46 protein-coding genes (1 of these 46 running past the window's edge) are annotated in these 57,671 nt (G+C 64.8%); 21 read left to right on the top strand and 25 right to left on the bottom strand.

Features of this window, described 5'->3' with window-relative positions:
• The 4 genes in view from Q7J58_RS04385 to Q7J58_RS04370 are tightly spaced (at most 51 nt apart) and all read right to left on the bottom strand, a layout consistent with a single transcriptional unit that may run on beyond the window.
• Positions 1-889 carry the beginning of a DUF4132 domain-containing protein gene (locus Q7J58_RS04385; RefSeq protein WP_304823966.1) on the bottom strand. The gene continues 1,316 nt to the left of window position 1, outside the view, so the window shows 889 of its 2,205 coding nt (coding positions 1-889); it begins with the start codon at positions 887-889; the stop codon falls past the left edge of the window.
• A 51-nt stretch (positions 890-940) separates the two neighbouring features.
• Entirely contained in the window at positions 941-3,967 is a 3,027-nt protein-coding gene (locus Q7J58_RS04380; RefSeq protein ID WP_304823963.1) for a DUF4132 domain-containing protein, read from the bottom strand.
• The gene (locus Q7J58_RS04375) at positions 3,964-6,483 is read right to left on the bottom strand and encodes a DUF5682 family protein (RefSeq protein WP_304823960.1); all 2,520 of its coding nucleotides are present in this window, start codon (positions 6,481-6,483) and stop codon (positions 3,964-3,966) included. The genes Q7J58_RS04380 and Q7J58_RS04375 overlap by 4 nt, the downstream gene beginning before the upstream one ends.
• Positions 6,455-7,588 (bottom strand): AAA family ATPase, encoded by a 1,134-nt coding sequence (locus Q7J58_RS04370; RefSeq protein WP_304823957.1) that lies wholly within the window; start codon positions 7,586-7,588, stop codon positions 6,455-6,457. The genes Q7J58_RS04375 and Q7J58_RS04370 overlap by 29 nt, the downstream gene beginning before the upstream one ends.
• A gap of 218 nt (positions 7,589-7,806) precedes the next feature.
• On the opposite strand from Q7J58_RS04370, the gene Q7J58_RS04365 reads away from it, so the two are divergent.
• The 3 genes from Q7J58_RS04365 (at position 7,807) to Q7J58_RS04355 (ending at position 9,633) form a co-directional block, all read left to right on the top strand.
• The gene (locus tag Q7J58_RS04365; RefSeq protein WP_304823955.1) at positions 7,807-8,067 is read left to right on the top strand and encodes a hypothetical protein; all 261 of its coding nucleotides are present in this window, start codon (positions 7,807-7,809) and stop codon (positions 8,065-8,067) included.
• A gap of 9 nt (positions 8,068-8,076) precedes the next feature.
• The gene (locus Q7J58_RS04360; RefSeq protein WP_304823952.1) at positions 8,077-8,760 is read left to right on the top strand and encodes an AraC family transcriptional regulator; all 684 of its coding nucleotides are present in this window, start codon (positions 8,077-8,079) and stop codon (positions 8,758-8,760) included.
• Positions 8,761-8,892: 132 nt separating this feature from the next.
• Positions 8,893-9,633: an alpha/beta hydrolase gene (locus tag Q7J58_RS04355; protein WP_304823949.1), complete on the top strand. Its 741-nt coding sequence runs from the start codon at positions 8,893-8,895 to the stop codon at positions 9,631-9,633.
• Positions 9,634-9,697: 64 nt separating this feature from the next.
• Here the strand turns inward: Q7J58_RS04355 and Q7J58_RS04350 are convergent, their stop codons facing one another.
• From Q7J58_RS04350 to Q7J58_RS04340, 3 genes are all read right to left on the bottom strand, one after another.
• A complete protein-coding gene (locus tag Q7J58_RS04350; protein WP_304823946.1) occupies positions 9,698-10,180 on the bottom strand; it encodes a thioesterase family protein in 483 nt (160 codons plus the stop codon).
• A 107-nt stretch (positions 10,181-10,287) separates the two neighbouring features.
• Positions 10,288-11,655, bottom strand: coding sequence for a heavy metal sensor histidine kinase (locus Q7J58_RS04345; protein ID WP_304823943.1), 1,368 nt, complete (start codon positions 11,653-11,655; stop codon positions 10,288-10,290).
• The gene (locus Q7J58_RS04340; protein ID WP_304823989.1) at positions 11,652-12,338 is read right to left on the bottom strand and encodes a heavy metal response regulator transcription factor; all 687 of its coding nucleotides are present in this window, start codon (positions 12,336-12,338) and stop codon (positions 11,652-11,654) included. Before Q7J58_RS04340 ends, Q7J58_RS04345 begins: the two co-directional genes overlap by 4 nt.
• A 205-nt stretch (positions 12,339-12,543) precedes the next feature.
• Between Q7J58_RS04340 and Q7J58_RS04335 the strand changes: the two genes are divergently transcribed.
• Positions 12,544-12,927 (top strand): DUF4148 domain-containing protein, encoded by a 384-nt coding sequence (locus Q7J58_RS04335; RefSeq protein WP_304823941.1) that lies wholly within the window; start codon positions 12,544-12,546, stop codon positions 12,925-12,927.
• 108 nt (positions 12,928-13,035) lie between these two features.
• Here Q7J58_RS04335 and Q7J58_RS04330 read toward each other — a convergent pair whose 3' ends face one another.
• Together Q7J58_RS04330 and apbC are read right to left on the bottom strand one after the other, a co-directional pair.
• The gene (locus tag Q7J58_RS04330; RefSeq protein WP_304823939.1) at positions 13,036-13,464 is read right to left on the bottom strand and encodes a PACE efflux transporter; all 429 of its coding nucleotides are present in this window, start codon (positions 13,462-13,464) and stop codon (positions 13,036-13,038) included.
• A 99-nt stretch (positions 13,465-13,563) separates the two neighbouring features.
• Positions 13,564-14,655 carry an iron-sulfur cluster carrier protein ApbC gene (apbC, locus tag Q7J58_RS04325; protein ID WP_304823936.1) on the bottom strand — a complete coding sequence of 364 codons (1,092 nt, stop codon included), beginning with the start codon at positions 14,653-14,655 and terminating at the stop codon, positions 13,564-13,566.
• Between the two features lie 213 nt (positions 14,656-14,868).
• Between apbC and metG the strand changes: the two genes are divergently transcribed.
• The 8 genes from metG to Q7J58_RS04285 all read left to right on the top strand — a co-directional run bounded on the left by metG (position 14,869) and on the right by Q7J58_RS04285 (position 27,122).
• Positions 14,869-16,923 (top strand): methionine--tRNA ligase, encoded by a 2,055-nt coding sequence (gene metG / locus Q7J58_RS04320; protein ID WP_304823933.1) that lies wholly within the window; start codon positions 14,869-14,871, stop codon positions 16,921-16,923.
• 30 nt (positions 16,924-16,953) lie between these two features.
• Positions 16,954-17,694 (top strand): YoaK family protein, encoded by a 741-nt coding sequence (locus Q7J58_RS04315; RefSeq protein WP_304823930.1) that lies wholly within the window; start codon positions 16,954-16,956, stop codon positions 17,692-17,694.
• 149 nt (positions 17,695-17,843) lie between these two features.
• Positions 17,844-20,975, top strand: coding sequence for a type I restriction endonuclease subunit R (locus Q7J58_RS04310; protein ID WP_304823927.1), 3,132 nt, complete (start codon positions 17,844-17,846; stop codon positions 20,973-20,975).
• The gene (locus tag Q7J58_RS04305; protein ID WP_304823925.1) at positions 20,968-22,443 is read left to right on the top strand and encodes an RNA-binding domain-containing protein; all 1,476 of its coding nucleotides are present in this window, start codon (positions 20,968-20,970) and stop codon (positions 22,441-22,443) included. Before Q7J58_RS04310 ends, Q7J58_RS04305 begins: the two co-directional genes overlap by 8 nt.
• Positions 22,440-22,790: a hypothetical protein gene (locus Q7J58_RS04300; RefSeq protein WP_304823922.1), complete on the top strand. Its 351-nt coding sequence runs from the start codon at positions 22,440-22,442 to the stop codon at positions 22,788-22,790. The genes Q7J58_RS04305 and Q7J58_RS04300 overlap by 4 nt, the downstream gene beginning before the upstream one ends.
• Complete coding sequence (locus Q7J58_RS04295; protein ID WP_304823919.1) at positions 22,787-24,133, top strand: restriction endonuclease subunit S; 1,347 nt, start codon at positions 22,787-22,789, stop codon at positions 24,131-24,133. The genes Q7J58_RS04300 and Q7J58_RS04295 overlap by 4 nt, the downstream gene beginning before the upstream one ends.
• On the top strand, positions 24,130-25,383 hold the full coding sequence (locus Q7J58_RS04290; protein ID WP_304823916.1) for an anticodon nuclease: 1,254 nt from the start codon (positions 24,130-24,132) through the stop codon (positions 25,381-25,383). The genes Q7J58_RS04295 and Q7J58_RS04290 overlap by 4 nt, the downstream gene beginning before the upstream one ends.
• 122 nt (positions 25,384-25,505) lie before the next feature.
• Positions 25,506-27,122: a type I restriction-modification system subunit M gene (locus Q7J58_RS04285; RefSeq protein ID WP_304823913.1), complete on the top strand. Its 1,617-nt coding sequence runs from the start codon at positions 25,506-25,508 to the stop codon at positions 27,120-27,122.
• A 19-nt stretch (positions 27,123-27,141) separates the two neighbouring features.
• Here the strand turns inward: Q7J58_RS04285 and bamE are convergent, their stop codons facing one another.
• Positions 27,142-27,654, bottom strand: a complete 513-nt coding sequence (gene bamE, locus Q7J58_RS04280) for an outer membrane protein assembly factor BamE (RefSeq protein ID WP_304823910.1) — start codon at positions 27,652-27,654, stop codon at positions 27,142-27,144.
• 100 nt (positions 27,655-27,754) lie between these two features.
• Between bamE and Q7J58_RS04275 the strand changes: the two genes are divergently transcribed.
• Positions 27,755-29,398, top strand: a complete 1,644-nt coding sequence (locus Q7J58_RS04275) for a SulP family inorganic anion transporter (protein ID WP_304823908.1) — start codon at positions 27,755-27,757, stop codon at positions 29,396-29,398.
• Positions 29,399-29,414: 16 nt separating this feature from the next.
• On the top strand, positions 29,415-30,479 hold the full coding sequence (locus tag Q7J58_RS04270) for a hypothetical protein (protein ID WP_304823906.1): 1,065 nt from the start codon (positions 29,415-29,417) through the stop codon (positions 30,477-30,479).
• Positions 30,480-30,564: 85 nt separating this feature from the next.
• Here the strand turns inward: Q7J58_RS04270 and Q7J58_RS04265 are convergent, their stop codons facing one another.
• The 7 genes from Q7J58_RS04265 to Q7J58_RS04235 all read right to left on the bottom strand — a co-directional run bounded on the left by Q7J58_RS04265 (position 30,565) and on the right by Q7J58_RS04235 (position 39,789).
• Positions 30,565-32,811, bottom strand: a complete 2,247-nt coding sequence (locus tag Q7J58_RS04265; protein ID WP_304823903.1) for a biotin carboxylase N-terminal domain-containing protein — start codon at positions 32,809-32,811, stop codon at positions 30,565-30,567.
• Positions 32,808-33,608 carry an enoyl-CoA hydratase-related protein gene (locus tag Q7J58_RS04260; RefSeq protein WP_304823900.1) on the bottom strand — a complete coding sequence of 267 codons (801 nt, stop codon included), beginning with the start codon at positions 33,606-33,608 and terminating at the stop codon, positions 32,808-32,810. The genes Q7J58_RS04265 and Q7J58_RS04260 overlap by 4 nt, the downstream gene beginning before the upstream one ends.
• A 190-nt stretch (positions 33,609-33,798) precedes the next feature.
• Positions 33,799-34,971, bottom strand: coding sequence for an acyl-CoA dehydrogenase family protein (locus Q7J58_RS04255; RefSeq protein ID WP_304823898.1), 1,173 nt, complete (start codon positions 34,969-34,971; stop codon positions 33,799-33,801).
• A gap of 33 nt (positions 34,972-35,004) precedes the next feature.
• Complete coding sequence (locus Q7J58_RS04250) at positions 35,005-36,684, bottom strand: carboxyl transferase domain-containing protein (RefSeq protein ID WP_304823895.1); 1,680 nt, start codon at positions 36,682-36,684, stop codon at positions 35,005-35,007.
• Positions 36,677-37,588, bottom strand: coding sequence for an SDR family oxidoreductase (locus tag Q7J58_RS04245; protein WP_304823892.1), 912 nt, complete (start codon positions 37,586-37,588; stop codon positions 36,677-36,679). The genes Q7J58_RS04250 and Q7J58_RS04245 overlap by 8 nt, the downstream gene beginning before the upstream one ends.
• A complete protein-coding gene (locus Q7J58_RS04240) occupies positions 37,585-38,265 on the bottom strand; it encodes a TetR/AcrR family transcriptional regulator (RefSeq protein ID WP_304823889.1) in 681 nt (226 codons plus the stop codon). The genes Q7J58_RS04245 and Q7J58_RS04240 overlap by 4 nt, the downstream gene beginning before the upstream one ends.
• Before the next feature lie 168 nt (positions 38,266-38,433).
• A complete protein-coding gene (locus Q7J58_RS04235) occupies positions 38,434-39,789 on the bottom strand; it encodes an ABC transporter substrate-binding protein (protein WP_304823887.1) in 1,356 nt (451 codons plus the stop codon).
• 554 nt (positions 39,790-40,343) lie between these two features.
• On the opposite strand from Q7J58_RS04235, the gene Q7J58_RS04230 reads away from it, so the two are divergent.
• From Q7J58_RS04230 to Q7J58_RS04205, 6 genes are all read left to right on the top strand, one after another.
• Positions 40,344-42,008: a cation:proton antiporter family protein gene (locus Q7J58_RS04230; RefSeq protein WP_304823885.1), complete on the top strand. Its 1,665-nt coding sequence runs from the start codon at positions 40,344-40,346 to the stop codon at positions 42,006-42,008.
• The gene (locus Q7J58_RS04225) at positions 42,005-42,898 is read left to right on the top strand and encodes a universal stress protein (protein ID WP_304823882.1); all 894 of its coding nucleotides are present in this window, start codon (positions 42,005-42,007) and stop codon (positions 42,896-42,898) included. The genes Q7J58_RS04230 and Q7J58_RS04225 overlap by 4 nt, the downstream gene beginning before the upstream one ends.
• A gap of 13 nt (positions 42,899-42,911) precedes the next feature.
• On the top strand, positions 42,912-44,267 hold the full coding sequence (locus Q7J58_RS04220; RefSeq protein WP_304823879.1) for a DASS family sodium-coupled anion symporter: 1,356 nt from the start codon (positions 42,912-42,914) through the stop codon (positions 44,265-44,267).
• The gene (locus Q7J58_RS04215; RefSeq protein ID WP_304823876.1) at positions 44,264-45,850 is read left to right on the top strand and encodes a Na/Pi symporter; all 1,587 of its coding nucleotides are present in this window, start codon (positions 44,264-44,266) and stop codon (positions 45,848-45,850) included. Before Q7J58_RS04220 ends, Q7J58_RS04215 begins: the two co-directional genes overlap by 4 nt.
• A gap of 141 nt (positions 45,851-45,991) precedes the next feature.
• A complete protein-coding gene (locus Q7J58_RS04210; RefSeq protein ID WP_304823873.1) occupies positions 45,992-46,930 on the top strand; it encodes a Tim44-like domain-containing protein in 939 nt (312 codons plus the stop codon).
• 173 nt (positions 46,931-47,103) lie between these two features.
• Positions 47,104-47,712, top strand: a complete 609-nt coding sequence (locus Q7J58_RS04205; protein ID WP_304823871.1) for a hypothetical protein — start codon at positions 47,104-47,106, stop codon at positions 47,710-47,712.
• A gap of 43 nt (positions 47,713-47,755) precedes the next feature.
• On the opposite strand, the gene Q7J58_RS04200 is transcribed toward Q7J58_RS04205, so the two are convergent.
• Entirely contained in the window at positions 47,756-47,932 is a 177-nt protein-coding gene (locus tag Q7J58_RS04200; protein ID WP_304823868.1) for a hypothetical protein, read from the bottom strand.
• Positions 47,933-48,063: 131 nt separating this feature from the next.
• Entirely contained in the window at positions 48,064-48,828 is a 765-nt protein-coding gene (locus tag Q7J58_RS04195; protein ID WP_304823864.1) for an enoyl-CoA hydratase, read from the bottom strand.
• A 331-nt stretch (positions 48,829-49,159) separates the two neighbouring features.
• On the opposite strand from Q7J58_RS04195, the gene Q7J58_RS04190 reads away from it, so the two are divergent.
• On the top strand, positions 49,160-51,454 hold the full coding sequence (locus Q7J58_RS04190) for a patatin-like phospholipase family protein (protein ID WP_304823861.1): 2,295 nt from the start codon (positions 49,160-49,162) through the stop codon (positions 51,452-51,454).
• A gap of 24 nt (positions 51,455-51,478) precedes the next feature.
• Here Q7J58_RS04190 and Q7J58_RS04185 read toward each other — a convergent pair whose 3' ends face one another.
• The 6 genes from Q7J58_RS04185 to Q7J58_RS04160 all read right to left on the bottom strand — a co-directional run.
• Positions 51,479-52,300, bottom strand: coding sequence for a thioesterase family protein (locus Q7J58_RS04185; protein ID WP_304823858.1), 822 nt, complete (start codon positions 52,298-52,300; stop codon positions 51,479-51,481).
• A 161-nt stretch (positions 52,301-52,461) separates the two neighbouring features.
• Entirely contained in the window at positions 52,462-53,670 is a 1,209-nt protein-coding gene (locus Q7J58_RS04180; protein ID WP_304823856.1) for an acetyl-CoA C-acyltransferase, read from the bottom strand.
• Positions 53,667-54,032, bottom strand: coding sequence for a DUF559 domain-containing protein (locus Q7J58_RS04175; RefSeq protein WP_304823853.1), 366 nt, complete (start codon positions 54,030-54,032; stop codon positions 53,667-53,669). The genes Q7J58_RS04180 and Q7J58_RS04175 overlap by 4 nt, the downstream gene beginning before the upstream one ends.
• A gap of 181 nt (positions 54,033-54,213) precedes the next feature.
• Positions 54,214-56,613, bottom strand: coding sequence for a 3-hydroxyacyl-CoA dehydrogenase/enoyl-CoA hydratase family protein (locus tag Q7J58_RS04170; protein WP_304823850.1), 2,400 nt, complete (start codon positions 56,611-56,613; stop codon positions 54,214-54,216).
• A gap of 142 nt (positions 56,614-56,755) precedes the next feature.
• Positions 56,756-57,196, bottom strand: a complete 441-nt coding sequence (locus tag Q7J58_RS04165; protein ID WP_304823847.1) for a DUF2147 domain-containing protein — start codon at positions 57,194-57,196, stop codon at positions 56,756-56,758.
• Positions 57,197-57,239: 43 nt separating this feature from the next.
• Positions 57,240-57,671 (bottom strand): acyl-CoA dehydrogenase C-terminal domain-containing protein (locus Q7J58_RS04160; RefSeq protein ID WP_304823844.1); only part of this gene is annotated, 432 nt, incomplete at its 5' end.

The following is a 57,671-nucleotide window of genomic DNA, read 5'->3' as shown; positions in this document are numbered from 1 at the left end:
GTGTGGGTTCAGATGAAAGAGGCAGACCGCTCTCGCGCAGCACTGGCTTGGCCAATTTCTCTGTGTCGATGTAGTGCGGGACACCTGGCAGCTTGGTGGGTAGCTTCAACCAGGGTTGGGTGGCTTTTTCTTTGGCCGTGGGTTTGGTGGCGCGCAGCCAGGGGGGCTCGCGCAGCAAGGCTGGTGTATCGGGTGGCAGGTGGGCGGCTGGGGCGGCGTTGCCATGTGCACCGCCCTGGTCTGTGGCGGACCAGCTGGCCCAGTCGATGTCAGTGGTCAGCCTGTTCAGGCGATCCAGTTGGGCCTCGCTGCATGTTGGCCGCAGGTGCTCCAACCAGTCGGGGTGGGCGCGCAAATTGTTGACAACAAAAGTACCTGAATGGCGGGTTCGTTGATCCAGCAAGTACCGCAGCGTGTACAAGGGCCAGCGCGGTACACAGTTCAACAAAGCCTCTTGCATCATGGGTTCGTTGTCATAGATCATCAACAGATCAAGCAGCCGGGCATCGTGCCAATCCATCATGATGGCCAGCAGCTTGCGGGCCTTGCTGTATTCGGATTTGCGCAGCATCGGCTCATACGCCGATTCCATGCCGCTCAACAGTCCCCGGAATACATCGAAAGCAGCTTGGGGCTGGCAATGCAGCAGTTGAACCAGTTCAACGACTTCAAGGCGTTGGTCAAGGCGGGCAGCTCTGCGGAAGCTGGCGTAAAAATCGCGGTTTTGCTCCGGGGCTGTCATGCCCGCCTCGTCCGGTGCTGGGAGCTCCTGTGCTTGGGCCAATAGTTGGCGGTTGGCAGGTGACCAGTGAAACTGTCCGTCGGGCGTGGCATGGATGTCTGCTGTGCTGAGCGGCGGGGTCTGTGCAGTCGCTTTGGAGGATGTCATGGCAAGCTTGCTGTGTGGTGGGTGGGTCAGCGGTATCGGGGATATGGATATTCAGTGGGTATGCCAGGCCATTTTTTCCAGGTCGCGCAGCATTTCGGCCTGGGCGATGGGGGGCAACTCGGCCCAGCGGGGTGGGGCGGCTGTCGCGGTGGTGTTGCTGCTGGCGCTGCGGATCAGGTACAGGCCTCTCAGGGTGTGGCTCACATCGCCAGCGGGTGGCGGGCCGGCAATGAACCATTCGCCTTCTTCTATGCACAGCCTCGCCACCAGGCCGGGGGCCACGGGTTTGGCAAAGTGGTCAATCATGCCGCCGTCGCCCGCGTGGCGCTTCCAACCCCGGTTTTCCAGGCCCAGCAGGCTGCCTGTGCCCACAAGGCGGTCGGCGTAGCGCGGCAAATCGGCGCGGGTCAGCTCATCGGCTGTCAATGTGTGGAGCGGGCGGGCCAGTTGTTCAAAGGGTTGCGCAATGCCGTAGTCGGCCAGCAGCTGGCCCCAGGCATTGCGCACGTCTTCAAGCAACTCCAGCGGGTGGGGCAGTCCGAGGTGGCTGCCTTCGGGCAGCGTGTCCAGGTCAAAGGGCTCGTCTGCCACATCGACCAGCGTCAGGTCTTCGGCAATGCGCAGGCAGCCCAACAGCTGGCCCGATGCGTCAAACGCGGCCCACACCAGCCGCTGTGTCAGGGTGCGCAGCAGCGGGTGGCGCACAAAAAAGGGGATGAACTCGTTGGCCGTCCAGCGGCGCTGCTGGCACATGGCGTTTTCGAGGCGGGCGATCTGGGCGCTGGCCACGGTTTTGAGCTGTTTTTTAAAGTCTTTCCAGTCCGCTGCCGCGTCTTTGGCCTGTGTGGCACTGTCTTGCGCGTTGGGTTTGGGCAGGGTTTTGAGCGGGCGGCCTTCGGCATCGGCCAGCAGTGGGGTCAGGTCGGGGGTGAGGTGGGCCTGGAACTGGCGCGGCCCGAAATCCAGCACCAGCAGACCGCGCTCGTTCAGCCCCAGGGTGGGCACGGTGCGGTCGGTCAGTTGATCCATCGTCAGGTCGCGTTCGTTGGCCACGCGCTGGATGGCCTGGGTGGCGCGGTCGGTCAGGTCGCCAAACCGGGCCTGCTGGGCAAAGCTGTGGAGCAGCATGAGGGCGGTGTCGGTGCCGATCTCGGCCAGCATCTCCAGCCCTTCGTAGGCGCGGATGCGGTTGAGTCCCGCACGCCACTGGCGGATGCTCTGGGCCAGTGCGCGGGCGGTGGCATCGTTGCCCAGGCGGCCTTGCTGTTCAAAAATCCAGCGGTCTTTCGTGGGCGAGTCGTTGGCCTCCCATTGCTTGAACAGGGCCAGGGCAAACCGGCTGAGTGAATCGGGGGTGAGGGCCTGCTCGACCAGCCGCAGCCCCTCGTAGGGCAGACCACCTTTGGACAGCGCCATGCACATCAGCACCGCAGGCACCTGCGCCTGCGGCACGGCCTGGCCCGAGCCAGCCAGCAGCAGTGGCGGCAAGGCGTGCAGTGCCAGCCATTTGGGCTGGGCGGTGGGCAGCTTGTCGGGCAGCAGACATTCCAGCGGCACGGCCAGCAGCTGCGCCACAGCCTGCACAGCGGCGGGGCCGTGGCGGGCGGCCTGTGCGTCAATGGCCTGCCGGTGGCCGTTGCGGGCCAGCCAGTGCAGGTGATGGCGGGCATGTCCGTACTGGGCCGGGTCGGCACCGAAGGCCAGTGGAATCAGGGCCTGTGCCGCGCAGGCAGCGTACTGGTTGAGCCATTGCTGAACGTAGGCGCGGTGGTAGCGGCTTGGGTAGCCCACCTTGGACATCCAGGCGGCCAAGTCCACTGATTCCAGGACGTTCAGAAATGGCACCCAATTTTTTTGCAATTTATGCAGTGACTGCTGCAACAGTAGCTCGGTGAAAGCAGGCCCCAGGTGCCTGAAATGGTGAGCTAGGCTGGTGAACGCAGAGGAGAGATATCCATAGCTGTTGAAACCCCAGTCATCCGGGGTTCGTTGCGAGGCGGGGTGGATCCATTGCCGCAGTGTTGACATGGCCAGTCCGTCGCTCAACACGGCCAGGTAGCTCAGCCGGTCGGAACACCATTTTGTGGGGAAAGATTGCAAATCATCGGGTTGCAGGGCTTCGGCTGCCAGTACCGCGTCCAGCCGTTGCGGCGGCACACCCAGCAGAAACAGGGCTTTTTTCGGAATGGACCATGGGCAGTGCGGATTCTCCGTCGCCTGGGTTTGGGCAGATGCCTCTGGTGAGAGACTTTCGTTAAAGTTCTCGCAACGAAAATCAATCTCAACCACCTGTTTGGGTGTGCCGTGTGACGGTGTCAGTTGCCAGCGATCCCAATGCACCACGGCTTCGTCTGGCAAGGCTTGGAGTGCCAGCACTGGCAGCGGCGGCTGTGCTTTGCGGTTGGCCCAAGGGGGCTGGCGCAGGATGGGGGGCAGTTCGTCCGGGCTGGCATCGGGTATGCGCTCGGCGGGGGCGCTGAGCAGGCGCTCCAGCACCTTGCGCTCGGCGCTGCCCTGGGCATCGTCGGCAGGGGCCTGGGCCAACTGGGTTTGCAGCGCCGCCAGCCAGTCGGGGTGCTCGTCCACCAGTTTGAGCAGCACTTGTGCTGCGGCTTGGGTGCGGCTGGGGGCTTGAGCCAGCAGGCGGCGCAGGGTGTCCACGGGCCAGCGCCTGGAGCGGTCGATGACGGCAGCACGCACCGCTGGTTGGTCCACATGGCGCATCAGCAGGGCCTGTGCGGCATCGGTGTGGAAGGTGCACACCAGGCGCAGACAGATGGTGGAACTGATCCGTTCTTCCAGAAGGGGCAGCACCGCTTCGCCGTGCCAGTCGGCCAGCAGCACCCTGTACAGGTCGCTGTTGTAGGGGTACTTTGAAACCAGTGCGCCGTTGACTTCGGGCGTGTTGTTCGGCCCCAGCAATGCGTATGAATGGGTCGCGTGCTTGTGCATGTGCTGGAGGGCTGCTTCGGCCTCATTGCGCCTTGCGTTCAGCCAAGCGGAGGTGGCACGGCTGCCATCGGGGCGGGCCAGCAGGGGGTTGGCGGTGGTTTTTGGGTGGCGGACAGTAGTGGTCATGGTGGCAAGGGTTGCAGAGGTGACAGATGCGACGGATGTGGTGGTTCCAGCAGGCCGCAGGCTTGTGCCCAGGCCAGTGCCTGGGATTCGGTGCGGCGTGCATGTAAATACAGTGCCCCGCCTTGGGGCAGTTGTGTCAATTGGTTGCGTTCGGGGGCGGACAGACCCAGCAGGCCCGCCACCTGGGCGGCCATGTGGCCCCGCTCGCGCGGAGGAAACCAGGCAAAGGCTTCGCGCAGAGCGGGCAAAGCGGCAATGAAGTCTTGGTGGCTCATCTGTGCCAGGGTGTCGTGCAGGGCTTGAACCAGCTCGGGCTGGTCTTGTACCAGGGCGCGGGTCAGGGCAAACAGGCCAAACAGGTAGTCGCCCAGCTGGGTGCGCGGGGGAATGGCCCGCATCAGAGCCACCAGTTCGCCCGGTGCCAGGCCACCGTCTGGCGGGTAGCGGTGGGCTTGGGTGCAGGCCAACCCCGCAGCCGCACCGCGCAGCGCGGGTGGTGTGTGGGCCGAGCGGGCAAAGCGCAACAGGCAAGCCAGCGCGAAATCTGCATCGAAACCGGCCACGGGCTGGCTGGCACCCAGGCGCAGCAGGCCGCCGAGCGCGCGCACGGCGGCCACATCGGCATCCAGCGTGGCCCGGCTGTGGGGGCTGGCGGGCTGGGTGGCGGCAGCGGTGCCGGTACTGGTGTGGGGGTGGGTGTGCTGTGGCATGTCCAGGGCATCGAGCAGCCACAGCAGCCGCTCGCCCAGGGCTTGCAGGGTGGCCAGCAGCATGGGGCGGGTGTCTTGCCCCCAGAAGCCTGCGGTGGCCACATCCAGTAGCAGTTGTGCGGCGGTGGCCAGCTCGCCGTGGTGGTGGCTGGCCTGGATGCTGGCCGTCAGGGCGTGGGCCAGCGCATCGCCCAGGTCAAAAAAACCGGCGCGGATGGCCTCGGTCAGCCCTTGGGCCAGGTCGTTGGCAGAGGGTTGAGGGGGCCGGCTGGCTGACGGGTCGGGGGTGAGGCGTGCCAGCAGGCAGGCGCGGGCGGCGGCGGCCAGGGTGGAGCCGTGGGCGGCGGCTTCTATCAGGCTGGGCAGCCAGCGCGGGTGTTGCACCAGGTGCCAGTGTTCTTCGTAGGCCAGTGTCTGGTGCAGGTGCTGGGTGCCCGTGGGTACGCGCAGTTGCGTCAGGGTGATGCCTTCAATGCCCAGCAGCTTGAGCTGCCACAGGGTGTGTGCGGCTGGCAGGTCGGCAGGGTGGCGGCGGTCCAGCACCTTGGTCTGGGGGGTGGTGCTCAGGCTCAGGCCGCTGTCAGCCAGCCGCCGGGCCACATCGGCCACCAGCGGCGGCAGGGGCGTGTTGGGGGCCAGCTGGCCACTCCCTTCGCCGGTCAGGGCCAGCAGGGCTTCGCGCAGCACGGGGTGGTCTTGGGTGGTCAGCAGCCGGTGGCCACTCCAGGGGGCGGGGGCATCGAGGGCTTCTTTGACGAAGGCCGACTGCACGGCATCCAGAATGTCCACGCGAAGTGGCTCGGCATGCCCGCGCAAGCGAGCCAGACCGGTGAGGGTGGCTTCAAAGGCCACCCAGTCGGCGGTGCTCAGGGGCAGTTTTTTGGCCCGCAGCCGCTGCACGATGGCTTGCGTGGCCTGGCGTGCCGCTGGCCCGGCACCGCGTTGCATCAGCCACTGGTAATACTGCGGCGATTGCATGCCTGCGGCATAGCCCGCCAGGGCTTCGAGCTGGCGGTATTCGCAAGGCACCAGATACGCGCCTGCTGTGCCTACCTCGGGTGCGGCGGGGCTGGTGGGCTCCTGCGGCACATGGCGTGTGGGCCACAGGGCTTCGATGGCCCGCTTGTGCCAGCCGCCGCAGACCAGCAGCACCGGCTGCCCCGCAAAGTGCTGGCAGGCCCAGGCCAGCCACTGCGCCATGTGGTCTTCGCGGGCCGCATCGTCTGGCGTAGTGGGCTGTGCGGGGTCGCCGCGCAGATCATGGAAGTACACCGCCAGACGCTGCTCCAGCGCCTGGAAGGCGGCGGCATGGTCCAGCGCCTGCGACTCGAACAGGTGATCCCACAGCGCATGGTCGCCATCGCAAGCCAGCCGCTGGGCCAGTGCCTGGGTGAGGCGGGCATAGCGGTCTGGCGCTGCCAATGGGTGACGGGCCTGGGCAGGCAGGGTGCGGTACTGCCAGTGTGGCAAGTCCACAAAGCGCACCGTGGCTCCCTGGGCGTGGCCTTGCTTCAGGGCCACCCACTCGGGCGAATGGTCCACCAGCGGAAACCAGCATTGCGACACGCCTTGCTCGGTGTGGGCATAGCTGTAGAGCGCCAGCGGCAGGCGGTGCGGCAGCAGCAGCTCGGCCATGCGGGCGTTGAAATCGGCGGGGCCTTCAATCAGCACGGCGGCGGGTCTATCCTGGGTCAGCGCATGGGCCACCAGCCGGGCACAGGCCGGGCTGTGGTGGCGGATGCCAATGATGCGGGGCTGCACCACGGTTTCGCCGCGTTTACTGTGGCAGGGCGTGGCGGGCGGCATGGAAGGCCACCCAGTGTTCGCCAGTGCGCTTGGCTGCGCGGTGCTCGATGTAGCGGCGCAGTTTTTTGAGATCGTCTGCGTTGTCTTTGGCGGCGGTGCCGACCAGTGCCTCCACCAGATCGCTGGGCTGGCCGTTGTCGCCTCGCAGATAGTGGCCGCGCAGGGTGACGGCGTGCGCCACGCTGACGGCTTCGGCGGTGCTCAGCACGCTGCTGAGCCGGTCGGTGGCCCCGCCTTCCTGGTCCACGCCCTGGCGCAGATCCCGAAAGGTGGTGACCAGCACTTCCAGCAACGGTTCGTTGGGTGTGACGGGCACACCACCCTGTGCCAGCAGGCGCGTGACTTCGCTGTACACCAGCGCCAGCTCGCTGACGTGGTCGGCAATCGGCAGCACGGTCTCGAAGGCAAAGCGGCGCTTGAGTGCCGCCGACATTTCGTTGACCCCACGGTCGCGGGTGTTGGCCGTGGCAATCAGGTTGAAGCCGGGCTGGGCAAATACCGTGTCGTGGGCGGGCAGCTCGGGCACCGTGAGCAGGCGCTCGGAGAGCACCGACAGCAGCGCATCCTGCACCTCGGGCGGGCAGCGGGTGATTTCTTCAAACCGGGCAATTTGGCCGTTTTGCATGGCCCGCAGCAGGGGGGATGGCACCAAGGCCTGCACACTGGGGCCTTGGTTGAGCAGCAGGGCGTAGTTCCAGCCGTACCGAATGTGGTCCTCGGTGGTGGCGGCACTGCCTTGCACGGTGAGTGTGCTGGTGCCGCACACCGCTGCGGCCAGCAGCTCGCTCAGCAGGCTTTTGGCGGTGCCCGGCTCGCCCACCAGCAACAGCGCCCGCTGGGAGGCCAGCGTCACCAGCGACCGCTCGATCAGGCTGGGTGCGCACACCATCTTGCGCCGCAGGGTCTGGCCCGCCACGCTGCCACCCAGAATAAAGCTGCGCACCGCTGGCATTGACAGCTGCCAACCGGGTGGGCGGGTCAGGGTGTCGTGTACGGCCAGGTGCGCCAGTTCGTCGGCGTAGAGCTGCTCGGCTGGCAGGCGCTGCGCAGTGCGAGAGGCCGGGGCAAGGCGGGCTGGGTCAGCGGGACGTGAGCGAGTGGCCATGGTGAAGAGGGGGAGTCAACCGCATTACACCAAGTATCCCCTATAGGACATACGCAAAACCGCCATGGCGTTGTTGCAAGGCATTGCCGTCACCGCGTTGGTCCGAGGTCGTGCGGCACCACGGTCCACGATCACAAGGCCGCAAGGGCTCACTGCACAGGTCACCCATAGGGCAATTTCTATGGGCTGGTGGCCTGCCGTGTTGCACACTTCGCCCCATGCACGACACTGCCGCAGCCAGACCCCATCGCTGGAGCACCGACGACGTTGCGCCTGCGCAGCGGCTGGAATACTGGGTGGATGCGATTTCTGAGGGCTTTCTGGCCATAGATGCCACCAGCCCCGTGCGACAAGGGTTTCGTGGCGAACTGGTCTCGGCCTCGTTGGTCCCCATCGGCGTGAACCGTGTCACGGGTGACGCCCAGCAAGTCTGGCGTACGTTGCGTGGCATCGCCCGCAACCACGACAACTTCTGCTAGCTGGGCAATTTGGGCAGTCCCTGGCGCGTAGAGCAGGACGGCCGCCAAGCCTTGCTGGCTGCAGGCGATTTCACCCTGGTTGACTCCCGGCGTCCCTACCACTTTGATTTTCCCGAGGGTCCCAGCACCGTCTCCCTGGAACTTCCCCTGGAATGGGTGGCCCGCTGGCTCGCAGAGCCTGAAACCCATGTGGCCCGAGCCTTCCGAACATCCGAACCCGGTTGGGGCTGCGCACTGGCCGCCTTTGCCCGTCCGTGGGAGCCCAAAATAGCCTGCGCTCCGCCGCTGCCCGTCAATTTGCTCACCGACCAGTTGGGCAGCCTGCTTTCCCTGGCGTGCGGTGAAACGACGGTAGCCACCAACCACATGCCAAGCTTGGCTGAGCGCGTCGCACTGCAACTGCGCCAGCGCTTGGCAGAGCCCGGCCTCACGGCCACCGATGTGGCCACCTCGCTGGGTGTTTCAGTTCACACCTTGCACCGCGCCATGGCGGCAAACGGCCAGACCTTTGCCAACCAACTGATGGCCGAGCGCATGGCCCAGGCAAAACGCATGCTGCAGAGCACTGCCATGCGTCGGCTGACCACGGCCGAGGTTGGCCGTCGCGTGGGCCTCCTTGACCCCTCCCACTTTGTGCGCCTGTGCCGCCAGCATTTAGGCAACACACCGGCCGCGCTGCGCAAGGGGCCATGAGGCTGCGCAACGCGGCACGCAACGGCCATATCAACGGCACACAGCGGCCATCTACCCCAGTCCGTCTTGTTCAGAATGGGTTCACGCCAACAGCCCAATCCTGGGCGGGCGAAACCAAAGAAGGAGACACACATGAACACCACGACTCCCGGCACCTACGTGCTGGTTCACGGCACCTGGCACACCGGTGCGGAATTGGAGGCTGCAGCATCCCACCTGCGTGCTGTCGGACATACCGTACATTGCCCTACGCTGGCCGGCAACCGACCCGGTGACGACCGAGCTTGCACCGGCCTGGAAGATGCTGCGCAATCCCTGAAGACCTACATCGAAGAGCACAACCTGAATCAGGTGCGCTTGGTGGGCCACAGCGACGGCGGCATGGTTATTTCACGCGTGGCCGATCTGCTGCCCCAACGCATCGCGCGCCTGGTTTACGTCAACGCCTTTGTGCCGCAGCCTGGCGAACGCCTGAATGACTTGGTGCCACCACACTACGTTGCACTGTTCAACAGCATAGCCACGCAGACCGGCGGCGGCGTGATGTTGCCTTTCCCTGTCTGGCGCGAGGCCTTGATCAACGATGCCGACCTGGCTTTGGCCACCCGCGCATTCGAGCAACTCAACGTCCACCCTTACAAGACGTTTCAGGACCAGATCGTCCTGAGCCAACCGATGGCGGCCATGGCCGTGCCCAAGAGCTACGTCAATTGCCGCATGGACACCGCACTGCCCCACAGCCTTGGCTGGCATCCACGCCTCTCGGAGCGGCTGGGCCTGTTCCGCTACGCGGAGTGCAGCGGCAACCACGAAGTATGGTTCACCGATCCAGAAGCCATCGCTGCGGCCATCGAGCGGGCCGGCCGCGATTGAGCGCGATCGGTACCGCGTGTTGCCGGGCATGGAGCCATAGGTATGCAACGGGGAATCCGCCGCCTCACGACACGATATATGCCCCCGACCCGCAAGACAGCAATTTGCCATCAGGCCCCAGAAACTCCATGCGGGTGGAGGCCACGCGCGAGCCCAGGCGCATGACTTCGGCGCGCAACTCGAAGTGGCTGCCGATGCCGGGGCGCAGGTAGTCGATGCGCAGGTCGATGGTGCCGAGTTTGGCGAAGCGGTGCAGGCGCTGTTCGGGGGATTCGTCCATGTGGCGCGCGCCAATGGCGGCCATGCAGGCGAGGCCGCCCATGGCGTCGAGCCCGGCGCTGATGACGCCACCATGGATGCGGTTGTAGCTGTAGTGGCCCACCAGCTCGGGTTTCATGTCGATGCGGGCGGTGACGCGTTCGGGCTTGAGGCTGGTGATCTTGAGGCCGAGCACCTGGTTGAAGACGATTTTTTCTTCAAAAATGGTTTTCAGGCCGGCGATGAATTCGGGTTCGAATTCGGTGGGAATCGGGGGTTGGGTGCGCATCGATCTATTGTGGCCGATGCGCTGCGCATGCACCCGGTTGGGCCCTGGGCGGCGGGCTTGTCCGGTGTCGCGCACACGTCAAAACCCGGTGCGCCGGGACCCTGCGGTCAAACCCGCTGCGGACCGAGGGTGAAGCCGATCTGGGTCACCCGGTCTTGTGAACGGGCAAAGGTATTGCCCGCGTGCATGCGCGCAATGGCCGCGACGATGGCCAGGCCCAGGCCGTGGTGGGTTTCGCCGGTGCAGACGCGCGAGGCTTCGGCCCGGAAAAACCGGTCGAACAGGTGCGGCAGGTGCTGGGGCTCGATGACCGTCCCCCGGTTTTCCACCACCACCCGCACACCCTGCCCATCGGCGCTGGCATCGGGCTGGATCTTCACCTGCACGGTGGAGCCGGGTTCGGCAAAGCGCGTGGCGTTGCCCATCAGGTTGGAGATGGCCCGTTTGACCAGCGGCGCGTCCACCGAGACGCGGGCGTCGCCCTCGACCGTGAGCCGCAGCCCGGCTTCGTCGAGCACGCCTTCGTGGAATTCGGCCACCTGGTGCGCCAGCTCGGCCAGGCTGACCGGCGCACTGCGCCGGGCCACGGCGCCCCGGTCGGCCTGCGAGAGAAACAGCATGTCGTTGACGATGGCCGAGAGGCGCTGCATTTCTTCCAGGTTGGACGCCAGCGTGTCGCACAGCGAATCGGTGCTGCGTTCGCGCGACAGGGCGACCTCGGTCTGCCCAATCAGGGCGGTCAGCGGGGTGCGCAGTTCGTGGGCCACGTCGGCGTTGAAGGCCTCCAGCTGCTGGTAAGCGCTTTGCAGCCGGTCCATGAGGGCGTTGAACTGCGCCACCCAGGGATCGAGTTCTTTGGAGGTGCGTTCCACGACCAGGCGCTGGTCCAGCCGCTGCGGCGAGATGCTGTCCATCTGCCGGGTCAACGACAGCAGGGGGCGCAGTTCGCGGCGCACCAGCCACCGGATGGCAAAGCCGGCCGCCGCCGCACCGAACAGGGTGGTCATGAGCAAGGTGATGGCGGCCTCGCGCAGGATGCGGTGGTCGTGGGTGGTGTCCAGGTCCAGCGACACGCTCACTTTGCCGCCCACCATGCGTTCGGTCGGCACGTCGAACGCGGTGCTGCGGCTGTGGGCAAACGGAGCCATGTCGTCTTGAAAGAGTACGCTGCCGTCGCCACGCCAGAGCTGCATGCGGGTGGACGAGCGCACGGGGTCGAACAGGGTCATGCGCTGCAACAGGCCGGGCTCACCACTTTCGCAGGCAATGCCAATGGCTTTGGCCAGGTATTGGCTTTTCTCTTGCAGCGAGACTTGTTGGTCCACGTCCATGCGCATGGCGATGACCGAGTATTTGGCCACGCTGAGTACGCCCAGACCCACCAGCATGAGCAGGGCCATGGCGCGCGAGAGGCGTTGCGCAATGGAGGGCCCGCAAGGCAGGCACGGCGGGCTGGGCAGGTTGAGAGGGCTCATGGCGTGCGCTCTTCCAGCACATAACCCATGCCGCGCACGGTGTGCAGCAGGCGGGTGGAAAAGGGGTCGTCGAGCTTGGCGCGCAGGCGGCGCACGGCCACTTCCACGACGTTGGTGTCGGAGTCGAAGTGCATGTCCCAGACCTGTTCGGCCAACGTGGTTCGGGACAGGATCTGCCCGCGCCGGCGGGTCAGCAGCGCCAGCAGGTTGAATTCTTTGGCGGTGAGGTCCAGCCGCTGCTGGCCGCGCGTGCAGCGGCGTGACACGAGGTCCACCTCCAGGTCGGCCAGGCGCAGCACGGTGGCGGCCTGCGGGCTGGCAAAGGCGCCACGCCGCAGCAGCGCACCCATGCGGGCCAGCAGTTCGGAGAAGGCGAAAGGTTTCACCAGGTAGTCGTCTGCCCCGCCCTCCAGCCCTTTGACACGGTCTTCGATCTTGTCGCGTGCGGTGAGCATCAGCACGGGCGTCTTGCCGTCCTGGGCGCGCAGGGCAGACAGCACGCCGTAACCGTCCACGCCGGGCAACATCACGTCGAGCAACACCAGATCGTATTGCCCACCGGTGGCCAGGCGGCGGCCTTCGATGCCGTCGCGCGCCACGTCCACGACGTAGCCGTTTTCGGTCAGGCCCTGGTGCAGGTACTGGACCAGTTTGGGTTCGTCTTCGACGACAAGGACACGCATCGCTGGGCTCATGGGAGTGAATCTATCGGGGCTGCATGGTCGCACATCTCAGGGTTTATCTGGATGACAAATTTGTAATCTGGCTGTTTGAAAACCGTTGGTTTGGGTGTCGAGAATTCATCTCCATGGAAGGCGCAACGGCTTTCCTGTTGAACCGGCCTAACCGGATTCGACCCACGTTTCAACGCCCACCAGGAGTTTCACCATGAACCGCAAGCACGTTACCGCCATCGCCGCCGCCCTGATCGCTTTGTCCGCCAGCCAGGTGTTTGCCGCCGACGGCCCCAAAACCCGCGAACAAGTGAAGGCCGAGCTGGCCGAAGCGATCCGCACCGGCAACATGCCGGCACACGACGAGTCGGGCCGCCTGCTGAACCAGGTGTACCCAGAGCGCTACGCCACCCCCATCGCTCAAGCGGGCAAAAGCCGCACCGAGGTGCGCGCTGAACTGGCCGAAGCGATCCGCACGGGCGACGTGGCGGCCCATGGCGAAGTCAGCGAGAAGCTGAAAGACCTGAACCCGGGCGCCTACCCCACCAGCCGCGCCTTCAACGCACAAGCCGCTGGCCAGGTCAACACCGCACGCTGACGCGCTGCCGGGCCAAGCCAGACAACGCCCCACCCAGCCAAAGCCCCGCTCTCTTGAGCGGGGCTTTGTTGCTTTCAGACGCTCAGCGGCCGCGCGCAGTGGGGGCGCTCAAGGCACCGCCTGGGCCGACTGCGGGAGCCCGAACACCCGGTCAAACACCCAGGTGAACACCACCGTGTAGACCAGGAAAAACAGCAAAATGCCCAGGTCGGCCACGAACGCCTGCCACCAGGTGATGCCGAGCCAGCCCGCCATGACGGGCACCAGGATCAGCGCCAGCCCGCCCTCGAAGCCCAGCCCGTGCGCGGCCCGGCGCGGCCACGAACGGCCCTTCACGCTTTGCCGCGCTTCCCAGCGCTCAAACAGGGCGTTGAAGCCGTAGTTCCAGGCCAGCGCAATGCTGGACATGGTGACCGACAGCCCCAGCGAAGACAGCGGCGACTGCCCGAACACCAGCACCAGCATGGGTGCGACACAGGCGATGGCGATGGTCTCGTACAGGATGGCCTGGACGATGCGGCGGTTGCGGGGCGACATGGGCATGGACTTCAGACGAACTTTCGGTGATCACAACAACAAAAAGACCAAAGCAAAAAGGCCGCTGCGAGCGGCCCCGGGATGCTCAGGCAAAACCGGTCAGGTTTCTTTGGAGATTTTGATGCTCGGGAACTTGCTGGAGAAGTCCTTGGCCCGGGCCGCGATCTTGATCGCCACCTGGCGCGCCACGGCCTTGTAGATGCCGGAGATTTCGCCGTCCGGGTCGGCCACCACGGTGGGCATGCCGCTGTCGGCCTGCACGCGGATCTGCATGTTCAGCGGCAGCGCGCCCAGGTAGTCCATGCCGTATTCGGCCGCCATGTTCTTGCCGCCGTCGGCGCCAAAAATGTGCTCGGTGTGGCCGCAGTTGGGGCAGCAGTACACCGCCATGTTTTCCACAATGCCCAAAATCGGCACGCCCACTTTTTCAAACATCTTGATGCCCTTGCGTGCGTCGAGCAGGGCAATGTCTTGCGGCGTGGTCACGATCACGGCGCCCGTGAGCGGCACGCGCTGGCTCAGCGTGAGCTGGATGTCGCCGGTGCCGGGTGGCATGTCCACGATCAAATAGTCCAGGTCTTTCCAGTTGGTTTGGCGCAGCAGCTGCTCCAGCGCCTGGGTGGCCATGGGGCCGCGCCAGATCATGGCTTCGTCGCGGTCCACCAGGAAACCAATGGAAATCACCTGCACGCCGTAGTTTTCCAGCGGTTCCATGGTCTGGCCGTCGGCGCTCTCAGGCCGGCCTTCCACGCCCATCATCATCGGCTGGCTGGGGCCGTAAATGTCCGCATCCAGAATGCCCACCTTGGCGCCCTCGGCGGCCAGCGCCAGCGCCAGGTTCACCGCGGTGGTGCTCTTGCCCACACCCCCCTTGCCCGAGGCCACCGCAATGATGTTTTTCACCTGCGGCAGCAGTTGCACACCGCGCTGCACGGCGTGGGCGGTGATCTTCATGCTCAGGTTCACCGACACGTTGTCCACACCGGCCACGCCCTTGGCCGCCGCGATCAGCGCCTTGCGCAGCGACGGCATCTGGCTCTTGGCGGGGTAGCCCAGCTCCACGTCAAACGACACATCGCCGTCGTGGGCCTGCAGGTTTTTCAGCGCCTTGGTGGACACGAAGTCTTTGCCGGTATTGGGGTCTGTCACAGCCTGCAGGGCAGCCAGCAGCGCTTGTTGATCAACGGCCATGTAAGGAATCTCCTGTGGGGAACGGTTTTTGGTGGGTGAAAGAGGTGGCGCAAAGTCTACCCGCCCGCCCCACCCCGCCCGATACACACAAACGCCATGAGGACTTCCCATCAACACCGTGGCGCGATGGGTGCACCACGTGCCGGCCAGCGCCGGACCCGGCGCACGCAAGCGGCCTAAAATCGCAGGCTCCCCAGATAGAAAGCCCCCGCCATGAGCCAGAGACGCCTGTTCGTCACCACCGCCCTGCCCTACGCCAACGGCCATTTCCACATCGGCCACATCATGGAATACATCCAGGCCGACATCTGGGTGCGCTTTCAGCGCATGCAGGGCCACGAAGTGCATTTTGTGTGCGCCGACGACGCGCACGGCGCGCCGATCATGATCGCCGCCGAAAAGGCCGGCAAAACGCCGCAGCAGTTCGTGGCCGACATCGCCGCAGGCCGCAAGCCCTACCTGGACGGTTTTCACATTGCATTTGACAACTGGCACAGCACCGACGGCCCGGAAAACCACCAGCTGGCGCAAGACATTTACCGCGCGCTCAAGGCCAACGACCTGATCGAGACCCGCACCATCGAGCAGTTTTTCGACCCCGAGAAAAACATGTTCCTGCCCGACCGCTTCATCAAAGGCGGTTGCCCCAAGTGCGGCGCCAAAGACCAGTACGGCGACAACTGCGAGGTCTGTGGCGCGGTGTACGCGCCCACCGATCTGCACAACCCGTACTCGGCGCTCTCGGGCGCGGTGCCGGTGCTGAAAACGTCCGACCACTTTTTCTTCAAGCTGTCGGACCCGCGCTGCCTGGCCTTTCTGGACCAGTGGACGCAAAGCGGCGCGGTGCAGCCCGAGGTGCTGAACAAGATTGCCGAATGGATCGAGCCCGGCGAAGACGGCAAACCCAAAATGGGCGACTGGGACATCAGCCGCGACGCGCCGTATTTCGGCATTGAAATCCCCGACGCGCCGGGCAAATACTTTTATGTGTGGCTGGACGCGCCCATTGGCTACCTGGCTTCGCTGAAGAACTATTTCGACAAAACCGGGCGCGATTACGACGCCTTCATGGCCGACCCCGACACCGAGCAGTTCCACTTCATCGGCAAAGACATCATCACCTTCCACACCCTGTTCTGGCCCGCGATGCTGAAGTTCAGCGGCCGCAAGGTGCCCAACGCGGTGTTTGTGCACGGCTTTTTGACCATCAACAACGGCGAAAAGATGAGCAAAAGCCGGGGCACCGGCCTGAACCCGCTGAAATACCTGGAACTGGGCATGAACCCCGAGTGGCTGCGCTACTACCTCGCGGCCAAGCTCAGCGGCAAAAACGAAGACGTGGACTTCAACCCCGAAGACTTCATGGCCCGGGTCAACAGCGATCTGGTGGGCAAATACATCAACATCGCCTCGCGCGCCGCCGGTTTCATTGCCAAGCGCTTTGACGGCCAGCTGGGCGCCGTGTCGGCCGACGGCGACGCCCTGCTCGACCACCTGCAAACCCTGGCGCCCACCGTGGCCGAGCTGTACGCCGAGCGCGAATACGGCAAAGCCCTGCGCGACATCATGCTGCTGGCCGACCGGGTGAACGCCTATGTGGACCAGAACAAGCCCTGGGAACTGGCCAAAAAAGAAGGCATGGACGGCCGGCTGCAAGACGTGTGCAGCACCTGCATCGAAGCCTTCCGCCTGATCTCGCTCTACCTGAAGCCGGTGCTGCCCGCGCTGGCCGCCAACGTCGAAGCCTTCCTGAACATCGAGCCCCTGAAATTCGCCGACGCCGGCCGTCTGCTGGGCGCCGGCCACCGCATCGGTGCCTACCAGCACCTGATGCAGCGCGTGGATGTGAAGCAGCTCGACGCGCTGTTCGAGCCTCCCCCAGCGCCCGAAGAACCCCAGGTGATCCCTGGCGGCGAAGCCATCGCCCCCACCATCTCCATCGACGACTTCGCCAAGATCGACCTGCGCATCGCGCAAATCGTCAACTGCGAAGCGGTAGAAGGCTCCACCAAGCTGCTGCGCCTCACGCTGGACGTGGGCGAAGGCCGCATGCGCAACGTGTTCAGCGGCATCGCCAGCATGTACAAGCCCGAAGACCTGGTGGGCCAGCTCACCGTGGTGGTGGTCAACCTGGCGCCGCGCAAAATGAAGTTTGGCCTGAGCGAAGGCATGGTGCTGGCCGCCAGCCACGCCGACGAAAAAGCCCAGCCCGGCATCCACATCCTCAACCCCTGGCCGGGCGCCCAACCCGGCATGCGCATTCACTGAGAGACTGAGCGCCCGAGACCGCCGCCGTCCATGTTTGAACCCATTCGCGGTTTCACCAGCCTGCAGCGCACGCCGCAGGCCGACCTGAAGCTGGGTTCGGTGCTGGCCTTTGTGGCGGGCGCGACCAACGCGGGCGGTTTTCTGGCCGTGGGCCAATACACCTCGCACATGACGGGCATCCTGTCGTCGGTGGCCGACAACCTGGTGCTGGGCCAGCTCGCGCTGGCCGGTGCCGGTCTGGGTGCGGTGCTGGCTTTCTTGCTGGGCGCCATGACCACCGCCTGGCTGGTCAACTGGGGCCTGCGGCACGAACTGCGCAGCGCCTACGGCCTGCCGCTCATGCTCGAAGCTTCGCTGCTGCTGGTGTTTGGCCTGTTCGGCGCCGCCATCAGCCTGCTCACCACCGTGTTTCTGCCGCTCACCGTGGTGCTGCTGTGTTTCATCATGGGGCTGCAAAACGCGGTGATCACCAAGATCTCGCGCGCCGTCATCCGCACCACCCACATCACCGGCCTGCTCACCGACTACGGCATCGAGCTGGGCAAGCTGCTGTACGTGAACCGCCACCTGGGCCACCAGCCGGTGCGCGCCAACCGCGACCGCCTGCGCGTGCACAGCCAGCTCATCGCCTGCTTCTTCCTGGGCGGGCTGGCCGGTGCACTGGGCTTCAAATACGCGGGTTACATCAGCACCGTGCCGCTGGCGGCGCTGCTGTTGCTGCTGGTGCTGCGCCCGGCGCTGGACGACTGGCAGCGCCTGCGCGGGACTTGAGGCGACAAGGGCATGCAGCTTGCTGCCACGGCTTTAAGCACACCCGTTACCAAGAAAAACCGGCCGCTGGCAAGCCTCTAGAATGTCCGAGCGACGTCATGCCCCCAATCAGCGCGGCCGTTCAAAAGCTGTGCGTTTCACCCCTCCCCATGCCTACTTCAAAGCGCTCCTACGACCAGCCGCCCGGCACACCGCCACAGGCCGTCAAGGAGGATCAGATCGAGTACGGCTTCATAGGCAAGCTCCAAAACAGCCTCAAATACGAATACCGCGCAGACATCCGCGACCGTGCTTCACTGGAAAAGAACTTCCGCGCGAAGTTCGAAGCCCTCAACCGCGTCAAGCTGACCGAATCCGAGTTCGCCAGGCTGCTGGACGAAATCGTTACCCCGGATGTGTACGCCGCGGCCAAGACCCTGCGCAGCATCAACGCCTTCACCCGCGACGACGGCACGCCGCTGAACTACACACTGGTGAACATCAAAGACTGGTGCAAGAACCATTTCGAAGTCATCCACCAGCTGCGTATCAACACCGACAACAGCCACCACCGCTACGACGTTCTCATCCTCATCAACGGCGTGCCTTGTGTGCAGATCGAGCTGAAAACCCTGGGCGTGAACCCGCGCCGGGCCATGGAGCAGATCGTCGAGTACAAGCACGACCCCGGCAACGGCTACACCAAGACGCTGCTCTGCTTCATGCAGCTGTTCATCATCAGCAACCGCGACCGCACCTACTACTTCGCCAACAACAACGCCCGCCACTTCGCCTTCAACGCCGACGAGCGCTTTCTGCCCATCTACGAGTTCGCCAGCGAAGACAACCGCAAGGTCACCCAGCTCGACGAGTTCGCTGAAGACTTCCTGAAAAAGTGCGACCTCGGCCGCACCATCAGCCGCTACATGGTGCTGCTGGCCGGCGAGCAGAAGCTCATGGTCATGCGGCCGTACCAAGTCTATGCAGTGCAGCACATCGTGCAGTGCATCCTTGAGGACAACGGCAACGGCTACATCTGGCACACCACGGGCAGCGGCAAGACGCTCACCTCCTTTAAGGCTTCCACCCTGCTGAAGGAAAACGACCACATCCACAAGTGTGTGTTCGTGGTGGACCGCAAAGACCTCGACCGCCAGACGCGGGAGGAATTCAACAAGTTCCAGGAAGGCTGCGTCGAAGAGAACACCAACACCGCCGCCCTGGTGCGCCGCCTGCTGTCTGAGGACTACGCCGACAAGGTCATCGTCACCACCATCCAGAAACTGGGCCTGGCGCTGGATGAAAGCAGCAAGCGCAACAAGCAACGGGCCAAGAACGGCCAAGCCACCTACAAAGAACAGCTCGAAGCGCTGAGCGACAAGCGCATCGTCTTCATCTTCGACGAATGCCACCGCTCGCAGTTTGGCGACAACCACAAGGCCATCAAAGCGTTCTTCCCCAAGGCCCAGCTTTTCGGATTCACCGGCACGCCGATCTTCGACGCCAATGCCACCTTGCAGAAGATCGAGGACACCCAGGCCTCGATGCGCACCACGGAAGACCTGTTCCAGAAACAGCTCCACGCCTACACCATCACCCACGCCATCGAGGACGGCAACGTCCTGCGCTTTCACATCGACTATTTCAAGCCGAAGCCCAAAAACGAGAAAGAAGCGAAACCGGCTGGCAAAGGGGCGCCCAAAGACAGTGGACCCAAACCGCCGTTTCCCAAAGCGGCCATCGTGGGCGAAATTCTGGCCAAGCACGATGCCGCCACCGGCGGGCGCCGCTTCAACGCCATCCTCGCCACCGCGTCCATCAACGACGCCATCGAATACCACGCGCTGTTCCAAGCCCTGCAGGCGGACAAACTGGCCGCCGACCCCGACTTTAAGCCGCTGAACATCGCCTGCGTCTTTTCACCGCCCGCCCAACTTGCGGAAAACGAGGAGACCAGAAAGGACATCAACCAGCTGTCCAGTGACCTGCCGCAGGAGCAGGAAGACAACCAGATCGAGCCGGAGAAAAAGAAGCAGGCACTGGAAGCCATCGTCGCCGACTACAACGCCTGCTTCGGCACCAACCACCGCCTGAGTGAGTTCGACCTGTATTACCAGGACGTGCAAAAGCGCATCAAAGACCAGCAGTGGCCCAATGCCGACTACCCCCCGGCGCAGAAGATCGACATCACCATCGTGGTGGACATGCTGCTCACCGGCTTCGACTCCAAGTTCCTGAACACGCTCTATGTGGACAAGAACCTCAAGCACCACGGCCTGATACAGGCTTTCTCGCGCACCAACCGCGTGCTCAACGGCACCAAGCCCTACGGCAACATCCTCGACTTCCGGCAGCAACAAGATTCAGTGGACGCCGCCATCGCCCTCTTCAGTGGCGAGAAGACCGCCGAACAGGCGCGAGAAATCTGGCTGGTAGACAAGGCGCCCGTGGTCATCCAGAAGCTGGAGACCGCCGTGCAGAAGCTCGAAGGCTTCATGAAATCCCAAGGCCTTGATTGCACGCCCTCCGCCGTGGCCAACCTGAAGGGCGACGCGGCCCGCGCCGCCTTCGTCACCCACTTCAAGGAAGTGCAGCGCCTCAAGACCCAGCTCGACCAATACACCGATCTCAGCGACGACAACAAAGCCGCCATCGAGCAGGTGCTGCCCGATGAAAACCTGCGCGGATTCAAAGGCGAATACCTGGAAACCGCCAGACAGCTCAGAGACCAGCGCGGTAAGACCGGCGGCAAAGACGGCACCACCGACGACCCCGTGGACCAACTCGACTTCGAGTTCGTGCTCTTCGCCTCCGCCGTCATCGACTACGACTACATCATGGGCCTCATCGCCAAGTTCTCGGCGGGCGAGATGGGCAAAGGCCCAGGCAAGACCACGATGACCCGCGAAGAACTCATCGGCCTCATCAGCGCCGATGCCAAGTTCATGAACGAGCGCGAGGCAATAGCCGAATACATCGGCACGCTCAAGGCCGGAGAAGGTCTCTCTGAGGCGGCCATTCGGGACGGCTACACCCGCTTCAAGGCCGAGAAAAACGCCAAGGAACTCGCCCATATCGCCGCCAGGCACGGCCTCGCCACCGCCGCCCTGCAAGCCTTTGTAGACGGCATCCTTGACCGCATGATTTTTGATGGCGAACAACTGACCGACCTCATGGCACCGCTCGACCTCGGCTTCAAGGCCCGGGTACATGCCGAACTGGCCTTGATGCAAGACCTGCACCCGCTGCTCACCCAGCGCGCCGGGGGGCGCGAAATTTCGGGGCTCAGCGCCTATGAATGAGACCCCGCTCACCGAAGCCGAGCTGCTGGAGCGCATTGCCCTGGGCGAGCACACCCGCCAGCAATTCAAGCGCACGTTCAACAGCCCCGACGCCCTGGCCGCCGAACTGGCTGCCTTTGCCAACAGCGGCGGCGGCACGCTGCTCATTGGTGTGGCCGACGATGGCACCATCACCGGCCTGAGCGCCGCCGATATTCGCCACCTCAACCAGATGCTCAGCAACGCCAGCAGCCAGCATGTGCGCCCGCCCATCCACCCCATCACCGAAAACATCAAGACCCACGCCGGGCTGGTGATGGTGGTCACCGTGCCCAACGGGCTGGCCAAGCCCTATCTGGACAACCAAGGCCGCATCTGGGTCAAACAGGGCGCCGACAAGCGCCATGTGACCGCCCGCGAAGAAATGCAGCGCATGTTCCAAAGTGGTGGCCTGGTTTACGCCGATGTGGTGCCGGTCACGGGCACCACCAGCGCCGATCTGGACGAACCCGCCTTTCGCCGCTACCTGGCCCAGCACTACGCAGCCGACACCGCTCTGGCCGAGCTACCGCTCGACGCCCTGTTGCAAAACCTGGGGTTGGGCAATGGTCTCGAACTGACCCTTGCCGGCCTCATGCTCTTTGGCCGCAACCCCCTGCGCTGGTGCCCCGCGTTCACCATCAAGGCTGTGGCCTTCTTTGGCAACAGCATTGCCGACAGCCACTACCAAGACAGCCAAGACTTCAGCGGCACCCTGCCCGCCCAATACGCTGATGCGCTCGCCTTCATCAAACGCAATTTGCGCCGCGTGCAGGGCAACCAGGGCTTTAACTCACCGGGCATTCTGGAAGTGCCCGAAATTGCCCTGCAAGAGCTGTTGGTCAACGCCCTGGTGCACCGCGACTACTTCACCAGCGCGTCCATCCGCATCTTGGTGTTTCGCGACCACATCGACATCATCAGCCCCGGCGCCCTGCCCGACAGCTTGAGCATTGAGGACATACGCCGGGGCAAAAGCAACCGCCGCAACCCCACCCTGAGTGAGCACGCCTTTAGGCTGCTGCCCTACCGAGGCATGGGCAGTGGCATACCCCGTGCGCTGGGCGAGTGGCCCCAAATTGAACTGATCAGCGAGGTCAGCGGCAACCAGTTCACCGCCCGGGTGCAGCGACCCAAGGCGCAGTGGGCGGAGACTGGCAACCCTGTCATACCGCAAGTCGCCGACCCAGTCGCAGGGCAAGCAACCGAACAAGCAACCGAACAAGTAACCGAACAAGTTCGCCGACTGTGCGTGGCCCTGGAACAAGAAGCCCAAGGAACGAAGGAGCTGATGCAGTCGCTCAACCTCAAACACCGCCCTAGCTTTTTGCAAGGCTATTTGAACCCGGCCCTTAAGCAGCACTTGGTCGAGATGACCCAGCCAGACTCACCACGCAGCCCCACACAAAAATACCGCCTGACCGAACAAGGAAAGGCCTTGTTGAAATGACCATCCCCCAACAGCGCACCGCCAAGCCGGGCGCAGCCACCTACCAAGACTTGCTCGCGGAGCTGACCCAGAGCATGGCCGAGCTGCAAACGCTGCGCGAGCAGGCCGTCGAAGCCCTGACACCCGTCGTCCAGGAAATGGTGCGCAGCGGCAGCCGCGATATTCAGCGGATTGAGCACACACTGGACCAGCTTTTAGACCACGCCTGCCTGCCAGAGGGCCTGGCCCTGTTCAAAACCCTGTGCCGCCACTACTGGACGCTGGACCAGCACGCCACCGCGAGTTACATCAACGCCTACCGCGAGATGTGGGATGCCGATGACAACGAAACACAGGAGAAACCATGAGCCCCAAAACGCCAACCACCGAGAGGACGGAAGAGGCAAGGCCCGCGCTGGTGCCGAAACTGCGATTTCCTGAGTTTCGGGGGACGGGAGAGTGGGAGCCCGTCACCCTTCGAGAAGCAGCCACATCGGTGACGGAACGGGTCGGAGAAAAAAAGCTGACGCCAGTTAGCATCTCTGCCGGGATTGGTTTTGTCCCACAGGCCGAGAAGTTCGGGCGGGACATCTCCGGCAACCAGTATCAGCTTTATGTGTTGGTCAGAGACGGCGACTTTGTTTTCAACAAAGGCAACTCGCTCAAGTTCCCGCAGGGCTGTGTCTATCTGTTGCAGGGATGGGGAGAAGTCGCGGCACCGAATGTCTTCATCTGTTTCCGGCTCAAGAATGGCTACGCAAACGGCTTCTTTCAGCAGTGCTTTGAACAAAATCAGCATGGCAGGCAGCTAAAGCGCCACATCACAAGCGGTGCACGGAGCAATGGTTTGCTGAACATAAGCAAGGAGACCTTCTTCGATGTCGAAATCCCGACTCCAAGCCCTGCCGAACAACAAAAAATTGCCGACTGCCTGAGTTCGTTGGACGAGTTGCTGGCTGCACAAGCGCGGAAAGTGGACGCGCTCAAGACCCATAAAAAAGGGCTGATGCAGCAGCTTTTCCCCCGCGAAGGCGAAACCCAACCCCGCCTACGGTTTCCTGAATTTCAAAACGCCGGGGAGTGGATTCCAACTACAGTCGGTGGATTGGTCGAAGCCGGTGTTCTGTATGCACCGAAGGACGGGAATCACGGGAGCATTCACCCCAAGTCGTCCGACTATGTCGCCAACGGGATACCGTTCATCATGGCAAGCGATCTCAACGGTGGCCTGATCGACATCGAAACCTGCCACTTCATTAGCAAAGAGCAGGCTGACACATTGCAAAAGGGATTCGCCAAGGAAGGTGATGTTCTTCTCTCGCACAAAGGCACCGTCGGTGAGGTAGCTGTCGTCAGAAAAATCCACACGCCCTATCTAATGCTGACTCCTCAGGTCACTTATTACCGCGTCAAAGACCGGAAGAAGCTTTCGAATGAGTTCCTGGCTCAGCTATTTGTCTCCATGACATTCCAATCGAACCTCCTCGAAGTATCGGGAGGAGGAACCAGAGCCTACATCGGGATTACCGAGCAAGCGAAGTTGCGCGTGCAGTTGCCGAAAGATGCCGACGAACAACAACGCATCGCCGACTGCCTCACCAGCATAGATGACCTCATCGCCGCGCAAACCCAAAAGCACGAAGCCCTCAAGACCCACAAGAAAGGCCTGATGCAGCAGCTTTTCCCAGCATTGAGCGAGGTTGAGGCATGACCAGTAAACCCAAGATTCATCGCTTGGCGAATCTACGGAAGCTGGTCACACGTCTCCGAGATGACTTGAACAATCCTACGAAACCGACGCAGATCATTCTCCTTTACGCCTACAACCGCACGGGCAAAACAAGGCTTGCGATGGAGTTCAAGGACGCAGGCAAGCGAAGGACCCGGAGGAATCCACAGGGTGTCGCCGACACGCTCTATTTCAACGCCTACACCGAAGACCTCTTCACTTGGGAGAACGATCTCGACGGTGATGCTGTCCGGCTACTGCGCCTCAATGATCGCTCTACTTTCTTCAATGGATTGAAAGACCTTGCGCTGGACGAAACGATTGCGGGCTATCTTGATAGTTACGCAGACTTCGATTTCGACATTGACTACACCAACTGGACGATCAGTTTTTCCAAAGAAGTTCTGCGGCAAAGACCGGGCGCGGAGCCTGAGCGAATCATGGAGCCGAACATCAAGATTTCCCGAGGCGAGCAGAACATTTTCATTTGGTGCCTTTTCATGGCCATCTGCGAGCGGATGCTCGACGGCCATGTCTCCTATCAGTTGAAGAAATACCTTTACATCGACGACCCCATCTCCTCGCTGGACGACAACAACGCGATCGCTATCGCCTGCGATCTGGCACAGCTCCTGCGCCGCGCAGCAAGCCGTAAAGACCAGAGCGGTGCGCCAGCGCCCATCAAGGTGGTTTTCTCATCTCATCACGCGCTGTTTTTCAACGTGATGTGCAACGAGCTTGGCAGAACGAAAGAGGAGCAGGCAAAGGTGACGCACAAGCGCTACTTCCTGCATCGCGATAACGGTGGAGAGACTTACACGCTTCGGGCCACGGACGACACGCCCTTCTTCCATCATGTCGCGTCACTAGCCGAACTCCAGCGCGCCGCTGCCCCCGGCACCGGCAAGCTCTACACTTTTCATTTCAATGCCCTGCGCAGCATCATGGAAAAGACCGCGTCCTTCTTTGGCCATGCGGACATTTCCTTTTGCCTCAAGGCTCTGAGCAACGAGGAAGACCGGGCGCTCTACAACCGCGCCCTGAACCTGCTCAGCCATGGCAAATACGCGATCCACGAACCGACTGAAATGGGGGAGGACAACAAGGATCTGTTTCGGCGCATTCTGGAAGATTTCGTCACGAAGTTTAAGTTTGATCTGCCTGAAATTTTTGAAGCGCCAACGACTGCATCCCTTCCTGCCGCAGCGTCCACACCGGCCACAAGACCATGAACGATCCGATCCTCCACACCATAGAAGACAAGAACTTCCACGAGGAGAGGGAGCTGGATGCGGATTCAGTTATCAAGGAATCCTTGACAGTTCAAACCAATAACTAGGCAACGCCCAAAAAAATGACAGAAACCAACCAAAAACAACTGGGCAACACCCTCTGGAGCATCGCCGACCAATTGCGCGGGGCAATGGATGCGGACGATTTCCGCGACTACATGCTGTCGTTTCTGTTCCTGCGTTACCTGTCTGACAACTACGAAGCCGCCGCGAAAAAGGAGCTGGGCAAGGACTACCCGCAGGCGCAGCCGGATGGCCGTGGCGTGCCGCCCCTGACGCTTTGGTACGCCGACAACACGTCCGACGTGTCCGCGTTTGAAAAGCAGATGCGGCGCAAGGTGCACTATGTGATCTTGCCCATGCACCTGTGGAGCAGCATTGCCCACATGGCGCGCACGCAAAACCCCGAGCTGCTGAATATGCTGCAGTCGGGCTTCAAGTACATCGAGACAGAGTCCTTTGAGAGCACTTTTCAGGGCCTGTTTTCCGAGATCGACCTGAGTTCGCCCAAGCTGGGCAAAACCTACACCGACCGCAACACCAAGCTCTGCACCATCATCCAGAAGATCGCCGAAGGGCTGGCGGAGTTCTCTACGAGCGTTGACGCACTGGGCGATGCCTACGAGTACCTGATCGGCCAATTTGCCGCTGGGTCGGGCAAGAAGGCGGGGGAGTTTTACACCCCGCAGCAGATTTCCGACATCCTCTCGGCCATCGTCACGCTGGACAGCCAGGAGCCGAAGACCGGCACCAAGAAGCGGCTGGAGAGCGTGATGGACTTCGCCTGCGGCTCCGGCTCGCTGCTGCTCAACGTGCGCAAGAAGGTAAACAAGGCTGGCGGCACCATCGGCAAAATCTCCGGCCAGGAAAAGAACATCACCACCTACAACTTGGCGCGCATGAACATGCTGCTGCACGGGGTGAAGGACACGGAGTTCGAGATCTTCCACGGCGACACCCTGCTCAACGAGTGGGACATGATGCGGGAGCAGAACCCGGCCAAGAAGCCGAGCTTCGATGCCATCGTGGCCAACCCGCCGTTCAGCTACCGCTGGGAGCCGACCGACGCGCTGGCCGACGATGTGCGCTTCAAGAACCACGGCCTCGCGCCTAAATCGGCCGCCGACTTTGCCTTCCTTCTGCACGGTTTCCACTATTTAAAGGATGAAGGCGTGATGGCCATCATCCTGCCGCACGGGGTGCTGTTTCGCGGTGGCGCGGAGGAACGCATTCGCACCAAGCTGCTGAAGGACGGGCATATCGACACGGTGATTGGCCTGCCTGCGAACCTGTTTTATTCCACCGGTATTCCGGTCTGTATCTTGGTGCTGAAAAAGTGCAAGAAGCCGGACGACGTGCTGTTCATCAACGCGGCGGAACACTTCGTCAAAGGCAAGCGCCAGAACCTGTTGACCGAAGAGCACATCGCCAAGATCATCAAGACCTACCAGTTCCGTGAGGAAGAGGCGCGGTATGCACGCCGGGTGGAGATGGCGGAGATTGAGAAGAAGGGTTTCAACCTGAATATTTCGCGCTACATCAGCACGGCGGTGGGCGAGGCCGAGATTGATCTGGCGGCAACGCACGCGGAATTGGTGGCGGTTGAAGAACGCATTGCGGTGGCCAAGGCCAAGCACAACGCGTTTTTGAAAGAACTGGGCTTGAGTTTGCTGCCTTGAGCCCAGGACGCTCAGGCGCTCAGCGGTTGCGGTCCAGGTCCGGATCGCGTATCGACAGGGTTGACACCACCCGCAGATCGGGCGTGAAGATCACCGTGAACACCTTGCTGTCGCTTTCGTTTGGCCCGTCCTGGTAGCGCCAGTCGTAGTGCGTTTCGCGCTTGAGCGCGTAGGTGGTGATTTTCATGGGCTTGCCGAGCATGCGGCGCACGTCTTCCATCATCATGCCGGGCTGCACCTGGGCGAAGTTGCGGGGGGTGAGCACCTGGCGCAGCGCGGCCATTTTGCCGTCGGGGCCGATGGTGATCATGTAGTTGGTGTGGCCGGCGGGCTGGCGGTTGTATTCGTAGGTTTGGGCGCCGTCCGGGCCTTCCCACACGGCTTCGGGTGCGCCGAAGCGCTCGCGCACATCGGCTTCGGTGGACACGCCCTCTTCCAGCTCGCTGATGTTTTGCGGATCGCAGGCGGCCACCAGCAGGGCCAGCAGGCCCGCCAGCAGCCACCGAGGCAGCTTGCGCCAGGTCGTATACATCTGAATTCACCCAAAAAAATCAAAAATTCAGTGTAAACCCTCATGCCGCTGTCAACTGCCTGTAAGTTCTGCGAACCTTAGCGAACGGTAACATTTCACCATGCTGAAAAACCTGCCCCCCCTGGCGCCATTCCGGCCCCGCTTGCTGAACGATCTGAAGGGCTACAACAGCGAAAAGCTGGCCAAAGACATGGGGGCCGGTGCCACCGTGGGCATTGTGGCGCTGCCGCTGGCCATGGCATTTGCCATTGCCAGCGGGCTCAAGCCCGAGGCGGGGTTGTGGACCGCGATCATCGCCGGGTTCATCATTTCGGCGCTGGGTGGCACATCGGTGCAGATTGGTGGGCCGGCGGGCGCGTTCATCGTCATCGTCTACGGCATTGTGGAGCGCTACGGCGTGGCCAACCTGCTGATCTCCACAGCCAGCGCGGGCGTGCTGCTGTTTTTGCTGGGCCTGTTTCGGCTGGGCACGCTGGTGCGTTATGTGCCGGTGAGTGTGGTGATTGGCTTCACCAACGGCATTGCGGTGCTCATTGGGCTGTCGCAGGTGCGCGACCTGCTGGGGCTGGACATTGCCAAAATGCCGGCCGACTTTTTCAGCCAGCTCAGCACCATTGCCCAGCACATGGCCAGCTTCAACCTGTACGCGTTTGGCCTGGGTGCGGCGTGTGTGGCGGGGCTGTTTGTGTGGCCGCGCCTGTGGGCGGTGGATTCGCAGTTTCGCCGCCAGCTCGACAAAATTGAGACTGTGAGCGCCTTGCGCGCCACCTCGCGCCTGCCCGCGCCGGTGGTGGCGCTGATCTCGCTCTCGCTGGTGGCCTGGGTTTTGGCCCTGCCGGTGGAAACCATTGGCTCGCGCTTTGGCGGCATTCCGCAGGGTGCACCGGCGTTTGCGCTGCCCGATTTTTCCTGGGAAACGGTGAAGATGCTGGTGACGCCCACGCTCACCATTGCGCTGCTGGGCGCCATTGAGTCGCTGCTGTGCGCCCGCGTGGCCGACCAGTTGGGCGACGCGCCCAAACACGACCCCAACCAGGAGCTGATGGCGCAGGGCATTGCCAACGCGGTGGTGCCGTTTTTTGGCGGCATGCCCGCCACCGGCACCATTGCCCGCACGGTGACCAACATCCGCTCGGGCGCGGTGTCGCCGGTGGCGGGCATGGTGCACGCCCTCACGCTGGCCGCGGTGGTGCTGCTGGCCGCGCCACTGGCGGCGCACATTCCGCTGGCGGTGCTGGCGGGTGTGCTGATGTTTGTGGCCTGGAACATGGGCGAATGGCGCGAGTTTGGGCGGCTCAAGCAGTTCAGCAACCACTACCGGCTGATGATGGTGTCCACCTTTCTGGTCACCATCGTGTTTGACCTGACGGTGGCGGTGGAGCTGGGTCTGGTGCTGGCCGTGGTGCTGTTCGTGCGCCGCCAGAGCGACATATTTCGCGCCGAGCCCATCTCGCGCAACGAACAGCAGATCACCTTCCGGCTGTACGGCTCGCTGTTTTTTGGTGCCGTGGCCAAGATCGACCCGATCGTGGCCGAGGTGGAGGCCTCCAGCACACCGGTCAACGTGATGCTCGACGCCAGCCAGCTCATCTCGCTGGACACCACCGGGCTGGACGCGCTGGAGCAGTTGCACAAGGCGGTGCACAAACGCGGCGGGCACCTGGGCATGGTGGGGCTGAATGCGCAACCCAAATCGCTGATGGAGCGCTCGGGGTTTGCGGCCCGGCTGCACACCTTCCAGTAAGCCCCTGGGCACGGCCATGCAACACAGCCCCGCCCCGCTGCAAAGCCCGATTGCCGAGCGCATCGACTGGCTGTTTGGCCTGGCCCAGCGGCACGCGCAAGACTACGCCAGCCCCGAAGCCTGGCTGGCGCGCCAGCGCCACCTGGCCCGCCACCCCACGGCCATTTTGGTGATGAAGTGCATGGACGGGCGCATCAACATTCCCATTGCCACGCAAACGCCCAAAGGCATCATCCTGCCGTTTCGCAATTTGGGCGGCATCTTCAACCTGGGCTGGCCGCACCTGGGCGAAACGCTCACCGCCGCCATGGACAAGGTGGTGCGCAGCGGCAGGCAGGCGCTGGTGATGATCACCTACCACTATTCCAAGGGCGACGAGCGCCGGGGCTGCGCCGGTTTTCACTACCGCACCGACGACGCACGCGCCCACACCTTTGAGATTCAACGCGAGGTGTCGGTGTTGTTTGGCGCCACCCACGGCACGGTGTACCCGCTGGTCTGCGGCTTTGAAACGGACGAAGACGCGATCGTGGTGCATGGCGCCCACGGCCAGACGCTGAACATGGCCGACCTGGGCGAAGCCGACATGGAAACCCTGCCGGCGCGCCTGCTGCAACTGCTGCCCGACATGCCGACCCAGATCCGCGCCGACCTGCTGCCCTTGCTGCTGGGCAACCTGCGCCACATCGCCGCCCTGCGCACCACCAACCGCACGCTGCACATTGAGCACCGCGAATGGATGCTGTGCGTGGGGCGCGGTTTTGACTGGCTGCACCTGCCCAACCTGGCCCTCATCATCGGCCCCTACAGCCCGGACCTGGCCGACCCGATCCGCAAGGCGGCCGGCATCATCCGGGCCAACATGCGGGCCGGCCGCATTCCCAGCGACGGCTTTTTGGTGATGTCGTCGGTGCCCTATGAGGACATTGGGGTGGACCGCGCCCGCGCCCTGCTCAAGTCCCACTTCATGGCGGACTTTGCGGCCGACGTGGTGCGCAAAGCGTTTGCCGACCTCGCCCCGCTGATGACGGTGCGCAAAACCCTGCTGAACTGGCACAGCCGCACGGTTGAAGCGCTCTGAACGCCCGGCGCAGCGGGCGCCCCAGGCCCGCAAACCCGCCGCGCCTGGAAAGGCCGGCGTATTCACCTCTCAGCCTTTCAGCCTCTCAAGCCATGAAAGTGGCGAGCAGCTGACCGGGTGTGACTTGCTGGCCCACGGCCGCGTTCAGGCTTTCCAGGGTGCCGTCGCGCGGGGCGGCCAGGGTGTGTTCGAGTTTCATGGACTCGATCACCAGCAACGGGGCGCCGCGCAGCACGGCGTCGCCCACCTGGGCGTGCAGGGCCAGCAGCTTGCCGTTGAACGGCGCACGCAGTTCGCGCCCGGCAGCGGCACCGCCAGCGGCCGCGCGCGGGGCAAAGCCCAGGTCGTCCAGCCACACATCCTGGCTGGCCAGCGGGCCGGTGCCGCCGCCGAGCTGCACATGCCAGCGCGGTACACCGCCCACCGGGCCCAGCGCCACGGCCTGGGCTTGCCAACCCACGCCGTCGAGCGTGATGCACAGCGCGCCTGCACCGCGGGTTTGCACCTGGGCCACATGGGTGTGTTCGTCCACCCACACGCACACCGCGCCAGCGCCGGTTTCTTGCACGCTGAGCGCCAGGGTGGTGGCACCGGAGCGCCAGCGCAGGCGGCGCGCAAAAGGGCTGGGCAAGGCTGCGGCTGGGGCGGCGGTGGCGTACAGCGCAGCGAGCGCGGCCACCACCTGCGCTTCGGGCGTGGGCTGCAAGGCGGCGCGCACGGCGGTGCCGTGTTCGGCCAGAAACGGAATGCGCGCAGCGCCCGCACGAAACACGGGGTGCTGCAGGCAGCTGGCCAGAAAAGCGCGGTTGGTGGGCAGACCCAGCACCTGGGTGTGGGCCAGCGCGTGGGCCAGGCGGTCTATGGCTTCGCCCCGGGTGGGCGCGTGGGCAACCAGCTTGCCCAGCATGGCGTCGTACAACGGGGTGACGGTGCTGCCGGTTTCCAGCGCGTGGTCAAACCGCAGGCCAGGAGACGCGGCGGGTGCGCTGAAGTGGCGCACGCGGCCGGTGTGCGGCGTGTGGTCGTCGTCTTCGGCGCACAGGCGCACCTCGATGGCGTGGCCCTGCCAGCGCACCTGGTCTTGTGTGAGCGGCAAGGGTTCGCCCCGCGCCACGCGGATCTGCCATTCCACCAGGTCCAGCCCGGTGAGCATTTCCGTGACGGGGTGCTCGACCTGCAGGCGGGTGTTCATCTCCATCAAAAAGAACTTGTGCCCCCACGCTCCACCGCTGCGCGGGTCGCTGCCCCCCGAGGGGGCTGTTTCGCCTTGGGGCGGCCCGGCGGCGAAACTTGGCCCCCACGCTCCGCCGCTGCGCGGGTCGCTGCCCCCCGAGGGGGTTGTTTCGCCTTGGGGCGGCCCGGCGGCGAAACTTGGCCCCCATGCTCCGCCGCTGCGCGGGTCGCTGCCCCCCGAGGGGGCTGTTTCGCCTTGGGGCGGCCCGGCGGCGAAACGCTGTCTTGCTCCCTCGCCCGCTGGCGGGTTGGGGTGAGGGTCTTCGTCCAGCAAAAACTCCACCGTGCCCGCGCCCACATAACCCGCCGCCTGCGCCAGCGCCACGGCGCAGCGGCCCAGCTCAGCGCGCAGCGCGGGCGAAACCGCCGGGCTGGGGGCTTCTTCGATGATTTTCTGGTGGCGGCGTTGCACCGAGCAGTCGCGTTCGCCCAGGTGGATGCCGTGGCCGTGTGCGTCGGCAAACACCTGCACCTCCACATGGCGCGGGCGCAGCAGGGCGCGTTCGATCAGCAGGTCGCCGTTGCCAAAGCCGGCCAGGGCTTCGGAGCGGGCGCTGTGCAGCGCGGGGCGCAGTTGGGCCATGTCGGTCACCAGGCGCATACCGCGCCCGCCGCCACCGGCGACAGCCTTCACCATGAGCGGAAAACCCAGGCGCACGGCCTCGGCTTCAAACACCTCGGGGCTTTGGTCGGCGCCCGCGTAACCCGGCAAGCACGGCACGCCATGGGCCAGCGCCAGCGCTTTGGCGCCCGACTTGCTGCCCAGCGCGCGGATGGCAGCGGGCGGTGGCCCGACCCAGACCAGGCCCGCGTCGAGCACGGCCTGGGCAAAGTCGGCGTCTTCGCTCAGAAAGCCGTAGCCGGGGTGCACGGCGTCGGCACCGCTGGCGCGGGCGGCGGCCAGCAAAGCGTCCACGCGCAAATAAGAATCGGCCGCGCTCAGGCCACCCAGCGCCACGGCGGTGGTGGCTTCGCGCACATGCAGTGCGTCGCGGTCGGCGTCGGAATACACGGCCACGGTGGCGATGCCCATCGCATGGGCGGTGCGGACGATGCGGCGGGCGATTTCGCCCCGGTTGGCGATCAGCAGTTTCTTCATGCCGGGTCTTCCTGGGCCCAGGGGGCGGGCCGTTGGTGAGAGAAGGCGTGCAGGCCGGCGGCGGCTTCGGGGCCACGCAGCGCGGCGGCAAACGCGGTGGCGGCCTCGGTGCGCAGGTCGGGCGCGTGGGTGCGCAGGCGCTGCAGCAAGCGCTTGGTGGCGGCCACCGCGCCCGGGGCTGTGGCGCGGTAGGCCCGCACGGCGCCGTCCACGGCGGCGGGGAGTGCGTCGTTGGCCACCACGGTGTTCACCAGACCCGCGGCCTGCGCCTGCGCGGCGCTCCAGCGCACACCGCTGAGCAGGCATTGCCGCGCCACCGCGTCGCCCAGGCGCTGCCACACAAAGGGCGCAATTTGCGCCGGAGGCAGGCCCAGCGTGACCTCGGGTGTGGCGAACACCGAACGCTCGGTGGCAATCACCAGGTCCGCACAGCACACCAGGCCAAAACCGCCACCCATGGCCGGGCCGTCCACCGCGCACACCAGCCACTGCGGCAGTTCGCCGAGGGCGTGCAGCACATCGCCAAAGCTGCGGTTGAGGGCGATCAGGGGGTCGTCTTGGCCGGGCATCAAGGGCTGGCCGATGGCGCTAGCGAATCCGCCCAGACTGCCCCCGGCGCTGAAGGCACCGCCCGCACCGCTGAGCACAATGCCGCGCAGGCTGCTGTCGTGCCTGGCCCGCAGGCAGGCCTCAAACAGGGCCAGCACCAGGCTGTCGCTCAGGGCGTTGCGGCTGCCGGGGTCGTTGAGCGTCCAGTGTTCGACGCTGCCTTGTCGGGAGATTTGGAAAGGCGTCATGGATGTCTGTCCTGTGAGGTGTTGACGGGGGAGCCCCCACCCCAACCCTCCCCCTGAGGGGGAGGGAGAAAGAAGGGCCGCCCTGTCTTCGCCTCATCCCTCTGCGGACGTGGGAGAAATAAGGGCCGTCTTGTCTTAGCTCCCTCCCCCTCTGGGGGAGGGCTGGGGTGGGGGCCCGCATGCAGAGGCATCACTTCACCGGCCGCTTCTGCAAGCCCATGCTTTTGGCCAGAATGCCGAGCATCACCTCGTCGGCCCCGCCGCCAATGGAGGCCAGGCGGCCATCGCGGTACATGCGCGACACCTTGTTTTCCCAGGTGAAGCCCATGCCGCCCCAAAACTGCAGGCAGGTGTCGGGCACCACGCGGTTCAGGCGGCCGGCCTTGAGCTTGGCCATGGTGGCCCATTCGGTCACGTCTTCGCCGGCCACATAGTGTTCGCAGGCCATGTAGGTGAGCGCGCGCAGGCTCTCCACGTCGGCCTTGAGTTCGGCCAGCTTGAACTGCACCCACTGCTGGTCGGCCAGCGTGGCGCCAAACAGCTTGCGCTCGTGCGCCCAGTCCACCGTCCACTGGATGCAGTTGCTCAGGCTCTGCAGCGTGCTGGCGGCGCACCACAGGCGCTCTTCCTGAAACTGCTGCATCTGGTAGATGAAGCCCGCGCCCTCTTGCCCAATGCGGTAGCGCTGCGGCACGCGCACCTCGTCGAAATAGATCAGCCCGGTGTCGCTGCTGTTCATGCCGATTTTTTTGATCTTTTGGCCCACTTCAATGCCGGGCAGCAGCCGACCGTTTTCGCGCATGGGCACCATCACCAGGCTCTTGTTTTTGTGCGCGGGGCCTTCGCTGGTGTTCACCAGCATGCACATCCAGTCGGCCTGCAGGCTGTTGGTGATCCACATTTTTTGCCCGCTGATGACGTAGTCGTCACCGTCTTTGCGGGCAACGGTTTTGATGCCGGCCACGTCGCTGCCCGCCGCGGGCTCGCTCACGCCGATGCAACCCACCATGTCGCCGGCAATGGCCGGCGCCAGAAACTGGGCACGCAGCTCGTCGCTGCCAAAGCGGGCCAGCGCGGGCGTGGCCATGTCGGTCTGCACGCCAATGGCCATGGGCACGCCGCCGCAGTCGATGTGGCCCAGCGCTTCGGCCATGGCCAGGCTGTAGGAATAGTCCAGCCCGGCACCGCCAAAGGCCTCGGGCTTGGTCAGGCCCAACAGGCCCAGCTGGCCCAGGCCCTTGAACACCTCGTGCGCCGGGAAGATTTCAGCCGCCTCCCATTCGTCCACATGCGGGTTGATCTCGTCTTGAATGAAGCGCTTGAGCGTGTTCTGGATTTCGCGGTGTTCGTGGGTGAATTGCATGGCTTGTCTCCGGTTTTTGGGGGAAAAGGCGGTTCACATGCGCGCCACGCCAAACTGCATGGGGCGGGGCTGGTGCGCGGCGGCCTCGGCGCAGGTGTCCAGACAAAAACGCAACACGGCGCGGCTGTCGCGCGGGTCGATCACGCCGTCGTCCAGCACCAGGCCGCTGGTGTAAAACGCATCGGCCTGGCTTTCAAACACGTTGACGATCTGGTCGAACTGGGTTTGCATCTGCGCCGGGTCGGGCGTGATGCCTTTGCGCGCCATGCCGGCCTCGGCCACGATCTGCATGGTGCGCGCGGCCTGCTCGCCACCCATCACCGCCGTGCGCGCGTTGGGCCAGCTGAACAGGAAACGGGGCGCGTAGCCGCGGCCGCACATGCCGTAGTTGCCCGCGCCAAACGAGGCGCCGCATTGCAGGGTGATTTGCGGCACGGTGGCGTTGGTCACGGCCTGGATCATCTTGCTGCCGTGCTTGATCATGCCGCCCTGCTCGCTGTCTTTGCCCACCATGTAGCCGGTGGTGTTTTGCAGGTAAATGATCGGGTGGCCGAGCTGGCACATCCACTGGATGAAGTGCGTGGCCTTGTTGGCGCCAGCCACGTCGATGGGGCCGTTGTTGCCGATGATGCCCACCGCATGGCCACCGATGCGGGCCTGGGCGCACACCGTGGCAGCGCCGTAGAGCGGCTTGAACTCAAGCAACTCGGAGGCGTCTGTGATGCGCAGCATGACCTCGCGCATGTCCACCGGCTCGCGGTGGTGGGCGGGCATGAGGGCCAGCAGGTCTTCGGCGGGGAAGTGAGGATCGGGGGCGCCCCCACCCCAGCCCTCCCCCAGAGGGGGAGGGAGCGAAGAGGCGCCCCCGTCTGGCCCCCTCCCCCTCTGGGGGAGGGCTGGGGTGGGGGCACGCGCAGCCAACTGTCCCACCACCGCCCGCGCCAAGCCCAGCGCCTGCCGGTCGTCTTCCGCCAGATACTCGCCCAACCCCGACACACCGGTGTGCATCTGCGCCCCGCCCAGCTCTTCTTCGGTGGCCACCTCGCCGGTGGCGGCCATCAGCAGCGGCGGGCCGGCCAGAAACGCCCGCGAGCGGCCGCGCACCATGACCACCACGTCGCTCAACCCCGGCATGTAAGCGCCACCGGCTGTGCCCGAGCCGTGTTGCACGGTGATGACCGGCAGGCCCGCGGCCGAATGCCGCGCCAGGTTGCGAAACAGCGCGCCGCCGAGCACAAAGCCTTCCACCTGGTATTTCATGAGGTTGGCGCCCGCGCTTTCCACCAGGTGGATGAACGGCAGTTTGTTTTCCAGCGCCATGTCTTGCACGCGCAAGATCTTTTCCAGCCCGCGTGGCTGGATGGCGCCGGCTTCGATGCCCGAGTCGCTGGCCACCACCATGCAGCGCACGCCGGCAATGAAACCGATGCCGGCCACCATGCCGCCACCGGGCACCGACTTGTCGGGGTCTTTGCTGTCTTGCAGAAAACCGGCCAGGGAACACAGCGGCAGATACGGCGCACCGGGGTCGAGCAGCAGCGCCACGCGCTCGCGCGGCAGCAACTGGCCGCGCTTGTCAAACACCGGTTTCGATTGGGCCGAGGCCTGCGCGGCGCGGTGCTCCAAGGCGCGCAGCTGCGCCACACGGGCCAGCATGGCGTCGCGCCGCTGCTGGGCCTGTGGGCTGTGGGGGTTGAAGCTGGACTCAAACATCCTGGAACACCTTCGGCGTCACATACCGGTGAAACCCATCGAAAGGCTTCACCGCGTCGCGGGTCTGCACCTCAACGGGCGCGGCCACCTGGCCCCAGCCCATGCGCACCTGCGGGCGCGCGCCGTCCACGCGCAACACGCTGCCACTGATGAAACTGGCCGCCGGGCTGAGCAAAAACACAATGGCCGCCGACGTTTCGGCCTCGTTGCCAAAGCGCCCGGCCGGCACGGTGCCGCGCATCTCGCGCAGCATGTCACCAGCCTCGGGCGGGTAGTGGTCCATGCCGCTGGACGCGATGTAGCCCGGCGCCACGGCGTTCACCCGCACGCCGCTGCGCGCCCATTCCAGGGCCGCCGTTTCGGTGAAGCTCACCATGCCCGCGCGCGCCGCGCCGCTGTGGCCCATGCCGGGCATGGAGCCCCACATGTCGGCCACGATGTTGACGATGGCACCGCCATGCGCCTGCATGCTCTGCACATAGCATTCGCGCGCCATCAGAAAGCCGCCGGTGAGGTTGGTGTCGATCACGGCTTGCCAGCCCTTGGCGCTGATGTTTTCCAGCGGCGTGATGTACTGCCCGCCGGCGTTGTTCACCAGGCCGTCGATGCGCCCATGCGCCGCCACGGTGGCGGTGACCACGGTGCGCACCGCGTCTTCCTGGCGGATGTCGCAGGCATGAAAGCTTGCCCGGCCGCCGTCGGCCACGATCTCACCCGCCGTGTCTTGCAGCCGGGCCAGGTTGCGCCCGATCAGCACCACATGGGCACCCAGGCTGGCCAGTTCGTGGGCGGTGCAGCGGCCAATGCCCGAGCCCCCGCCCGTGACCACCACCACGCGCTGCGCCAGCAGGCCGGGTGCAAAAACCGAGCGGTAACCGGCGCTGGCCGGGGTGTTCGCCTTCATGTCGGCTCCTTCAAAAAGAGTTGCAGCGCGGTCTGTGTCAGGTCGTCCAGCGTGGCCTGGCGGGCAGCGTCGTACCACTGCACCGACCAGTTCAGCGCACCAAACAGCATCAGCCGCGCCAACCCCGGGTCGCCCTGCAGCTCGCCGCTGGCGTGCAGCACCTGCAGCACCGGCACCCAGGCGGCTTCGTATTCGGCTTTCAGGCGGTTCACCTCGGTGCGCTGCGCTTCACTGAGCGAACGCCACTCGTAGAGCATGACCGGGATGAAGTCGCTGTCGGGGCCGAGCAGCACCTCGAAATGGCTGCGCACCAGCACCCGCAGGCATTCGCGCGCGCTCAGCGTGCGGCCGGTGCTGGCGGCGTTTTCAGCGGCCGATCTCATCGCCTGGGCCTGGCGCTGCAGCGCGCTGCGCATGCCCTCTTGCATCACCGCGCCCAACAGCGCGGCCTTGTTTTCAAAGTGATAAAACGGCGAGCCCGAACGCATGCCCGCCGCGGCGGCAATGTCGCGCGTGCTGGTGGCCGCAAAGCCTTGCTGGCGAAACAGGCGCGCCGCGGCGTACAGCAGTTCCTGGCGGCGGTTGCCGTCGTCCAGTTCATCAGCGGTTTTTCGGGGGCGCCCGCGCGAGCGGCGCTGGGCATCCAGGGCGGGTGGTTCAGGTGCGGCGTGGCTCATGGGCAAGCACCATAGCAGCCCGCCCTATTTTCAGCAAGCATTTGCTTTGTATAAATACCATGCGCTGTCGCGGTGTGGACAAGCAGGCCCCGGTTTTGACCTTGCTCCCATGCCGGCCCGACAGCCCTGGCCACCCGCACAGGCGGCTGACCCAGCCCCGCCGGTCCCTTACTTCAGGGCTTTCCAGGATTTGTCGATGTCGGCCGTGACGACTTCCAGGTTTTTGCCGCCCGTGTAGTCCAGCATGCCCTTCCAGAACGTTCCAGCACCCACCGCCGCGGGCATGAGGTCAGAGCCATCAAAGCGGATGGTGGTTGCCCCCAGAAGAATGTCCCCCGCCTTGCGCTGCAGGCGGTCACGGTATTTGCGGCGGTCCGCCGCTCGGTGGGGGGTCAGAAAGCCTCCGCGCTCCATCCACGTTTCGTGGGCCTGCGGATGTTGCAGAAACGCCATGAAAGCCCTGGCCGCCTTGCTGTCTTGGGTGATGGTGAACAAGGTACCACCGCCCAGGACGGGGAAGCCCAGCATTTTTTTCACGTACGAAGGGAAGTAGAAAAAGTCTGCCTCCTGCGCCTGGCGCTCGGGGAAAAACGACGAAATGAAGCTGGCTTGGCGATGCATGTAGCAGGCCGGCTGGTTGCCAAACAGGCCGCGGGGGCTTTCCTTGAAGCTGGTGCTGTTCACGGCCTTGGGGCCGCCAGCAACCAGGGCCGGATCGGTTGCGATCTTTCCGTAGGCTTTGATGGCTTCGAGCACCCTGGGGTCGTTGAACGGAATTCTGTTGGTGACCCAATCGTCGTAGACGCTGGTCGGGTGCAACCGAAGCATCATGTCCTCGACCCAATCGGTGGCAGGCCAGCCACTGGCAGCTTCGCTTTCCAGACCAATGCACCACGGCGTCACACCGTCTTTGACCATGCGCTGGGTCAATGCCTCCAACTGCTCCATGGATTGGGGGGCCTTGTAGCCCTTTTCCTCAAACCGCTTCGGGATGTACCAGACCAGGCTTTTGACATTCACATTGAACGCAAGACCATACAGTTCCTTCTTGCCCTGTGCATTCGAGAACTGACCGAGTTCCGCCCAGGATTGCCCGGCGGCATAGGCGCGCTCCATCCAGGCTTGGGTTTTGGCACCCAGAGGCACCATGGCACCCATGCTCGCCAGCTGGGCGGCCAAACCGGGCTGGGGAATGACCGAAATGTTCGTGGATGTCCCGCTTTTTGCGTTGGCGAGGATCGCCTGCTCAGAGCTTTGCGAACAGGCGTGGTGCACCACCGCACCGGTTCGGCGTTCAAACAAGGCGGTGACGCTGCGGAAGTTGTCCCCCTCTGCCCCCGTCCATGGGCAGCTGATGGTCAGGGTTTCGCCTTTGAGCTCGGGACCCTGGTAGTCATCCGCCAGGGCGGGCTGCGCGGCCCAGGCGCAGAGCACCCAAGACAGCAGACAGAAGCTGTGGCCCAGCTTGGTGCGGCGCACCGCTTGCGAACGGAATGAATGCCAAGGGGTGGGGGATCGGTGCATGGTCCGTGTCCTTCAAATCGACAGGGCGTCGGTGTCTGCGCGGCCGTTCTTCAGCAGCAGGTTGGCGCGGGCGGCAACGGCGCGGGCGCACCAGGCGGCCCGATGGAATAGGTTCTGCATGAAGGGTCTCCAGAGGGTAGTGATGAAACTTCTTTCCGGCTGCGGTATCCCGGGAACGTCCGGTAGAAAGCACCAGAAAGCGGTGCCATTCGATCATTAATGCAAACGTTTGCATTTAGCGTAAACCCTGAATTTGTGCGACGTCACGGTTACGTAACAAGGCTTTATCTGAAAAATAACGATTTGAAAAATGAAATGATGCAAACGATTGCAAAAACCCATTCGCGCGCACGATGGGAGCACCAGCGCACAGGCCTCCGAAGCCCGGGGCCGTGGGTGCGATCCCCGCCCGCCGCACCCCACCGTGCCCTGCACGGCAAGCCTCGGTGAGCAGGACAGGCGGCTGACCACCATGGAAAACCCAGGGATGCAAGCCCCACAACCCCCCTGTGGAATACCCCTCACACGGAACACCTCCGAATAAGATGCCCTCCATGCACGGACCCTTCGCAGAATTTGCCATCCTCCTCCTGATCTGCGCTTTGGCGGGCGCCGTGTTTGTCCGGCTGCGCCAGCCGGTGCTCATTGCCTACATCGTGGTCGGTGTGGTGGTGGGGCCGGCGGTGTTGGGCCTGGTCACGGCGCACGACCAGATTGATTTGCTCGCGCAGGTGGGCGTGGCGGTGCTGCTGTTTGCGGTGGGCCTCAAGCTGGATTTGCACCACATTCGCCACATCGGGCCGGTGGCGCTGGCCACCGGGCTGGGCCAGTTGGCGTTCACCATCGTCATTGGTTTTGCCATCATTCTGGCTCTGGGCCGCGACGTGATGGACGCCATTTACGTGGCGGTGGCGCTCACGTTTTCCAGCACCATCATCATCGTCAAGCTGCTGTCGGACAAGCGCGAGCTGGACAGCCTGCACGGGCGCATTGCGGTGGGCTTTCTGATCGTGCAAGACCTGGCCGTGGTGATCGCCATGATGGCCATGAGCGCGCTGCGCGGCACGGGCGATGCGGGCAGCGACACCGGCCTGCTGGACGTGGCGCTGTCGCTGGGCTGGCGGTTGAGCTTGGCGGCGGTGCTCATGTACGTGCTGATGCGCTGGGTGTTGCCAGCGGTGGTGGCGTCCATGGCGCGCTCGCAAGAGCTGCTGCTGGTGTTTGCCATTGCCTGGGGCGTGGCGCTGGCGGCGCTGGGCGAGTGGGCGGGTTTCAGCAAAGAGGCGGGCGCCTTCATGGCGGGCTTTTCGCTGGCGTCCACGCCCTACCGCGAGGCCATGAACGCCCGGCTCACCGGCATCCGCGACTTTTTGCTGCTGTTCTTTTTCATCGACCTCGGGGCCAAGCTGGACTTTTCCACCCTGGGTGCCGAGGTGGTGCCGGCCTTGGTGCTGTCGGCGTTTGTGCTGATCGGCAACCCGCTGATCGTGATGGCCATCATGGGCTATATGGGCTACCGCAAGCGCACCGGCTTCATGGCCGGGCTCACGGTGGCGCAAATCAGCGAGTTCTCCATCGTGTTTGTGGCCATGGGCATCACGCTGGGCCACATAGGCGTGCAGGCGCTGGGCCTGACCACGCTGGTAGGGCTGATCACCATCACCCTGTCGACCTACATGATTCTGTATTCGCAACCGCTGTACGAACGCCTGGCGCCGTGGCTGGGCGTGTTTGAACGCAAGAACCCGTTCCGGGAAATTGCCGCCGAACAACAGCCCGCACAAAGCAACCCGGCCGAGGTGATTGTGTTTGGCCTGGGCCGCTACGGCAGCCGCCTGCTGCTGCAGTTGCGCGCGGCGGGCATCGAGGCGGTGGGCGTGGACTTCGACCCCGAAGCCGTGCGCGAGCTGCAAGGCCGGGGCCTGCCGGTGTATTTTGGCGACGGCGAGGACGCCGACTTTCTGGAAAGCCTGCCCCTGAAACACGCCCGTTGGGTGATCACCAGCTTTCCGCAATGGGAGTCCAACCGCGCGCTGCTGCATGCCTTGCAGGCAGCCCGCTACAGCGGCGAGATCGCGGGTGTGGTGCGCGACGCCGCCCATGGCCGCGCCATGGGCGAAGCGGGCATACAGCGCATCTTCAGCCCATTCGACGACGCAGCCGACCACGCCGCCGAACGCCTGGCCCACGACATTCGCAACAAGGAGCACGCCCCATGAACCCGACGCAACCGATCCTGGCGGTGACCGATTTTTCGCCACTGGCCCGCCACGCCGCCGAGCGCGCGGCCCACCTGGCCCACGAAACCGGTGCGCCGCTCACGCTGATGCACGTGCTGTCGGGCGGTGCCCTGCACAGCCTGCGGCAGTGGTTGGGCACGAGCCACCCGCTGGCCACCCAGCTGGAAGCCGACGCCCAGCAACAGCTCGATCAGCTCGCAGCCGATCTGCACACCGCGCGACACGTCAACGTGCACACGGCGCTGGCCAGCGGCTCGGTGCTGGACGAGATTGGCCTCAAGGCCGACGCGCTGAACGCCGCCCTGCTGGTGCTGGGCGCGCGCGGCGAAGGCTTCTTGCGGCGCCAGGTGCTGGGCTCCACATCAGAACGGCTGCTGCGCCGCACCACCCGCCCCTTGCTGGTGGTGCGACAGACACCCCACGCAGCCTACCGGCGCGCGCTGGTGGCGCTGGACTTTTCGCCCTGGTCGTTGCAGGCGCTGGCGGTGGCGCGCCGCGTGGCACCCCACGCGCAGCTGGTGCTGTTCAACGCCTTTCAGGTGCCGTTTGAGGAAAAACTGCACTTTGCCGGCGTGGACGCCAACACCATCGAGCACTACCGCCAGCAAGCCCGCACCCAGGCCGTGCAGCAGGTGCATGCGCTGGCCGAAAACGCGGGGCTCAAGGCCGGCCAGTGGACGCCGTGCATCGTGGAGGGCGACCCCTCCATGCGCATGGCCCAGCAAGAACTGGCGCTCGACTGCGACCTGGTGGTGCTGGGCAAACACGGTCAGTCGGTCGCCGAAGACCTGCTGCTGGGCAGCGTGACCAAGCACATGCTGGCCGAGGGCAGTGCCGACGTGTTGGTGTCCACGGCCCGTGCCCGCTGACATGGCGCTGCCCATGCCCACCCCCTGGCTGCGCACCCTGGCCTGCGTGGCGCTGGCCGCAGCCGTGCACCAGTCCGTGGCCGGCGCCGATGCCTTGCGCGCCGGCCTGGCCTTGTTCACCCTCATCGGCGCGCTGTGGATGACCCAGGCGCTGCACCTGAGCGTGACCGCCCTGCTGGTGCCGCTGCTGGCGGTGGCGGCCGGGCTCATGGGCATGCGCGAGGCTTTGGCGTCGTTTGCGCACCCCATCATTTTTCTGTTTCTCGGCGGCTTTGCGCTGGCCGCCGCCTTGCAGCGGCAAGGGCTGGACCGCGCCCTGGCCCATGCCGTGCTGCGCCTGGCGGCCGGGCACCGCGCACGCGCGGTGGCGCTGCTGTTTGGCCTGACCGCGCTGCTTTCCATGTGGATCAGCAACACCGCCACCGCCGCCATGGTGCTGCCCATGGCACTGGGGCTGTTGCGCGACGGCGAAGAGCACGAAGCCGATACACCCGGCGGCATTGGCCCGCGCGAGCGCATGTTTGTGCTGCTGGGTGTGGCCTACAGCGCCAGCATTGGTGGCATTGGCACACTGGTGGGCAGCCCGCCCAACGCGATCGCCGCCGCGCAGGCGGGCATTGGCTTTGCCGAATGGATGCGCTTGGGCATCCCCATGGTGGCCCTGCTGATGCCCCTGATGGTGGGCGTGCTGTACCTGGTGCTGCGCCCAAGCTTGGGTGGCCGCATGGTGCTGGTGCCAGAGACTTTTGAATGGACCACCGCCCGGCGCACCACGCTGGTCATCTTTGCCCTCACCGCAGCGGGCTGGATCGGATCCGCACCGCTGGGCCAGGCACTGGGCATCACCGCCGACCTCGACAGCTGGATCGCCATCGCCGCCCTGGTGGCGCTGGTGGCCAGCCGCACGCTCGATTGGGACACCCTGGAACGCCAGACACACTGGGGCGTGCTGCTGCTGTTTGGTGGCGGCCTGGCGCTGAGCCAGGTCATGCAGGTCAGCGGTGCCAGCGCGTTCATGGCGGGTGCACTGGTGAGCGTGGTGCAGGGCGCTTCAGCGCTGTGGCTGCTGCTGGGCGTGATCGCCTTTGTGGTGTTTCTCACCGAGTTGGTGAGCAACACCGCCAGCGCTGCGCTGTTGATTCCGATCTTTCTGGGCGTGGGCCCGGCCCTGGGCCTGTCGGGTCCGCTGCTGGCGGCGGCCATTGCGGTGGGGGCGTCGTGTGCCTTCATGCTGCCCGTGGCCACCCCGCCCAACGCCATCGTGTTTGCCACCAATCTGGTCCCGCAAGCCACCATGATGCGCTGCGGTCTGGTGCTGAACGTGGTGTGCATTGGTGCCATTGCCCTGGTGGCAGAGGGGGTGTTTTGAGCAACGTATGGCAATCGATCAGCCAGTTGGTGGGCGGACTGGGCCTGTTCCTGCTGGGCATGTCCATGATGACCGACGGCCTCAAGCTCGCCGCCGGACCGGCTTTGCACAACATCCTGAGCAATGCCACGCGCACCCGCTGGCACGCCCTGGGGTCGGGCGCCCTGGTCACGGCCATGGTGCAGTCGTCCACGGCCGTGAGCGTGGCCGCCATTGGTTTTGTCAACGCCGGTCTGCTGGGTCTGGCACCGGCGGTGTGGGTGGTGTTTGGGGCCAACGTGGGCACCACCATGACCAGCTGGATCGTGGCCTTGGTGGGCCTGAAATTCAAGGTGGAGGCGCTGGCACTGCCGCTGGTGGGCCTGGGCGCGCTGATGCGGATAACGGGTGAACACCAGCGACGCGGCGCGCTGGGCACGACGCTGGCGGGCTTTGGCCTGCTGTTCCTGGGTATCGGGCTGCTGCAGCAGACCTTTGTGGGGCTGGCCGACCAGGTCAGCTTGCCGCAGGGCACCGACGCGGTTTCGGTACTGGCCCAATTGGGCATCGGGCTGATGATGACGGTGATGATGAAGTCATCCAGCGCGGCCATGACGATCACCCTCACGGCAGCCCAGAGCGGGCTGATTGGCCCGCAGGGGGCCGCCGCCGTGGTCATTGGCGCCAACATTGGCAGCGCGGTCACCACCGCCCTGGTCGGTATTGGCGCCACGCCCAACGCCCGGCGCACGGCCGCCGCGCACGTGATCTTCAACCTGCTCACGGGCACCGTGGCCTTGCTGCTGTTGCCCTGGCTCATTGGCGCCTTGTCGCGCGCGGGCGAATGGCTGGACCTGCCGCACGACCCGGCCACCAAGCTGGCGCTGTTTCACACCACCTTCAACCTGCTGGGCGTGCTGCTCATGTGGCCGCTGGCCGACCGGCTCACGCGTTGGCTCCTGCAGCGCTTTCGCGCGCGCGAGGAAGACGAGGCCCAGCCCCGCTTTCTGGACGACAACGTGCTGGCCGTGCCCACCCTGGCGCTGGACGCGCTGGAGCGCGAGGTCACCCGGTTCGGGCAGCTGTGCGTGCGCATGGCGCGTGCCGCTCTCGGCGGCGCTGCACCGGCCGCGCTGGCCAGCGACCAAACCGTGATGACCCAGCTCGACGCCGCCGTGGAAACTTTTGCCGAGCGCCTGAGCCGTTCGGCCCTGAGCACTTTGGGCAGCGAGCGGCTGGCCGAGCTGCTGCGCATACAGCGCTATTACGAAACCTGCGCCCGCCAGGCGCTGGCCGCCGCCCCGCTGCAACTGCCTGCTGGCGCTGGCGCCGAGCTGGTGGCGCAACACCAGGCCTGGGTGGCCGCCACCCAGGCGCTGCTGACGGCGCACGACGAACACCACCCAGCCGCCACGGCGCTGGACGCCCAAACCATGGAACAGCACTACCAGGCGCTGAAGGCCGGGGTGCTGGCGGCTGCCGCCGCTGGCGTGCTGCCGCTGGCCGACATGGAAGCCCTGCTGGGCCGTTACAGCGCTTTGCGCCGCGCCGTACAGCAAGCCATCAAGGCGCGCGTGCGGTTGCACACCCAAGACCCCTCTTAACGGCCATGCGGGTTTTCCCGGAATTTGCACATCAAAACATCTGCTTTTAACGAAGTTAACATCCCAATTTATCTGCTTTTTAAAGCGTCTTCATTGCGTTAACGTCCAACCCGTTTCAATCCCTTTTCACTGGAGACCTTGATGAAGAAGACCCTTTCTCTGCTGGCCATGGTATTTGCCTTGGGCCTGTCCACCGTGGCCATGGACGCCGAAGCGCGCAAACTGGGCGGCGGCAAGTCGCTGGGCATGCAACGCGACGCCACCCCAGCCAGGGCACCCAATGCAACCCCGGCCCAAACGCCTTCCGCAACCCCGGGCGCGGCTGCCGCAGCCGCACCGGCCGCCGCTGCCGCGTCCAGCCGCAGCAAATGGATGGGCCCCATTGCCGGCCTTGCGGCGGGTCTGGGCCTGATGGCACTGGCTTCGCACTTGGGTTTTGGTGAAGCCATGGCCAACATGCTCATGATCGGCCTGCTGATCGTGGCGGTGCTGGCCGTGGTGGGCTTTGTGATGCGCAAGCGCGCCATGGCCCAGGCCGGCTCCAACGGTGGCATGGCCTACGCCGGCGCTGGCGCCGCTGGGGGTACGCCGCAAACGCGCGCGTACCAATCGGCCATGCCAACCCCCGCCGCGAGCACGGGCGGCTCCATGATTGGCTCCGGTATTGGTTCAGGCATCGGCGCCAACGCCGCCAGCAGCAACCGCATTCCGGCCGACTTTGACGTGGCGGGCTTCGTGCGCAACGCCAAGGTCAACTTCATCCGTCTGCAAACTGCCAACGACGCCGGCAACCTGGACGATCTGCGCCAGTTCACCACGCCCGAGATGTTTGCCGAATTGAAAATGGACCTGTCCGACCGCGGCGCCGCCGAGCAGCACACCGACGTGGTGCGCATCGACGGCGATGTGATCGACGTGGAGGAAAACGCCGACGGCTATGTGGTGAGCGTGCGCTTCACCGGCGAAACCCGCGAGGGTGACAACGCAGCCACCGAAGCCTTCGACGAAATCTGGCACCTGACCAAGCCCCGCCACGGTTCGAGCGGCTGGCTGCTCGCCGGCATTCAGCAAATGCAATAAATCGGTTGACAGGCGATGGTGTGGTTTTTCTGAACCGCCCCCGCCAGACCACACGATGACCCAGGCCCCAGCGCGCAAGCGTTGGGGCTTTTTTGTGGCGGCAACCGCTCTGCCGTCGTGCCCGTGCCGAAGGGCGAACGCCACAGCCGTGCGCGCGGCCCGACAATAGCGCCATGGACACTTATCTCATCATGCTGGCCTTGGGCGTGGGCGCCTACGTCATGAAAAACATCGAACAGCGCCAGCGCATCGGCTTGCTCAGCGGCTACCTTCACAAATACCAGCTGGAAAAGCTGATGGAGCAACTCACCGAAGGCTACCTGCGGGCGCTGGGTGAAAGCGACCCGCAGCGCAGCGAACCCATCTGGCGCATGCTGGTGAGCACCGAGCAGTCGGTGAGCGACCAGCTGGACCGCCTGGCCGCCGACATGGCCCGCATGGGCGACGAGCAGGCCCGCGTGTTGCGCTGGCCGCTGGCGGTGCCCCTGGCCAGCCGCTGGCTGCCCGCAGCCACCTTCGACCTGCGCCGGCTGATGGCGATTCACGCCCAAGGCTTTGCCAGCGCCGTGCAAAACACCGCCGGCCTGGGCCGCAAAGAACAGGCGTTCATGCTCTCTGCCGAGCTGTATCTGTTCCAGCACAGCTGCCACTGGTATTGCCGCTCCAAAGCGGTGGCGTCGGCCCGGTTGCTGGCACGGCACAAAACAGCGCATGCGCAGGTACTGGCGGCGGTGTCGCCGCAGACCCGCGCGGCCTACACCGCGCTGGTGGGCGCGCTGTGAAGCTTGAGGGTTGCTCCCCGTTTCTGGCCCACGGGGAAGCGGATCAATAGGTTCCGTTGCCGCCGTCTTCGGCTGGGTCTGTGGCGGCTTCAACGGCTGGCGCTGAGGGCGCCGGTTCAGGAAAACACATGCGCTCGCCGTTCCATTGCTGGCCGCACCAGCAGAAACCTTCGTCGTTGATGATGCAGGTGCCGGTGCCGCAGCAGCGGGGGTCGTCCATGGTGAAACTCCTGGGGTGAAAGCGGGCGCGGCTACAGGTCCGCAGCCTTGGATGCCAGCTTACGCGGATCGCAAAAACCCGACAGGCCACCCCCTTTGACCGGCGCCCAAACCGACGCCGCGCAGGCCCCATCAAAGCTGCGAAAAGTCGGGCTTGCGGCGTTCCATGAACGCGGTGAAGGCCTCGCGCGCGGCGGGCTCGCTGAGCATGCGGCCAAAGCTCTGGCCTTCTTCGGCCATGGTGGCCATGACCTGCTGTGACTGGCCTTTTTTCATCAGGCGTTTGGTCTCGATGAGCGAGCTGATGGGTTTGGCCGCCAGCTTGCGCGCCACGCTCTGCGCATAGCCTGCGGTTTCGGTGGGCGGCAGCACGCGGTTGACCAGCCCCACCTCCAGCGCCGCCTCGGCCATGAAAGGCTCGCCCAGCAACAGCGCTTCGGCCGCGCGGTGGTAGCCCAGCATCTGCGGCACCAGCAGGCTGGAGGCGGCTTCCGGACACAGGCCCAGGTTCACGAAGGGCATGGAAAACGCCGCGTTGTCACCAGCGTAGACCAGATCGCAATGAAACAGCAGCGTGGTGCCAATGCCCACCGCCGGGCCGCACACCGCAGCGATGACGGGCTTGGGAAACTGGGCGATGCCGCGCAGAAAGCGGAACACCGGCGAGTCGTGTGTGGCGGGCGGGTTGTTCAGAAAATCGCCGATGTCGTTGCCGGCGGTGAACACCGTCTCAACCCCCTGGAACACCACGCAGCGCACCGCGCTGTCGGCTTCGGCGGCCTGCAGCGCATCGGCCAGAGCGCCGTACATGGCGGCGGTGATGGAGTTCTTCTTGTCGGGGCGGTTGAACGTGAGGGTGCAAACGCCGGCTTCGGTGTGGACGAGGATGTCGCTCATGGTCGGTGAAATATCGCTGGATGGAGACGGCCCGCGCCGAACCTTTTCAGGGGTTTGAAGACGGGCCATCGGGAACTGAAAATTGCCAGATCAAGGCTGACGCAAAGCCGTCAGGGCCAGGCGCGAAGCCGCAGACAGTACGCAGGCACGGCATGGCGTTGCAACAACGTCACGGCGGCTTTGCACAAGCCCTGCAAATTACCACGAAAGGCGCGCGCCGTCTGGGTAGGCATGCCCAATGCGGGACACGCCCCCTACACTTTGCGCTGCCGCCAACGGGCTGGCCCGTGGCACCGATTGTTTGACCCCGCTCACCCCAAGCGCACCACCCATGCCAACCGCTCACCCCGTCCAGCACCTGCTGCAACGCCTGTGGCTCCAGATGCTGGCCGCCGCCACGCTGGCGCTGGCCAGCCCGTTGTGGGCCACCGAGCCTGTGCCCCCCGCCGAAGCCGCCACCCGCCCGGTGGTGGGGCTGGTGCTCTCGGGCGGCGGTGCGCGCGGGTTTGCGCATGTGGGCGTGCTCAAGGCGCTGGAGGCCGCGCAAGTACCGGTGGACCTGATCGTGGGCACCTCGATGGGCGCCATTGTGGGCGGCCTGTACGCCAGCGGCATGAGCGCCGACGAGCTGGAGCGCGAAATTCTGGCGGTGGCATGGGGCGACCTGTTTGAGCGCCGCGAGCCGCGCCAGCTGCTGTCGCAACGCCGCAAGGAAGAAGACTTTGAACTCTCGCCGGTGTTGCAACTGGGCTTTCGCGACGGCGAGTTTCGGTTGCCCAGCGGCGCCGTGTCCACCCGATCGCTGGAAGTGCTGCTGCGGCGCTACACCTTGTCCACCCGCCACCTGGCCACGTTTGACGGTCTGCCCACCCCGTTTCGCGCCGTGGCCACCGACATGGAAACCGGCCAGGCGGTGGTGATGGAGCACGGCGACCTGGCCGCCGCCCTGCGCGCCAGCATGTCGGTGCCGGGCGTGTTTGCCCCGCTGGAGGTGGACGGCCAGCTGCTGGGCGACGGCGGACTGGTGAACAACCTGCCGGTGGACGTGGCGCGGCGCATGGGCGCCGACGTGGTGATTGCCGTGAACATTGGCACGCCGCTGGCCGCGCGCGACACGCTCGACAGCGTGCTGGGCATCACCGCGCAAATGGTCAACATCCTGACCGAACAAAACGTGCAGGCCAGCATCGCCACGCTGACCCACAACGATCTGCTGTTGCTGCCGCCGCTGGGCCGCCTCACCTCGGCCGACTTCAACCGGGCACCCGAGCTGGTGAAGATCGGCAACGACTACGCGCACAGCGTGCGCGAGGCACTGCTGCGCTTTGCCGCCGATCCCCCTCGCTACCAGCAATGGACCGCCGCACGCCGCACACGCCTGGAAGCCAACACCCAACGCATCGGGCGCATTGCCAGCGTGCGCTTTGAAGGCGTGAGCGAAGAGCGCGCCGGACGCCTGGCCGTGACCATGGACACGGCCGCCGGCTTGCGCGTGGACGTGCCGCTGATTGAGCGCGACTTGCAAAAACTGGCCGCCACCAGCGACTACGAGCGGGTGGATTACCGCCTGAGCCGACGCGAAGACAGCGGCGAAGAAGACCTGGCGATCCGCCTGCGACCCAACGACTGGGGACCCAACTACCTGCGCGTGGGGCTGGACCTGCGCACCGACTTCCAGGGCCAGGGCGCCTTCAACCTGCGCATCAGCCACAACCGCCACTGGCTCAACGAACGCGGTGCCGAGTGGCGCAACCGCGTGCAACTGGGTGAAACGGTGGGCTTGTATTCGGAAATTTACCAGCCGCTGGACACCGCCAGCGAGCGCTTTGCAGCAGCGTATGTGGACGCGAGCCTTCGCAAGGTGGAGATCTTCAACACCGACGGCGCCGCCCTTGCGCTGGTGCAGCGCCAGGGCATTCAGCTGGGTGCCGACATCGGCTGGTCCATGGGTTTGCTGGGCCATCTGGGTGACATGCGCTTGGGCGTGGTGGCCTCGCAGCGGCGCACCACGCCCGAACTGGTGGCAGGCATCATTCCGAATGACGTGTTGCAGTCGCTGGGGTGGCGCGAACTGGGCCTGCGCGCCGCCGTCATTTCCGACCAGCTCGACTTTGCCAACTTTCCCTCGGACGGCTACCGCTTGAAAGGCGAGGTGGTGGTGGGGCGGCGCAGCTTCGAGGGTCAAAGCAGCAGCAGCTTCACCCGCATGGAAGGCAGCGCCACCGGGGTCAAATCCTGGGGTGCGCACACCATCAACGTTGGCGGGCGGTTCGCACGCGCCAGCCAGGTTCCACCCGGTGCGATCGACGAATATTCGCTCGGCGGTTTCCAGCAACTCTCGGGCTACCGCGTGGGCCAGGTGGCGGGCAACTACCTGCTGTTTGGTCGCCTCACCTACTACCGCCGCTTGCCGCTGCGCGTGGGCGTGGCCCGGGCCCTGTTTGCGGGCGGATCGCTGGAAGCGGGCAACGCCTGGGCGCAAAGCCGCGACATCGGCTTTGACGGCCTGCGCGCCGGCGGCAGCCTGTTTGTGGGCGCCGACACCGGCATCGGCCCGCTGTACCTGAGCGTGGTGAGCGCGCCGCGCGGCTACACCGGTCTGTACCTGTTTCTGGGCCGGCCGTGAGCCCTGGAGGCCACGGCTTCGGACTCAGCTTTTGAAATACACCACCTGGTGGGTGGTGGCCAACAGGTGGCCGGCTTCGTTCCAGAGCTGGGCGGTCTGGTCAAAAAACCCATTGCGAAAGGCCTGCGCACGCGCCTGGCCCAGCACCCAGCCATGGCCCACTTCGGCCAGCTGCGCGGAACCTGCATGGAAATACACCGTCATCGACACCGTGCCCACAGGTACGCGCGTGGCGCGGCGCAGCCAGATGCGTGGAAAAAACACATCGGCCAATGCAGCGAGACCGCAGAGGTCCAGCGAGCGTGGCTGGGTCTCACGCATCCACAGGCGCGAGCGGCTGTCGCTGCCCGTGCCGTCCCAGCTGTTCGGGATCGCCCCTTCGATGGGACGCATCTCGTAGCGCCGGATCCACTCGACCGGTGAAGGCACGGTGTACGGCGGCACCTCGGTCGGGGTTGGAACGGCAGGCATGGGCTCGTCGTCCACACTCCAGGTTTCGCGGCGCGCGGCCGTCACGGCCGACGCGGTCACCACCGTCTCGGTGTCGCCCGATGCGGCGATCTGCGTGAGCGCCATCACCCAGTGCTGGGTCGAGCGGTTGGTGCGCACCGGCTGCGCAGACACCGCAAAAGGGCCGTCGGCCAGGGCGGCACAAAAGTTCACCGTGAGCGACAGCGGCTCGCCCAGCAAGGCGGGATGCAACATCACCGCATGCAGCACGGTGGCCGCCGTGATGCCGCCAAACGGTCCCACCATGTTGGCGTAGGCGGGTGAGGTGGCACCGGTGTACTCACCATCGGCCGTGGCGGTGAGCGCGATGGCTTGGTCAAAAACGTGTGGATTCATAGGAGACAGTGTGCAAACAAAATGGGGAGCCCACAGTCTTCCAAGCGACGCAACCTCCCTGCGCAAGCGAGGTCCCACCCAGGGCACAGCGGAACCGGCTTTGCCGGGCCGCCAGTGCCGCCCCCCTGGGGGGTGACGCGAAGCGGCGCGGGGGGTCACGTCTACACCCGCTCAAAAATGCCCGCAGCGCCCTGCCCCATGCCCACGCACATCGTGACCATGCCGTACTTTTTGTTGTGCCGGCGCAGCGCGTGCACCACGGTGGCCGCGCGGATGGCACCGGTGGCGCCCAGCGGGTGGCCGAGCGCGATGGCGCCACCCATGGGGTTGACCTTGGCCGGATCCAGGCCCAGCGTGTTCATGACCGCCAGCGACTGCGCAGCGAAGGCTTCGTTGAGCTCGAACCAGTCGATGTCATCCTGCGTCAGGCCCGCATTTTTCAGCGCAGCCGGGATGGCTTCCACCGGGCCGATGCCCATGAGGTGCGGCGGCACACCGCGCGACGCGTAGCTCACGAAACGGGCCAGCGGCGTGAGGTTGTAGCGCTTCAAGGCGGCCTCGCTCACCAGGATCAGCGCGCCAGCGCCGTCGCTGGTCTGCGAGCTGTTGCCGGCGGTGACCGAGCCGCGCGCGGCGAACACGGTGCGCAGCTTGGCCAGGCCTTCGAGCGAGGTGTCGGGGCGCGCACCTTCGTCCAGGCTGATGATGCGGCTGCGGGTGGCGACCTCGGCGGTCTCCAGGTTCACGCTGCGGTCGGTCACCTCCACCGGCGTGATTTCGTCGCTGAACTCGCCGTTCTTCATCGCGATCACGGCGCGCTGGTGCGACTGCACCGCAAACGCGTCCTGCGCGTCGCGCGACACCTTCCACTGCTGCGCCACCTTCTCGGCCGTCAGGCCCATGCCGTAGGCGATGCCGTAGCTCTCGACGTCGTCGGTGTTGCGGAAGATGCTGGGTGACAGGCTGGGCGTGTTGCCCATCATCGGCACCATGCTCATGCTCTCGGTGCCGGCGGCGATCATCACGTCGGCCTCGCCGACGCGGATGCGGTCGGCCGCCATCTGCACCGCCGACAGGCCCGAAGCGCAGAAGCGGTTGACGGTGATGCCGCCCACCGAATTGGGCAGGCCGGCCAGGATGGCACCGATGCGCGCCACGTTCAGGCCCTGTTGCCCTTCAGGGATGGCGCAACCGCAGATCACGTCTTCCACGGCCTTCGGGTCCAGGCCGGGCACCTGGGCCATGGCCGACCGCAGGGCGTGGGCCAGCAGGTCGTCCGGGCGCAGGTGCTTGAACGAGCCCTTGTGCGAACGGCCGATGGGGGTGCGGGTGGCGGCGACGATGTAGGCGTCTTGAATCTGTTTGCTCATGGTTTCGCTCCTTGTGCGGTGTCTGGCTCCTTCCCCCTCTGGGGGAAGGCGGGGATGGGGGCAACGCCCGCCAAGCTGTTGAGTTGATGAAGGATGGCGCTCAGCACGCCATCGAGTTTCTGGAACGGTGCGTTGGACGGAAAACGCAGCACGGCAAAGCTTTGGGCCTTGAAGAAAGCTTCCCGTGCCATGTCGTAGGCCTGGTTGTCAACATGCTGCGAGCCATCGAGCTCGACGATGAGCTTCGGCTCTAAGCAGGCAAAGTCAGCGATGTAAGCGCCCAGCGGGTGTTGTCGGCGGAACTTGAAACCCAACTGCTCGCCGCGAAGCCCCGACCAGAGCTTTCGCTCGGCGTCGGTCATGTCCCGTCGCAGGGCACGGGCGTTGACTCTGGCGTTGGGGGTGGCCTGGTTTTGCATGTTCTTCAGTAGGCGAAGAGCCCCCATCCCTGCCTTCCCCCAGAGGGGGAAGGGGTCAAACGGACTCCACCCCTTCCCCCTCTGGGGGAAGGCTGGGATGGGGGCACGCGTACCAACAACATCATCAATTCCGAACCGGCTTGCCCGTGTTCAACATCCCCAGAATCCGCTCCTGCGTCTTCGGATGCACGATCAGCGAGCAAAACGCCTGGCGCTCCAGCGTCATCAGATAGTCTTCGTTCACCAGCGTGCCGGGCTCCACGTCGCCGCCCGTCACCACCCCCGCAATCAGCGAAGCGATGTGGAAATCGTGCTGGCTGATGAAGCCGCCGTCGCGCATGTTGACCAGGCTGCCCAGGATGGTGGCCTTGCCGTCGCGCCCGGCCACCGGGAACAGGCGCTTGTGCGGTGCGCGGTAGCCGCCGTTGAACAGGGCCTTCGCCTCGTTGATGGCGACGAACAGCAGCTCGTCCTTGTGCGGCACGATCACGTCGGAGTGCAGCACGTAGCCGAGCTTGCGCGACTCCAGCGCACTGGTCCCCACCTTGGCCATCGCCGCGGCGGTGAAGCCTTCGGTGAGGAAAGGCAGCAGGTCCTTGCCCGTGGAGGTTTCGGCGTTTTCCGCAGCGCGGCGGGCGATGTAGGTGAGGCCACCGGCGCCCGGCACCAGGCCCACGCCCACTTCCACCAGACCGATGTAGCTCTCCATGTGCACCACACGGCGCGCGCTGTACACGGCCAGCTCGCAGCCACCGCCCAGCGCCAGGCCGCGCACGGCGGACACCACCGGCACGTTGGCATAACGCAGGCGCAGCATGGTCTGCTGCATGAAGCCTTCGGCGTCTTCGATCGCGCTCACGCCCACGGCCATGAAGGCCGGCAGCATGGCCTGCAGGTCGGCGCCGGCGCTGAAGGGCTCGTCGCCGGACCACACCACCAGACCCTGGTATTCCTTTTCTGCCAGATCGATCGCGGCCATCAGGCCTTCGCACACGTCGGGGCTGATGGCGTGCATCTTGGTCTTGATGCTGGCGATCAGCACGTCACCGTCGAGTGTCCACACGCGGATGGCGTCGTTCTCTTCGATGGTGGTGCCCGCGGTTTCGAACTTCGGACCGGCTTCGCCCAGCAACAGCTCGGGGAAGTGCTGGCGCCCATAGACCGGCAGGCTGCGGCGCGCTTCGAACACGCCCTTGGACGGGTTCCACGAACCCTGCGCGGTGTGCACACCACCGGCCTCGGCCACCGGGCCTTTGAACACCCAGTCAGGCAGCGGCGCTTTGCTCAGCGCCTTGCCGGCGTCAATGTCTTCCTGGACCATCTTCGCCACGTCCAGCCAGCCGGCTTCCTGCCACAGCTCAAACGGGCCTTGCTTCATGCCGAAGCCCCAGCGCATGGCCTGGTCCACGTCACGCGCGGTGTCCGCAATGCTGGCCAGGTGCACGGCCGCGTAATGAAAGCTGTTGCGCAGAATCGCCCACAAGAACTGGCCCTGCGGGCCTTCGGCGTTGCGCAGCAGCTTCAGACGCTCGGCGGCGGGGCGCTTGAGCATGCGGCCATAGACCTCGTCGGCCTTGGCACCGGCGGGCACGTATTCACCGCTCTCCAGCTCGTAGCGCAAGATGTCGCGGCCCACTTTTTTGAAGAAGCCGGCCTTGGTTTTCTGGCCCAGGTGGCCCGCGTCGATCAGCGCCTTGAGCACCGGCGGCGTGCCGAAACTCTCGTAGAACGGATCGGTCTCCAGACTCAGGTTGTCTTGCAGCGTCTTGACCACGTGGGCCATGGTGTCCAGCCCCACCACGTCGGCGGTGCGGAAGGTGCCGCTGCTGGCGCGGCCCAGGCGCTTGCCGGTCAGGTCGTCCACCACGTCATAGGTCAGGCCGAAGTTCTCCACCTCTTTCATCGTGGCCAGCATGCCGGCAATGCCGATGCGGTTGGCAATGAAGTTGGGCGTGTCTTTGGCCCGCACCACGCCCTTGCCCAGGCCGCTGGTCACAAAAGCTTCCAGGTCGTCCAGCACCTGGGGTTCGGTGGTGGGGGTGGCGATCAGCTCCACCAGCGTCAGGTAGCGCGGCGGGTTGAAGAAGTGGATACCGCAGAAATGCGGCTTGATGCTTTCGGGCAGCGCCTCGCTCAGCGTCGTGATCGACAGGCCCGAGGTGTTGCTGGCCACGATGGCGTGCGGTGCCAGGAAGGGCGCGATCTTGCTGTACAGATCAAGCTTCCAGTCCATGCGCTCGGCAATCGCTTCGATGATCAGGTCGCAGTCGCGCAACTGCTCCATGTGCTCTTCGTAATTGGCCTGGCCGATCAGATCGGCGTCGCTGGCCACACCCAGCGGCGAAGGCTTGAGCTTTTTCAGGCCATCCACCGCGCGCGTCACGATGCCGTTCTTGGGGCCTTCCTTCGCGGGCAGGTCGAAGAGGACGACGGGCACTTTGACGTTGACCAGGTGCGCAGCAATCTGCGCGCCCATCACGCCCGCGCCGAGCACGGCGACTTTTTTCACTTGAAATCGGTTCATAAATCGGGTTCCTTTGCACGTTATTCGATGTCTGAGTTAACCCAGAGGCACCGCAGAACCGGCTTTGCCGGGCTGCCAGTGCCGCCCCCTGCAGGGGGTCGCGCGAAGCGCGGCGGGGGTGGGTCAAGTTCTGCGGGGACGATCAGTTCATCACCCGAACCCAGGTTTGCGTGCGCCCAATGCCAAACACCGAGCCGCGCACTTCCAGCTTTTTGCCCGCTTCGATGGGTGTCAGGCGCAAGGTGTAGGCCTTGCCGTTTTCGGGGTCCAAAATCTTGCCGCCTTCCCACACATCCTTGCCCTCGGCTTTTTGGGCGCCTCGGATGATTTCCAGACCCAGCACCGGCTTGTCCTTGCGGTCGTCGGTGCACTGGTCGCACACCGCATCCTGTTTGGCTTCTTTGCGCAAGAGCTTGACCACCTTGCCAGACAGCACACCGCCGTTGTCGGCAATGACGATCTCGGACTTGATCTCCTGGGTCTTGTCGTCGATCGAGTGCCAGGTGCCCACTGGGGTGTTCTGGGCCCAGACACCACTGGTACATACCACCAGCAATAACGCACTGAGGGAAGTCTTGATCATGTGAACGCCTCTGAAGATGGATGTGAGGAAGGGAGGAAGCGTCTCAAGCCAATGCCGCGTCGGTATCCATCAGCACCTTGCTGCCCGTGCGCGCGGTACGCATCAGCATGGCGGTTTCGGGGAACAGCTTGGCAAAGTAGAAACGCGCGGTCTGCAGCTTGGCCACGTAGAACGGGTCGGTGTTGCCAGCGGCAATTTCACGCAGCGCCACCTGCGCCATGCGGGCCCAGAAATAGCCAAACACCAGGTGACCGGCCACGCGCAGGTAGTCCACGGCGGCGGCGCCCACTTCGTCGGCGTTCTGCATGCCCTTGAAGCCCAGTTCCATGGTGAACTTGGTGATCTGCTCACCCAGCACCGCAATGGGGTTGATGAACTCGGCCATCTTTTCGTTCACGCCTTCTTCCTGCACCAGCGCGCCCACCAGCTTGCCGAACTTCTTGAGCGTGGCGCCGTTGTTGCCCAGCACCTTGCG

It is taken from the genome of Hydrogenophaga sp., assembly GCF_030656115.1.
Classification (GTDB): domain Bacteria; phylum Pseudomonadota; class Gammaproteobacteria; order Burkholderiales; family Burkholderiaceae_C; genus Hydrogenophaga.
The sequence above is the reverse complement of the archived record's forward strand: the minus strand, read 5'-3'. Positions and strand labels throughout refer to the sequence as shown.

Coding starts and splice junctions, on each gene's coding strand:
- Q7J58_RS04185 (WP_304823858.1), bottom strand. CDS start 52,300: ATGAATCCACACGTTTTTGACCAAGCCATCGCGCTCACCGCCACGGCC.
- Q7J58_RS04330 (WP_304823939.1), bottom strand. CDS start 13,464: ATGTCGCCCCGCAACCGCCGCATCGTCCAGGCCATCCTGTACGAGACC.
- Q7J58_RS04340 (WP_304823989.1), bottom strand. CDS start 12,338: ATGCGTGTCCTTGTCGTCGAAGACGAACCCAAACTGGTCCAGTACCTG.
- Q7J58_RS04170 (WP_304823850.1), bottom strand. CDS start 56,613: ATGAACCGATTTCAAGTGAAAAAAGTCGCCGTGCTCGGCGCGGGCGTG.
- Q7J58_RS04195 (WP_304823864.1), bottom strand. CDS start 48,828: ATGAGCGACATCCTCGTCCACACCGAAGCCGGCGTTTGCACCCTCACG.
- Q7J58_RS04295 (WP_304823919.1), top strand. CDS start 22,787: ATGAGCCCCAAAACGCCAACCACCGAGAGGACGGAAGAGGCAAGGCCC.
- Q7J58_RS04375 (WP_304823960.1), bottom strand. CDS start 6,483: ATGCCGCCCGCCACGCCCTGCCACAGTAAACGCGGCGAAACCGTGGTG.
- Q7J58_RS04290 (WP_304823916.1), top strand. CDS start 24,130: ATGACCAGTAAACCCAAGATTCATCGCTTGGCGAATCTACGGAAGCTG.
- apbC (WP_304823936.1), bottom strand. CDS start 14,655: ATGGCCGTTGATCAACAAGCGCTGCTGGCTGCCCTGCAGGCTGTGACA.
- Q7J58_RS04275 (WP_304823908.1), top strand. CDS start 27,755: ATGCTGAAAAACCTGCCCCCCCTGGCGCCATTCCGGCCCCGCTTGCTG.
- Q7J58_RS04260 (WP_304823900.1), bottom strand. CDS start 33,608: ATGACGCCTTTCCAAATCTCCCGACAAGGCAGCGTCGAACACTGGACG.
- Q7J58_RS04250 (WP_304823895.1), bottom strand. CDS start 36,684: ATGTTTGAGTCCAGCTTCAACCCCCACAGCCCACAGGCCCAGCAGCGG.
- Q7J58_RS04335 (WP_304823941.1), top strand. CDS start 12,544: ATGAACCGCAAGCACGTTACCGCCATCGCCGCCGCCCTGATCGCTTTG.
- Q7J58_RS04265 (WP_304823903.1), bottom strand. CDS start 32,811: ATGAAGAAACTGCTGATCGCCAACCGGGGCGAAATCGCCCGCCGCATC.
- Q7J58_RS04210 (WP_304823873.1), top strand. CDS start 45,992: ATGAAGAAGACCCTTTCTCTGCTGGCCATGGTATTTGCCTTGGGCCTG.
- Q7J58_RS04350 (WP_304823946.1), bottom strand. CDS start 10,180: ATGCGCACCCAACCCCCGATTCCCACCGAATTCGAACCCGAATTCATC.
- Q7J58_RS04200 (WP_304823868.1), bottom strand. CDS start 47,932: ATGGACGACCCCCGCTGCTGCGGCACCGGCACCTGCATCATCAACGAC.
- Q7J58_RS04255 (WP_304823898.1), bottom strand. CDS start 34,971: ATGCAATTCACCCACGAACACCGCGAAATCCAGAACACGCTCAAGCGC.
- Q7J58_RS04190 (WP_304823861.1), top strand. CDS start 49,160: ATGCCAACCGCTCACCCCGTCCAGCACCTGCTGCAACGCCTGTGGCTC.
- metG (WP_304823933.1), top strand. CDS start 14,869: ATGAGCCAGAGACGCCTGTTCGTCACCACCGCCCTGCCCTACGCCAAC.
- Q7J58_RS04300 (WP_304823922.1), top strand. CDS start 22,440: ATGACCATCCCCCAACAGCGCACCGCCAAGCCGGGCGCAGCCACCTAC.
- Q7J58_RS04365 (WP_304823955.1), top strand. CDS start 7,807: ATGCACGACACTGCCGCAGCCAGACCCCATCGCTGGAGCACCGACGAC.
- Q7J58_RS04305 (WP_304823925.1), top strand. CDS start 20,968: ATGAATGAGACCCCGCTCACCGAAGCCGAGCTGCTGGAGCGCATTGCC.
- Q7J58_RS04175 (WP_304823853.1), bottom strand. CDS start 54,032: ATGACCGACGCCGAGCGAAAGCTCTGGTCGGGGCTTCGCGGCGAGCAG.
- Q7J58_RS04285 (WP_304823913.1), top strand. CDS start 25,506: ATGACAGAAACCAACCAAAAACAACTGGGCAACACCCTCTGGAGCATC.
- bamE (WP_304823910.1), bottom strand. CDS start 27,654: ATGTATACGACCTGGCGCAAGCTGCCTCGGTGGCTGCTGGCGGGCCTG.
- Q7J58_RS04225 (WP_304823882.1), top strand. CDS start 42,005: ATGAACCCGACGCAACCGATCCTGGCGGTGACCGATTTTTCGCCACTG.
- Q7J58_RS04205 (WP_304823871.1), top strand. CDS start 47,104: ATGGACACTTATCTCATCATGCTGGCCTTGGGCGTGGGCGCCTACGTC.
- Q7J58_RS04220 (WP_304823879.1), top strand. CDS start 42,912: ATGCCCACCCCCTGGCTGCGCACCCTGGCCTGCGTGGCGCTGGCCGCA.
- Q7J58_RS04315 (WP_304823930.1), top strand. CDS start 16,954: ATGTTTGAACCCATTCGCGGTTTCACCAGCCTGCAGCGCACGCCGCAG.
- Q7J58_RS04245 (WP_304823892.1), bottom strand. CDS start 37,588: ATGAAGGCGAACACCCCGGCCAGCGCCGGTTACCGCTCGGTTTTTGCA.
- Q7J58_RS04370 (WP_304823957.1), bottom strand. CDS start 7,588: ATGGCCACTCGCTCACGTCCCGCTGACCCAGCCCGCCTTGCCCCGGCC.
- Q7J58_RS04345 (WP_304823943.1), bottom strand. CDS start 11,655: ATGAGCCCTCTCAACCTGCCCAGCCCGCCGTGCCTGCCTTGCGGGCCC.
- Q7J58_RS04235 (WP_304823887.1), bottom strand. CDS start 39,789: ATGCACCGATCCCCCACCCCTTGGCATTCATTCCGTTCGCAAGCGGTG.
- Q7J58_RS04310 (WP_304823927.1), top strand. CDS start 17,844: ATGCCTACTTCAAAGCGCTCCTACGACCAGCCGCCCGGCACACCGCCA.
- Q7J58_RS04355 (WP_304823949.1), top strand. CDS start 8,893: ATGAACACCACGACTCCCGGCACCTACGTGCTGGTTCACGGCACCTGG.
- Q7J58_RS04165 (WP_304823847.1), bottom strand. CDS start 57,196: ATGATCAAGACTTCCCTCAGTGCGTTATTGCTGGTGGTATGTACCAGT.
- Q7J58_RS04180 (WP_304823856.1), bottom strand. CDS start 53,670: ATGAGCAAACAGATTCAAGACGCCTACATCGTCGCCGCCACCCGCACC.
- Q7J58_RS04240 (WP_304823889.1), bottom strand. CDS start 38,265: ATGAGCCACGCCGCACCTGAACCACCCGCCCTGGATGCCCAGCGCCGC.
- Q7J58_RS04270 (WP_304823906.1), top strand. CDS start 29,415: ATGCAACACAGCCCCGCCCCGCTGCAAAGCCCGATTGCCGAGCGCATC.
- Q7J58_RS04230 (WP_304823885.1), top strand. CDS start 40,344: ATGCACGGACCCTTCGCAGAATTTGCCATCCTCCTCCTGATCTGCGCT.
- Q7J58_RS04380 (WP_304823963.1), bottom strand. CDS start 3,967: ATGACCACTACTGTCCGCCACCCAAAAACCACCGCCAACCCCCTGCTG.